The sequence below is a fragment of the Stenotrophomonas sp. YJH_SMC_64 genome (genome assembly GCF_059371375.1).
The window spans coordinates 1-47,134 of the sequence record NZ_JCAFUN010000025.1; the positions used below are offsets into that span (position 1 = coordinate 1).

The 47,134-nt window shown below is 67.5% G+C and carries 35 protein-coding genes, 1 rRNA gene and 1 riboswitch; of the genes, 13 read left to right on the plus strand and 23 right to left on the minus strand.

What is annotated here, in order from left to right; translation table 11 throughout:
• Nucleotides 1-449: 449 nt before the first annotated feature.
• From AC5P9L_RS20590 to AC5P9L_RS20625, 8 genes are all read right to left on the minus strand, one after another.
• Nucleotides 450-797, minus strand: a complete 348-nt coding sequence (locus AC5P9L_RS20590; RefSeq protein WP_005414908.1) for a lipid-A-disaccharide synthase N-terminal domain-containing protein — start codon at nt 795-797, stop codon at nt 450-452.
• Nucleotides 797-1,519 carry a glycosyltransferase family 2 protein gene (locus tag AC5P9L_RS20595; RefSeq protein ID WP_033835348.1) on the minus strand — a complete coding sequence of 241 codons (723 nt, stop codon included), beginning with the start codon at nt 1,517-1,519 and terminating at the stop codon, nt 797-799. The genes AC5P9L_RS20590 and AC5P9L_RS20595 overlap by 1 nt, the downstream gene beginning before the upstream one ends.
• An 89-nt stretch (nt 1,520-1,608) precedes the next feature.
• Nucleotides 1,609-2,574 carry an NAD-dependent epimerase/dehydratase family protein gene (locus tag AC5P9L_RS20600; protein WP_005411650.1) on the minus strand — a complete coding sequence of 322 codons (966 nt, stop codon included), beginning with the start codon at nt 2,572-2,574 and terminating at the stop codon, nt 1,609-1,611.
• Nucleotides 2,575-2,619: 45 nt separating this feature from the next.
• A complete protein-coding gene (locus AC5P9L_RS20605) occupies nt 2,620-3,354 on the minus strand; it encodes a suppressor of fused domain protein (RefSeq protein WP_024957791.1) in 735 nt (244 codons plus the stop codon).
• Between the two features lie 125 nt (nt 3,355-3,479).
• Nucleotides 3,480-4,403, minus strand: a complete 924-nt coding sequence (locus tag AC5P9L_RS20610; RefSeq protein WP_005411652.1) for a ParB/RepB/Spo0J family partition protein — start codon at nt 4,401-4,403, stop codon at nt 3,480-3,482.
• A complete protein-coding gene (locus AC5P9L_RS20615; RefSeq protein WP_005411653.1) occupies nt 4,403-5,200 on the minus strand; it encodes a ParA family protein in 798 nt (265 codons plus the stop codon). The genes AC5P9L_RS20610 and AC5P9L_RS20615 overlap by 1 nt, the downstream gene beginning before the upstream one ends.
• Before the next feature lie 113 nt (nt 5,201-5,313).
• Entirely contained in the window at nt 5,314-5,952 is a 639-nt protein-coding gene (gene rsmG / locus AC5P9L_RS20620; RefSeq protein ID WP_012481632.1) for a 16S rRNA (guanine(527)-N(7))-methyltransferase RsmG, read from the minus strand.
• Between the two features lie 39 nt (nt 5,953-5,991).
• Nucleotides 5,992-6,591 (minus strand): 4'-phosphopantetheinyl transferase family protein, encoded by a 600-nt coding sequence (locus AC5P9L_RS20625; protein WP_033835351.1) that lies wholly within the window; start codon nt 6,589-6,591, stop codon nt 5,992-5,994.
• Between the two features lie 84 nt (nt 6,592-6,675).
• Between AC5P9L_RS20625 and AC5P9L_RS20630 the strand changes: the two genes are divergently transcribed.
• Nucleotides 6,676-6,927, plus strand: coding sequence for a GlsB/YeaQ/YmgE family stress response membrane protein (locus AC5P9L_RS20630; protein ID WP_005411656.1), 252 nt, complete (start codon nt 6,676-6,678; stop codon nt 6,925-6,927).
• 72 nt (nt 6,928-6,999) lie between these two features.
• Here the strand turns inward: AC5P9L_RS20630 and xth are convergent, their stop codons facing one another.
• From xth to AC5P9L_RS20650, 4 genes are all read right to left on the minus strand, one after another.
• The gene (xth, locus tag AC5P9L_RS20635) at nt 7,000-7,767 is read right to left on the minus strand and encodes an exodeoxyribonuclease III (RefSeq protein ID WP_033835352.1); all 768 of its coding nucleotides are present in this window, start codon (nt 7,765-7,767) and stop codon (nt 7,000-7,002) included.
• A 131-nt stretch (nt 7,768-7,898) separates the two neighbouring features.
• Nucleotides 7,899-9,308: a coniferyl aldehyde dehydrogenase gene (locus AC5P9L_RS20640; protein ID WP_099485160.1), complete on the minus strand. Its 1,410-nt coding sequence runs from the start codon at nt 9,306-9,308 to the stop codon at nt 7,899-7,901.
• A 213-nt stretch (nt 9,309-9,521) separates the two neighbouring features.
• Entirely contained in the window at nt 9,522-11,183 is a 1,662-nt protein-coding gene (locus AC5P9L_RS20645) for an MFS transporter (RefSeq protein WP_005411659.1), read from the minus strand.
• 160 nt (nt 11,184-11,343) lie between these two features.
• Nucleotides 11,344-12,771, minus strand: a complete 1,428-nt coding sequence (locus tag AC5P9L_RS20650; protein WP_123959270.1) for a DcaP family trimeric outer membrane transporter — start codon at nt 12,769-12,771, stop codon at nt 11,344-11,346.
• Nucleotides 12,772-13,016: 245 nt separating this feature from the next.
• Between AC5P9L_RS20650 and acs the strand changes: the two genes are divergently transcribed.
• The 3 genes from acs (at nt 13,017) to AC5P9L_RS20665 (ending at nt 16,691) form a co-directional block, all read left to right on the plus strand.
• A complete protein-coding gene (acs, locus tag AC5P9L_RS20655; protein WP_065183645.1) occupies nt 13,017-14,960 on the plus strand; it encodes an acetate--CoA ligase in 1,944 nt (647 codons plus the stop codon).
• A 79-nt stretch (nt 14,961-15,039) separates the two neighbouring features.
• Nucleotides 15,040-15,705 (plus strand): response regulator transcription factor, encoded by a 666-nt coding sequence (locus AC5P9L_RS20660; RefSeq protein WP_005411662.1) that lies wholly within the window; start codon nt 15,040-15,042, stop codon nt 15,703-15,705.
• 232 nt (nt 15,706-15,937) lie between these two features.
• Nucleotides 15,938-16,027: riboswitch (yybP-ykoY riboswitch) on the plus strand.
• A gap of 88 nt (nt 16,028-16,115) precedes the next feature.
• Nucleotides 16,116-16,691, plus strand: coding sequence for a manganese efflux pump MntP (locus AC5P9L_RS20665; protein ID WP_049397048.1), 576 nt, complete (start codon nt 16,116-16,118; stop codon nt 16,689-16,691).
• Between the two features lie 39 nt (nt 16,692-16,730).
• Here AC5P9L_RS20665 and AC5P9L_RS20670 read toward each other — a convergent pair whose 3' ends face one another.
• Both AC5P9L_RS20670 and AC5P9L_RS20675 read right to left on the minus strand, forming a co-directional pair.
• Nucleotides 16,731-20,177 (minus strand): hybrid sensor histidine kinase/response regulator, encoded by a 3,447-nt coding sequence (locus AC5P9L_RS20670; protein ID WP_043034414.1) that lies wholly within the window; start codon nt 20,175-20,177, stop codon nt 16,731-16,733.
• A gap of 207 nt (nt 20,178-20,384) precedes the next feature.
• Nucleotides 20,385-22,532, minus strand: coding sequence for a S46 family peptidase (locus tag AC5P9L_RS20675; protein WP_495230703.1), 2,148 nt, complete (start codon nt 22,530-22,532; stop codon nt 20,385-20,387).
• A 127-nt stretch (nt 22,533-22,659) separates the two neighbouring features.
• Between AC5P9L_RS20675 and AC5P9L_RS20680 the strand changes: the two genes are divergently transcribed.
• From AC5P9L_RS20680 to AC5P9L_RS20690, 3 genes are all read left to right on the plus strand, one after another.
• Nucleotides 22,660-24,348, plus strand: a complete 1,689-nt coding sequence (locus AC5P9L_RS20680) for a molecular chaperone HscC (protein WP_012481643.1) — start codon at nt 22,660-22,662, stop codon at nt 24,346-24,348.
• Between the two features lie 305 nt (nt 24,349-24,653).
• Nucleotides 24,654-25,802, plus strand: a complete 1,149-nt coding sequence (locus AC5P9L_RS20685; protein ID WP_172986132.1) for a heat-shock protein — start codon at nt 24,654-24,656, stop codon at nt 25,800-25,802.
• Nucleotides 25,799-27,046 (plus strand): J domain-containing protein, encoded by a 1,248-nt coding sequence (locus tag AC5P9L_RS20690; RefSeq protein WP_012481645.1) that lies wholly within the window; start codon nt 25,799-25,801, stop codon nt 27,044-27,046. The genes AC5P9L_RS20685 and AC5P9L_RS20690 overlap by 4 nt, the downstream gene beginning before the upstream one ends.
• Nucleotides 27,047-27,057: 11 nt before the next feature.
• Here AC5P9L_RS20690 and AC5P9L_RS20695 read toward each other — a convergent pair whose 3' ends face one another.
• The 4 genes from AC5P9L_RS20695 to glyQ all read right to left on the minus strand — a co-directional run bounded on the left by AC5P9L_RS20695 (nt 27,058) and on the right by glyQ (nt 36,039).
• A complete protein-coding gene (locus AC5P9L_RS20695) occupies nt 27,058-30,915 on the minus strand; it encodes a translocation/assembly module TamB domain-containing protein (RefSeq protein ID WP_099531408.1) in 3,858 nt (1,285 codons plus the stop codon).
• Complete coding sequence (locus AC5P9L_RS20700; RefSeq protein ID WP_005414924.1) at nt 30,912-32,708, minus strand: autotransporter assembly complex protein TamA; 1,797 nt, start codon at nt 32,706-32,708, stop codon at nt 30,912-30,914. Before AC5P9L_RS20700 ends, AC5P9L_RS20695 begins: the two co-directional genes overlap by 4 nt.
• Nucleotides 32,709-32,964: 256 nt before the next feature.
• The gene (gene glyS / locus AC5P9L_RS20705) at nt 32,965-35,040 is read right to left on the minus strand and encodes a glycine--tRNA ligase subunit beta (protein ID WP_227415491.1); all 2,076 of its coding nucleotides are present in this window, start codon (nt 35,038-35,040) and stop codon (nt 32,965-32,967) included.
• A gap of 87 nt (nt 35,041-35,127) precedes the next feature.
• On the minus strand, nt 35,128-36,039 hold the full coding sequence (glyQ, locus tag AC5P9L_RS20710; protein ID WP_012481649.1) for a glycine--tRNA ligase subunit alpha: 912 nt from the start codon (nt 36,037-36,039) through the stop codon (nt 35,128-35,130).
• A gap of 83 nt (nt 36,040-36,122) precedes the next feature.
• On the opposite strand from glyQ, the gene AC5P9L_RS20715 reads away from it, so the two are divergent.
• Genes AC5P9L_RS20715 through AC5P9L_RS20725 form a run of 3 tightly spaced genes read left to right on the plus strand, consistent with a single transcriptional unit; the run spans nt 36,123 to nt 39,638 of the window.
• A complete protein-coding gene (locus tag AC5P9L_RS20715) occupies nt 36,123-37,958 on the plus strand; it encodes a GspE/PulE family protein (protein ID WP_005414929.1) in 1,836 nt (611 codons plus the stop codon).
• The gene (locus AC5P9L_RS20720) at nt 37,930-38,676 is read left to right on the plus strand and encodes a glutamine amidotransferase (RefSeq protein WP_012481650.1); all 747 of its coding nucleotides are present in this window, start codon (nt 37,930-37,932) and stop codon (nt 38,674-38,676) included. Before AC5P9L_RS20715 ends, AC5P9L_RS20720 begins: the two co-directional genes overlap by 29 nt.
• A 50-nt stretch (nt 38,677-38,726) precedes the next feature.
• Nucleotides 38,727-39,638, plus strand: a complete 912-nt coding sequence (locus AC5P9L_RS20725; protein ID WP_005411674.1) for a BPSS1780 family membrane protein — start codon at nt 38,727-38,729, stop codon at nt 39,636-39,638.
• Nucleotides 39,639-39,745: 107 nt separating this feature from the next.
• Here AC5P9L_RS20725 and tatC read toward each other — a convergent pair whose 3' ends face one another.
• From tatC to AC5P9L_RS20745, 4 genes are all read right to left on the minus strand, one after another.
• The gene (gene tatC / locus AC5P9L_RS20730; RefSeq protein WP_005411675.1) at nt 39,746-40,495 is read right to left on the minus strand and encodes a twin-arginine translocase subunit TatC; all 750 of its coding nucleotides are present in this window, start codon (nt 40,493-40,495) and stop codon (nt 39,746-39,748) included.
• Nucleotides 40,492-40,953 (minus strand): Sec-independent protein translocase protein TatB, encoded by a 462-nt coding sequence (gene tatB, locus AC5P9L_RS20735; protein WP_043034409.1) that lies wholly within the window; start codon nt 40,951-40,953, stop codon nt 40,492-40,494. The genes tatC and tatB overlap by 4 nt, the downstream gene beginning before the upstream one ends.
• A gap of 15 nt (nt 40,954-40,968) precedes the next feature.
• Nucleotides 40,969-41,196 (minus strand): Sec-independent protein translocase subunit TatA, encoded by a 228-nt coding sequence (gene tatA, locus AC5P9L_RS20740; protein WP_005420453.1) that lies wholly within the window; start codon nt 41,194-41,196, stop codon nt 40,969-40,971.
• 75 nt (nt 41,197-41,271) lie between these two features.
• Nucleotides 41,272-42,165 (minus strand): lipid-binding SYLF domain-containing protein, encoded by an 894-nt coding sequence (locus AC5P9L_RS20745; RefSeq protein ID WP_005411678.1) that lies wholly within the window; start codon nt 42,163-42,165, stop codon nt 41,272-41,274.
• A 165-nt stretch (nt 42,166-42,330) separates the two neighbouring features.
• Here AC5P9L_RS20745 and hemH point away from each other — a divergent pair, with 165 nt between their 5' ends.
• The 3 genes from hemH (at nt 42,331) to AC5P9L_RS20760 (ending at nt 46,540) form a co-directional block, all read left to right on the plus strand.
• Nucleotides 42,331-43,293 carry a ferrochelatase gene (gene hemH, locus AC5P9L_RS20750; protein ID WP_012481653.1) on the plus strand — a complete coding sequence of 321 codons (963 nt, stop codon included), beginning with the start codon at nt 42,331-42,333 and terminating at the stop codon, nt 43,291-43,293.
• Nucleotides 43,290-44,144 carry an alpha/beta fold hydrolase gene (locus AC5P9L_RS20755; protein WP_005411680.1) on the plus strand — a complete coding sequence of 285 codons (855 nt, stop codon included), beginning with the start codon at nt 43,290-43,292 and terminating at the stop codon, nt 44,142-44,144. The genes hemH and AC5P9L_RS20755 overlap by 4 nt, the downstream gene beginning before the upstream one ends.
• Nucleotides 44,145-44,434: 290 nt before the next feature.
• Nucleotides 44,435-46,540, plus strand: a complete 2,106-nt coding sequence (locus tag AC5P9L_RS20760; protein ID WP_133050201.1) for a methyl-accepting chemotaxis protein — start codon at nt 44,435-44,437, stop codon at nt 46,538-46,540.
• A 476-nt stretch (nt 46,541-47,016) separates the two neighbouring features.
• On the opposite strand, the gene rrf is transcribed toward AC5P9L_RS20760, so the two are convergent.
• Nucleotides 47,017-47,131: ribosomal RNA gene (gene rrf / locus AC5P9L_RS20765) — 5S ribosomal RNA — on the minus strand.
• Nucleotides 47,132-47,134 lie beyond the last annotated feature (3 nt).

A 47,134-nucleotide genomic window follows, 5' to 3' on the forward strand; every position in this document is an offset into this window, starting at 1 on the left:
AACCGGCCGCAGGCCGGGGCCCCAGCGCCGGGGGCGCGTGGTAGAGCCGACTGTCAGTCGGCTGCTCTTCCGCCACATGCAGCAAACCCCGCGCTCCGCGCGAAAGTCGACTGACAGTCGACTCTACCCACGGCAGGCAGGACCGGGCCCCGGCCGCAGGTCGGGGCCCCAGCGCCGAAGGCGCGTGGTAGAGCCGACTGTCAGTCGGCTGTTCTTCCGCCATATGCAGCAAACCCCGCGCTCCGCGCGAAAGTCGACTGACAGTCGACTCTACCCACGGCAGGCAGGACCGGGAACCGGCCGCAGGCCGGGGCCCCAGCGCCGGAGGCGCGTGGTAGAGCCGACTGTCAGTCGGCTGCTCTTCCGCCAGACGTGGCAAAGTCCGCGCTCCGCGCGAAAGTCGACTGACAGTCGACTCTACCCACGGCAGACCGCATCCCGGCGCAGCCTCAATGGCTGGCCTTGTCCCGCTTCCAGCCCCGGTGCTTGATGTCCAGCTGCAGGCTGTACAGCGCGGTGAACGCCGGGAACAGGTTCTGCAGCACGCCCACCGAGTCCTGCTTGGCCGAGAACAGGAAGTAGCTCAGCGTCATCAGGCTGCCGACCACGCTCATGTACCAGAACAGGCGCGGGATCACCGGCTTGCCCGCACGCTTGGACGCGATGAACTGGACCAGCCAGCGGCCGCCGAACATCAGCGCGCCGGTATAGCCGATCAGCTTCCAGCCGGTCACATGCAGGCCGGTCCAGTACAACCAGGTCAGCGGCTGGTCGAGCCAGTGCAGCTCCAGATCCATCAACGCTCCTCCACTGCGGTGCGCTTGCTGCGGGTGATCAGCCACGCCACGCCGCGCAGGTCACGGATGCCGACCAGTGCACGGCCCAGGTTGTTGTACTTGGACACGCCGGCGGTACGGTGGCGGTGGTTGACCGGCACGCTGGTGGTCTTCCAGCCGGCACGCTGCATCAGCGCGGGCAGATAGCGGTGCATGTGGTCGAAGTACGGCAGGTCGAGGAACGCGCTGCGCTCGAACAGCTTGATGCCGCAGCCGGTATCGGGCGTATCGTCGCGCAGCATGCGTGCGCGGATGGCGTTGGCCCACTTGCTGGCCCAGCGCTTGCTGCCGCTGTCCTGGCGGTTGACCCGCCAGCCGGCGAACAGCTTCACCTGCGCCTCGGCGGCATCGCGCGCGGCCAGCAGCTTGGGGATATCGGCCGGATCGTTCTGGCCATCGCCATCCAGGGTGGCGATCCACGGCGCCCGCGCATGCTTGACACCGGTGCGCACGGCGGTGCTCTGCCCGCTCTGGTTCACATGGTGCAGCACCCGCAGTTCCGGTGTGGTCGCCTTCAGGCCCTGCAGCACCGCCAGGGTGTCATCGCGCGAGTGATCGTCGATGTAGATGATCTCGAACGGCAGCCGGCCACGCAGTGCAGCGGTGATTTCGGCAACCAGCGGGGCGACGTTGTCGCGTTCGTTGAACACCGGGACGACAACGGAAAGCTCGGGTTGGCTCATAAGGCACTCGGCCAAAGGGGGACAAAGACCGCGCATTCTCCGAAGCCGAGGTTATCCGAAGATGAATCCGGCTGTGTGAGGTTCCGTCCTCAGGCGCGGTCGCCAAAATACTCGCGGCACCACTGCACGACGGGGGGCAACCCTTCTTCGATCGGGGTCACCGCGTCGAAGCCGAATGCGTCATGGGCGCGCCGGGTATCGGCCATCGTGCGCACCATGTCGCCCGGCTGCATCGGCTTGTAGACCTTCTGCGCGGGGCGACCGGCGGCCTGCTCGATCACGCTGATGAAGCGCTCCAGCTCGACCGGCGTATGGTTGCCGAGGTTGAACACCCGGTGCGGTACCGGACCATCGGCCGGATGCGCGAGCGCGCCGAGGATACCCGACACGATGTCGGAGACATGTGTGAAATCGCGCTGCATGCGGCCCTCGTTGAACACGTCGATTGGCCGCCCGGCCAGCACCGCGCGCGAGAACAGCAGCGGTGCCATGTCCGGCCGGCCCCACGGGCCATACACGGTGAAGAAGCGCAGGCCGGTGGCATGCAGGCCGTACAGCTGCGCGTAGGTGTAGGCCATCAGCTCGTTGGCCGCCTTGGTCGCCGCGTACAGCGAGCGCGGCTGGTCCACGCGCTGGTCCTCGGAGAACGGCGGCGTGGCCGAATCACCGTAGACCGAGCTGCTGGAGGCATACACCAGGTGCTGCACGCCACGGTGACGGCACAGTTCGAGCATGTTGACGAAGCCGACCAGGTTGCTGTCGACGTAGGCGTGCGGGTTTTCCAGCGAATAGCGCACGCCGGCCTGCGCGGCCAGGTGGATCACCGCAGTCGGCTTCACCTCGTCGAACAGTGCCGCCAGGCCCTGCTGGTCGGTCAGGTCCAGGGTGCGCAGGTCCAGCGCCGGGCACAGCGCAGCCACGCGGTCGCGCTTGATCTGCGGGTCATAGTAGTCGTTGAAGTTGTCCAGGCCGACCACGGGCTGGCCGGCCTCCAGCAGCGCGCGGGCGGTGTAGGCACCGATGAAGCCGGCAGCGCCGGTGAGCAGGATGGTCATGACAGGGGCCTGGAAACGAAGTTCAGGCCCCTGATGTTACCGGTCTCAGAACAAACCGAAACGCTTCTTCGCCACGTTGGTGCGGCCGGGTTCGATCACGTCCTGGATGTTCTTCGCATCGAAGCGGTCGAGCAGCACCTCGGCGCCCTTCCTCAGCTTCAGGTCCATCTCTTCCGGGTACAGCGGAACCAGGCTCATGAAGCTGATGGTCCTGCCGTCCTCCAGCGCCAGCGTGGCGAAGTCCTCCGGGGCGGTCACCGGCGACAGCACGATGGCACCGTCGAAACCCACGCCCGGCGCGTAGGGCTCGCTGGGATGGCCGTTGGGAATGGTGTGGCCGAAGCCCAGCCAGGTGTCGTACTCGTGCGGCAACCGTGCCATGCCCTTCAGCAGGCGCACCGGCCAGTAATTGCGCTCGTCCTCGAAGGCGTCCTGGGAGATCGGCCAGTCGGCCGGCAGGGTCACCATCAGTTCCATGTAGCGCGGCACGTCCGCGTCCACCTCGGCGGGCACGGTCATCGGCAGGTCGCTCATGCCGGAGGTGACCAGGCGCAGGTACGGGCAGTGGTCATTGGCCGGCACCACGTGCACGTCGATGTGCACCAGGTCGGAGATGATCTCGTGGAAGACACCGGACACCGGGCCCAGATGGCGTTCGAGATGGGCGCTGATCGCCTCGATGTGCTGTTCTTCGCCGATGGCGGGCACGAAGTCCTTTTCGCGGCGATGTACCAGTATCTGGGTGCCGTCCGGGCTGACGTCCTCGTATTCGTTGCTCATGTCCTGTTCCCTGGATGAGGCCACGGACCGGAGAGCAGTGCATCCCCGGCACGCGCGGCGGTGCGTTCCCTGTCATCTGCAGGACGCGGCGGGAACAGGCCGCACCCCCTGACGCGGCGCCGGGCTCAGCCCTGGCGCGTACGCAGCTTTTCCAGCACGCCGTCCAGGGTATCCAGATCGGTGTAGTGGATGATCAGCTTGCCCTTGCCGCCCCGGCCGTGGTTGATCGCCACCTTGGCACCCAGTGCTTCGGACAGTTCGGTTTCCAGCGAGGCGATGTCGGCCTGCTGCACCTTCGGCGTCGCCACCGGGCGGTTGCTCGGCACCTTGCCGGCCGCGAAGGCCTGCGCACGGCGCTCGACCTCGCGCACCGACCAGCCTTCATCGGCCGCTTCCTGCGCCAGCTTGCCAGCCAGCTCGGGAGCCAGGGTCAGCAGCGCGCGGGCGTGGCCCATTTCCAGGCGGCGGGTTTCCAGCAGCAAGCGGATCGCCACCGGCAGCTCCAGCAGGCGCAGCAGGTTGGACACCGCCGCGCGCGAGCGGCCGACGGCCTCGGCGGCCTCGGCATGGGTCAGGGTGAACTCGCTGATCAGGCGCTGCAGCGCCTCGGCTTCTTCCAGCGGGTTGAGGTCTTCGCGCTGGATGTTCTCGATCAGCGCCATCGCGATGACGGTGCGGTCTTCCAGCTCGCGCACCACCACCGGCACTTCGTCCAGGCCGGCCAGCTGCGATGCGCGCCAGCGGCGCTCACCGGCGACGATTTCGTAGTTGCCTGCCGGCAGCTGGCGCACCAGGATCGGTTGGATCACGCCCTGCGACTTGATCGAGTCGGCCAGCTCGGAGAGCTTGCCCTCGTCCATCTCGCGGCGCGGCTGGTACTTGCCCGGCTGCAGCTGGCCGACCGGCAACTTGCGCAGCACTTCACCCGGCAGCGGCTCAATCACCGCGGTGGTGGCCTGCACCTGGCTGACCGCGCCTTTCGGGCCCAGCAGCGCGTCCAGGCCACGGCCGAGGCCTCGCTTCTTGGCTGCCGGCTTGCTGCTGGTCATCAGACGGTCTCCACGGCCTTGGCGGCCTTGTTGCGTTCGTTGTTGCGGCGGATGATCTCGCCGGCCAGGCCCAGGTAGGCCACGCCACCGCGCGAGGCGCGGTCGTAGCCGACGATGCTCTGGCCATGGCTGGGCGCCTCGGCCAGGCGCACGTTGCGCGGCACGATGGTGCGGAACACGCGGTCGCCGAAGTGCTCGGTGAGCTCGGCCGACACTGCGTTGGCCAGGTTGTTGCGCACGTCGAACATGGTGCGCAGCACGCCTTCGATCTCCAGCGCCGGGTTCAGGCTGGTGCGCAGCGCTTCGATGGTTTCCACCAGCGCGCTCAGGCCTTCCAGTGCGTAGTACTCGCACTGCATCGGCACGATCACCGAATCGGCGGCGGCCAGCGCGTTGAGCGTCAGCAGCGACAACGCCGGCGGGCAATCGATCAGGATGTAGTCGTACTCGTCGCGGATCGGCGCCAGTGCGCGCTTCAGGCGCTGCTCGCGCTCGCTCTGGCCCATCAGCTGGATCTCGGCGGCGGTCAGGTCGATGTTGCCCGGCAGCAGGTCGTAGCCTTCGGCGGTCTGCACGCGCACATCGGCGGCGCTGTTCTCGCCCAGCAGCAGATCGCAGGTGGAGGCCGCCAGCTCACGCTTGTCCACGCCGCTGCCCATGGTCGCGTTGCCCTGCGAGTCCAGGTCGACCAACAGCACGCGCTTGGGTGCGTTGGCCAGAGAAGCGGCCAGGTTGACGGCGGTCGTGGTCTTGCCGACGCCACCCTTCTGGTTGGCGATGGCGATGATGCGGGCCATGCGGGTGTGCCTCGTCGACGGATGGTTGGGACCGGTCATTATGCGTACAACCGGCCCCTTGCGGAAATCGTGGATCGCCAACCCGTTGTTCCACAAAGGGCTGGCGGCGGGAATCAGGGACCTGTAACGGTGACCAGGTGGCGTTCGCCGGCCAGGCCGGGCACGCTCAGCGGGGTCACCTCACGCACCTGCCAGCCAGCCGGCAGTTCCGCGATCTCCTCATGCGGGTAGACGCCCTTCATGGCCAGCAGCACGCCACCGGGGCGCAGCAGATGGCCGCCGACGCGGACGATGCCAGCCAGGGTATCCATTGCGCGCGCGGTCAGCTGGTCGTAACGACCGGCCTCGTCCAGCGCTTCGGCCCGCGATTCGGCCACGCGGGCGTTGCCCAGGCCGAGCTGGCGCACGGCCTCGCGCATGAAGCGCGCCTTCTTGCCGTTGCTCTCCACCAGGGTGACCTGCAGGCCCGGGCAGGCGATCGCCAGCGGGATGCCGGGCAACCCGGGGCCGGTACCGAGGTCGGCCAGGCTGCCATCAGCCACGAACGGCTGCATCGCCAGCGAATCGAGCAGGTGGCGGGTAACCATCTCCTGCGGGTCGCGGATGGCGGTGAGGTTGTAGGTGCCGTTCCAGCGGTGCAGCAGGGCCAGGTAGCGCAGCAGCGGCGGCGCCAGCGCGGCGTCCAGGCCCATGCTGGCCAGGCCCTGTTCCAGCGTGGCAGCCACGCTGGCGGGAAGTGGGTGTTCGCTCATGCCGCCATTATCGCCGGTTTTGCGCGCTGATTCCCCGCTTCAGTGCGGATACCAGGCCAACGCCGCACGGAACTGGCCGGTGGCCTGCCATTCGTGCAGGTGCCAGCGCGCGGCCTCGCCCAGTTCCGGGTCGCACCAGCGCAGGTGCAGGGCGCCATCGGCCCCCGGCGCCAGCTGCAGGCGGTGCAGGCCGAACGAGATGCCCTGGCCGTGCGCCTTCAGGATGGCTTCCTTGACGCACCACACGCGGAAGAACCAGTGCTCGCGGTCGGCCTCGTCCAGGCGTTCCAGCCAGGCCACCTCCTGCGGGTGGAAGAAGCGCCGCACGATCTCCAGAAGACGCGGCCGCGGCCGCAGCAGTTCCAGGTCCACGCCCAGCCGCACGCCTTCGCCCAGCGCCACCAGCAGCACCTCACCGCTGTGGCTCCAGCCGGTCCCGTAGTGGGCCAACGGGCCGCTCAGCTCCGGCCGGCCCTTGTCGTCACGGACCAGTGGCAGCGTCTGCGGATCGGTGCCCAGCGCCTGCGCCAGTACCTGCCGCGCCTGCGGTTCACCGCGCTGGCCCGGCACGTGCGGACGCCGCCAGACCGTTACCGGACCGAAGCGCCACGGGCCGTCGAGGGTGGCTGGCAGGCTCATCCGCACGCGCCCATCACGCAATTGCACGACGGGTTCACGGCCGTGCGCGTCAACTGGTCACAGTTTCCCACCGGAGGTTCGATCATGGGCATCATCATCTGGCTGATCGTCGGCGGCATCGTAGGCTGGCTGGCCAGCATCATCATGAAGCGCGATGCCCAGCAGGGCATCATCCTCAACATCGTGGTCGGCATCGTCGGCGCGCTGATTTCCGGCTGGCTGTTCGGCGGCGGCATCAACGAAGCGATCACCATCCGCACCTTCCTGTTCTCGCTGATCGGCGCGGTGATCCTGCTGGCGATCGTCAACCTGTTCACCCGCAAGAGCATACGGTGATCCGAGGGTAGTGCCGGCCACTGGCCGGCAGATGATCCAGAACGGGCCCGGCAATCGTCGGGCCCTGTTCGTTCAACCGATCTGCACCCAGGCCGGCGCATGGTCGCTCGGGCGTTCCCAGGTGCGCGGCTCGCGGTCGATGCCCGAGGCCACCGCGCTGCCCTTCAGCGCATCGGAGACCAGGGTCAGGTCGATGCGCAGGCCCAGGTTGCGGCGGAAGCCGGCGGCACGGTAATCCCACCAGCTGAAGGTGCCCGCCTCGTCGTTGTGCAGGCGGAAGCCATCGTGCAGGCCCAGCTGCAGCAGCTTGTTGAGCGCGCCGCGCTCGGCGGTGGAGGTCAGGATGTGGTTGTCGTTCCACACCTCCGGGTCGTGCACATCGCGCGCGTCCGGGGCGATGTTGAAGTCACCCATCACGATCAGCTTCGGATGCCGCTGCAGTTCTTCGGCGATCCAGGCATGCACCGCTTCCAGCCAGCGCAGCTTGTAGTCGTACTTGTCGGTGCCGATGTCCTGGCCATTGACCACGTACAGGTTGATCACCCGCAGGTCGCCGAAGGTACCGGCAATGACGCGCTTCTGTTCGTCCTCGAAGCCGGGAATGCCGATCTGCACGTCCTGCGCCGGCTCACGCGACAGCAGCGCCACGCCGTTGTAGGTCTTCTGGCCGGCGAACACGCTGCGGTAGCCGGCGGCGATCAGCGCAGAATCGGGGAACTTGTGGTCCTCCAGCTTGGTTTCCTGGATACCGACGATGTCCGGGCCGAACTCCCTGAGCCACTGCTCCAGGTGCGGCAGGCGGACATTGAGCGAATTGACGTTCCACGAGGCGATCTTCATGCAGGCATTCTACCCGGGTGCGCTTGGCACGCGTGCCACCCCAGGTGGGCACCCACCGGTAGTGCCGGCCGCTGGCCGGCAACTGCAGGGTCTTGCCGACGGTCCATGCGGTTGCCGGCCAGCGGCCGGCACTACCGAAGCAGCAGCTTCAACAACCCCGCAATCTTCGAATACGGCGGCCGCAGCCGGTCGCTGGCCGCCCAGCGCGACTGCCACAGCACCGGCAGCCGCTTGCTCATCGCATCGAACCCGGCGCGGCCGTGGTACGCGCCCATGCCGCTGGCCCCGACCCCGCCAAACGGCAGGCCATCGGCGGCGAAGTGCAGCAGCGTGTCATTCACCGTCACCCCACCGGCCACCACCTGGCCGAGGATGCGCTCCACCGTGGCCCGGTCATGGCTGAAGGGATACAGCGCCAACGGCCGGTCGCGGGACAGCACGTCGGCCAGCGCGGCATCCAGATCCGGATAGGCCCGCACCGGCAGGATCGGCCCGAAGATCTCCTCGCGCATCAGGTCCAGGTCGTCCGGCGGGTCCAGCACCACGGTCGGCACCAGCAGGCGCTCGCGGTCGGCGCGCGCCTCATCCACCTGCGCCAGCGGAATCACCGGCACGCCGCGTTCGCGCGCCTGTGCCAGATAGCCCTGCAGGCGCCGGTACTGGCCTTCATTGATGATGCGGGTGTAGTCGTCGGCATCGCTGAAGTCGCCATAGCGCTCGCGCACCTGCTGCTGCAGCGCCTGTACGAACTCGCGCTGGCGCACGGTGTCGATCAGCACGTAATCCGGCGCGATGCAGGTCTGCCCGGCGTTGAACCATTTCCCGGTGGCGAACCGCGCGGCGGCTTTGTCCAGCGGGAAATCGCGGCAGACAATCGCCGGCGACTTGCCGCCCAGCTCCAGCGTGACCGGCACCAGATGCTCGGCGGCGGCCGCCATCACCTTGCGACCGACGGCCGTCGAGCCGGTGAACAGCAGATGGTCCAGCGGCAGCGAGGACACCGCCGCCGCCACATCCGCCCCGCCCTGCACCACCGCCACGCGATCGGGCGGGAACACACTGGCCAGCAGATCGGCCAGGAATGCACTGGTGCGTGGTGTGTGTTCCGAGGGCTTCAGCAACACATGGTTGCCGGCGGCAATCGCGGTGGCCAGCGGCACCAGCGCCAGCGTAACCGGGTAGTTCCAGGGCGAGATCACCCCGACCACGCCCAGCGGCGTCGGCCGCAGCTGCGCACGCGCCGGCCACAGCTTCCAGCCTGCACCGACCCGCTGCGGCTTCGACCAGCGCCGCAGGTGGCGGCGCAGGTGATCGATGGCCGACAGCACGCTCATGCCATCGGCCAGCTTCGATTCCACGTGGGCGCGATGGCCAAAGTCCTCGGCGATGGCCTGCGCCATTTCGTCCAGGCGTGGCTTCAACGCCTCGCGCAGGCGGCGCAGGTCAGCTTCGCGCTGGTCGGGCGAAGGGCGCTGCGACTGCCAGGCGCTGCGCAGGGTGTGCAGGAGGGCGGGAAGGTCTTCCGGCGTAGTGGTGGTCATGGGCCGACTATACGGGGTGCTGCGCAACCCAATGGTAGTGCCGGCCGCTGGCCGGCAACCTCATGAATCTCCGCGGACATAAAGCCGTTGCCGGCCAGCGGCCGGCACTACCGGATTGCGAGTCGAGTGGGCACGCCCCACAAACAGAAAGGCCGCGGTCTGCACCGCGGCCCCTGAAACCCGGTGGGTGCCGACCGTTGGTCGGCACACCGGTTACTTGGTGATATCCACGTCCTTGGTCTCACGCAGGAACAGGCCGCCGATCACCACCGACATCAGCGCGATGATGATGGGGTACCACAGGCCGTAGTAGAGGTTGCCGGTACCGGCCACCAGCGCGAACGAGATCGCCGGCAGGAAGCCACCGAACCAGCCGTTGCCGATGTGGTACGGCAGCGACATCGAGGTGTAGCGGATGCGGGTCGGGAACAGTTCGACCAGGTAAGCGGCGATCGGGCCGTAGACCATGGTCACGTACAGCACCAGCAGCCACAGCATGAAGATGGTGCCGGCGATGTTGATGCGGGCGCCATCGGCCTTGGCCGGGTAGCCGGCGGTGGTCAGGGCGGTCTTCAGTTCCGCACCGAACGCGTCAGCCTTGGCCTTGCCTTCTTCCTTGGTCAGGCCGGCGGCCTCATACGAGGTGACGCTGGCGCTGCCCACGTTCACCATCGCCAGCGAACCGGCGGCAGCGGGCTGTACGTCGTACGGCACACCAGCCTTGGTCAGCGCGGCGGTAGCCACGTCGCAGGAGCTGGTGAACTTGCGCAGGCCCACCGGATCGAACTGGAATGAACAGGTGTTCGGATCGGCGACGACCAGCGCCGGCGAGGATGCACGCGCTTCTTCGATGGCCGGGTTGGCGAAGTGGGTCAGGCCCTTGAAGATCGGGATGTAGGTGATGGCCGCCAGCAGGCAGCCGGCCAGGATGATCTTCTTGCGGCCAATGCGGTCGGACAGCCAGCCGAAGAAGATGAAGAACGGCACGCCCAGCGCCAGCGCGGCCGCGATCAGCAGGTAGGAGGTGGTGGCATCGACCTTCAGCATGCTGCTGAGGAAGAACAGCGCGTAGAACTGGCCGCCGTACCAGACCACGGCCTGGCCGGCCGCCGCACCGAGCAGGACCAGCAGCATCAGCTTCAGGTTGCCGCCCTTCAGGCTGTCACGGAACGGCGTCTTGGAGCCCTTGCCTTCCGACTTCATCTGCTGGAACAGCGGCGACTCGCTCAGCTGCAGGCGGATCCACACCGACACGCCCAGCAGCAGGATCGAGACCAGGAACGGAATGCGCCAGCCCCAGGCTTCGAAGGCTTCATTGCCCAGGAAGTAACGGCAGGCCAGGATGATCAGCAGCGACATGAACAGGCCGAGCGTGGCGGTGCACTGGATGAAGCTGGTGTACAGGCCGCGCTTGTCGTCCGGCGCGTGCTCGGCCACGTAGGTGGCGGCACCGCCGTACTCGCCGCCCATCGCCAGGCCCTGGGCCAGGCGCAGGATGATCAGGATCACCGGTGCGGCGAAACCGATCGAGGCGTAGTTGGGCAGCACGCCGACCAGGAAGGTCGAGATGCCCATGATCAGGATGGTGACCAGGAAGGTGTACTTGCGGCCGATGCGGTCGCCGAGGCTGCCGAAGAAGGCCGCGCCGAACGGACGCACGAAGAAGCCGGCGGCAAACGCCAGCAGGGCGAAGATCATGCCCGTGGTTTCATTGACGCCGCTGAAGAACTGCTTGGCGATGATGGCCGCGAGCGAGCCGTACAGGAAGAAGTCATACCACTCGAAGACCGTGCCGAGGCTCGAGGCGAAGATGACCTTCTTGTGGCCCTTGGTCAGGGTGCCCGCTTTATGTGCGGTGCTGGGTGTACTGGACATGGGACGCTTCCCCTCCGAAGCAATCGTTGTTGGTGGGTGCCGACCGTTGGTCGGCACTCAATTCGGTAGATGCCGACCTTGGCCGGCACCCCATCTCGGTAGGTGCCGACCTTGGCCGGCACCCCATCTCGGTAGGTGCCGGCCGCTGGCCGGCACGCTCTTAGAAGCTGTACTTCGTGGTGAACTGCAATCGGGTGATGTCACCCTTGTTGCCGTTCTCCACTTCGCGACGGCCGTACATCAGTTCGGCGCCGATATCGACCTTGGGCAGCGGCGAATAGAAGATGTTGCCGCGGATGCTCTGCACGCTCTTGGTCACCAGCGGGCCCAGGATGCTGTCGTTGTCGTAGTCGCTGCGCGCATAGATCAGGTTGGTGCGCAGCTTCGGCGAGAACGCATGCCGCCAGCCCACGTAGCCGGCCAGCACGCCGGTCGGGTTGAGCTCGTCGCGGGCCACGTCGTAGGCGCTATCGGCGGTGATGCCCAGGCCGATGTAGCGAGCGATGCCTTCGCCGCCGGTCAGCTGGTAGTGCAGCGAATCGCTGTCACCCATCACCCATTTGCCGCCCAGGGTCAGGCCGCCAGCCACCTTGTCGGCCTTGGCGCCGGTGGCCTGGTTGTCGACCTTCAGCTGACGGACGATGCCGCCGACACCGAAGGTGCCCCAGTCACCCTTCCAGCCATAGCGCAGGGTCAGGTCAGGCAGGCTGCCACGGTCGGAGTTGGCGCTGGTGTTGGTCCAGGCGCCGGTGACCGGGTTGCGGGTTCCGGTGAGGGTGGTGGTTTCCGGGTTTTCCAGTGCGACGCTGAAGCCGCCCTGGGTGTAGCGCACCTGGGCCTGGCGCACGAAGATCACGCCGTCGGTGGGGCCGACGAAGTCGACCGCTTCCGGCAGCGACGCCGCGTCCATGAAGTTGGACCAGGTCTGGCCGGCCATCCAGTTGTTCCAGTACATGTAGGCGTGGCGCAGGGTCACACCATAGGTATTGGTGGCGGTCTGGTTGCCCAGCGAGTTGCCGAAGAAGTCCATCTCGAAGAACGCACCGGCCTTGTTGCCCGACTCGCTCACGTTGTCGATGCCCAGGTTGAAGCGCGAGAACTTGGCGTGGGCATTGAAGTCGGTGCCCGAACGCTTGCCGCTGCCGCCGGCGCCTTCCACCGGGGTCTGGCCCGGCAGATACAGCGAGCGGCCGGTGGCGTCGTCGGCCAGCTGGCCATCGCTGGTCTGGGTGGCCAGGAAGTCGGCCTTGATGAAGCCGCCGATCTTGACCGTGGTGCCCGGCGCGGCGCCCGGGGTGATGGTGGTGACCTGGATCGGCTGCTTGCCTGCCGGCACAGAGGCGACCGGCTTCTGCCCGGCCTGCACCGTGCGCACTTCGGTCACCGCCTGCTGGGTCTGGCTGATCTGGGTCTGTTGTTGTTGCTGCGAAGACAGCAGCAGCTGGACCTGGCGTTCCAGTTCGGCAACGCGTGCTTCCAGCGCTTTCTCTTTGGCGGTCTCAGCGAACGCCATGCCCGGTGCGACCAGGGCGACCAACAGGCAGGCCGCCAAAGGTGTGCGCACGGCTTTCAACGTACGGTGGCTCATGTTGCCCTCTCTCCCAAGTGGCAAGGTGATGCCGCGCGTGGGGCACGGTCGAGCCGAGACTGCGGGGCGATTATGTATAGCGGCTATTCGCCATTGGTCGAACCCGGCCCTGCTGGGCGCTCACTTTCGACCATGGTCTAACCAGAGTGGTGACGCGGCCGGGGGTGGATGGGGCAAACTGAAGGGGATCGGTCGCTGCGATGCTGCGACCGCACATACAAAGTCAACGTGCAAGTGAGGGTGCCATGGCTGATATCTACCCCGTCGATCCGCAATTCGCCGCCAAGGCACGCATCGACAAGACGTCGTACGAACAGCAGTACCAGGCTTCGGTGACCGACCCGGATGGTTTCTGGGGCAAGGCCGCCGAGCGCCTGCAGTGGATGCGCAAGCCGACCAGGATCAAGAACGTCAGCTACGACCTGTCCGACTTCCACATCAAGTGGTTCGAAGATGGCGAGCTCAATGCCAGCGTGAACTGCCTGGATCGCCAGCTGGAAACGCGCGGCGACAAGACCGCCCTGCTGTTCGAGCCCGATGGCCCGGATGCACCGGCCCAGCACGTGACCTACCGCGAGCTGTACGAGCGCACCTGCCGCCTCGGCAATGCGCTGCGCAACCTGGGCGTCAAGAAGGGCGACCGCGTCACCATCTACCTGCCGATGATCGTCGACGCCGCCGTGGCCATGCTGGCCTGCGCGCGCATCGGTGCGATCCACTCGGTGGTGTTCGGTGGCTTCGCGCCGAACTCGATCGCCGACCGCGTCAGCGACTGCCAGAGCAAGCTGATCATCACCGCCGACGAGGGCCTGCGCGGTGGCCGCAGGATTCCGCTGAAGGCCAACGTCGATGCCGCGCTGAAGCTGCCGGGCACCAATACCGTGGAAACCGTGCTGGTGGTGCGCCACACCGGCGGTGCGGTGGACATGCAGGCCCCGCGCGACCGCTGGTTCCACGATGTGGTGGACAGCCAGCCCGCCACCTGCGAACCGGAACGCATGAACGCGGAAGACCCGCTGTTCATCCTCTACACCTCCGGTTCCACCGGCAAGCCGAAGGGCGTGCTGCACACCACCGGCGGTTACCTGCTGTACGCGGCCTACACCCATGAAGCGGTGTTCGACCTGCGCGAGGACGACATCTACTGGTGCACCGCCGACGTCGGCTGGGTCACCGGCCACAGCTACATCGTGTACGGGCCGCTGGCCAACGGCGCGACCTCGCTGATGTTCGAAGGCGTGCCGAACTACCCGGACACCTCGCGCTTCTGGAACGTCATCGACAAGCACAAGGTGACCATCTTCTATACCGCCCCGACCGCCATCCGTGCGCTGATGCGCGAAGGCGAGGAGCCGGTGAAGAAGACCTCGCGCGCCTCGCTGCGCCTGCTCGGCAGCGTCGGCGAGCCGATCAACCCGGAAGCCTGGCGCTGGTACTACGAGGTGGTCGGCGACAGCCGCTGCCCGATCGTCGATACCTGGTGGCAGACCGAGACCGGCGGCATCCTGATCTCGCCGCTGGCCGGCGCGATGGACCTCAAGCCGGGTTCGGCCACCCTGCCCTTCTTCGGCGTGCAGCCGGCGCTGGTCAATGCCGATGGCGAGATCCAGGACGGCCCGACCGAGGGCAACCTGATCATCCGTGATTCCTGGCCGGGCCAGATGCGCACGGTGTACGGCGACCACCAGCGTTTCATCGATACGTATTTCCGCACCTACCCGGGCAGCTACTTCACCGGCGACGGTTGCCGCCGCGACGAAGACGGCTACTACTGGATCACCGGCCGCGTCGACGATGTGATCAACGTGTCCGGCCACCGCATCGGCACCGCCGAGGTGGAAAGCGCGCTGGTCTCGCACCCGAAGGTGGCCGAAGCGGCCGTGGTCGGCTTCCCGCACGACGTGAAGGGCCAGGGCATCTACGCCTACGTCACCCTTGTGGCCGAAGAGGCACCGAGCGACGAGTTGCAGAAGGAACTGGTTGCCTGGGTGCGCAAGGAGATCGGCCCGATCGCCACGCCGGACCACCTGCAGTGGGCGCCGGGCCTGCCGAAGACCCGCTCGGGCAAGATCATGCGCCGCATCCTGCGCAAGATCGCCGAGAACGCGCCGGACCAGCTCGGCGACACCTCGACCCTGGCTGATCCGTCGGTGGTGGCGTCACTGGTGGACGAGCGCAAGGTGCGCTGATGTACGACCGGGGTCGGATCCCTTTCCGCAAGGAAAGGGCTCTGACCCCATCTGCTTTCCCCCACGGTTCCCCCCGACCATGACCACCCTCCTGATTGCCGATGACCACCCGCTGTTCCGCGAAGCCCTGCGCGGCGCCGTGCAGCGGGTCATCCCCGGCGTGCAGCTGTTCGAGGCCGACAGCGTGGAAGCGCTGTATGCGCTGGCCGACCAGCACAACGACGCCGACCTGGTCCTGATGGACCTCAACATGCCCGGTGCGCAGGGTTTCAACGCGCTGGTGCACATGCGCTCGCTGCATCCGCACCTGCCGGTGGTGGTGGTATCCGCGCGCGAAGAAGCCACGGTGATGCGCCGCGCGCTCGACCACGGCGCGCTGGGCTTCATTCCGAAGTCTGCGGATTCGGACACCATCGGCCACGCACTGGGCACCATCCTCGATGGCGAGACCTGGGCGCCGCCGGAAGCGCACAACGTGCCGCCCACCGAGCGTGAGGAACGCGAAGTCGGCCAGCGACTGCGCGAGCTCACCCCGCAGCAGTTCCGCGTGCTGCAGATGCTGGGCGCCGGCCGCTTGAACAAGCAGATCGCCTACGACCTCAATGTCTCCGAAGCGACGATCAAGGCCCACGTCACCGCCATCCTGCGCAAGCTGGGCGTGACCAACCGCACCCAGGCCGTGCTGATGGCCGGCAAGCTGGCGATCGACGACGACGCCATCGTGCTGCCGCCGGAAGAAGACTGAGGTAGTGCCGGCCGCTGGCCGGCAATCGCCTTCAGCCCCTGAAATCACCCGAAACCGCTTCGGTAGGTGCCAAGCTTGCTTGGCACGCTCTCGCCGTGGCGCATGCCGGCCAGCGGCCGGCACTACCCGGCACCGTTGCGCTCACGATATAGCCATCGCTATACAAACCAGCCCTGCCTGCGCGTTTCGCTGCAAATGCGCCACGCGCGAATCGCGATGCTAAGCTTCGCGTCCCCTTGGGGAGTAGCCGGATTCCTTCGCAGGAATCGTCCACGTCAACATACTCGGCCGGTGCGCCGTGGCGTGGACAACCATGATGGTTGGCGAGACCAGCGGCCCGCGCGCGCAACGTCAGGTTGGGCGCGAGCGCAGGCCGTGCGTCCGTCCTGGCCCGACCTCAGCCGCTGTCCATGTCCCCCATTTCGATCCTCCTGATCGGCTTTGCCATGTCCACCGATGCCTTTGCCGCCGCGATCGGCAAGGGTGCGGCCATGCGCAGGCCGGTGTTCCGCGATGCCTTGCGTGCCGGCATCATCTTCGGCGTCATCGAGGCGATCACGCCCATCATCGGCTGGCTGCTCGGTCGCGCCGCGCTGCAGTACGTCGAAGCCTTCGACCACTGGATCGCCTTCGGCCTGCTCGGCGCGCTGGGCATCCACATGATCTACAACGGCCTGCGCCCGGACAGTGCCGAGGAAGACGAAGACCCTTCGCAGCACCACGGCTTCTGGAAGCTGGCGCTGACCGGTTTCGCCACCAGCATCGATGCGATGGCGGTGGGTATCGGCCTGGCCTTCATGGATGTGCATATCGGCGTGATGGCCGCGGTCATCGGCCTGTGCACGCTGACCATGGTCACCGCCGGCATCATGCTCGGCCGCGTGCTGGGCAGCATGGTCGGCAAGCGTGCCGAGATCATCGGTGGCGTGATCCTGGTGATCATCGGTGCGACGATCCTGTACGAGCACCTGCACGGCGTGGGGTAACGCTTCCGCGATTACGTGGTTGCCGGCCAGCGGCCGGCACTACTGCGCGTCGCGCAGCGCGCCGAGGAAGGCGCGCAGCGAGGCCGGCTTGATCGGCTTGGTCAGCACGCGATAGCCACGTTCGCGTGCCATCCGCTTCAGCTCGTCGCGACCATCGGCGGTCAGCAGCGCACCCGGCAGCGGGTAACCGGCGGCTTCGCGCAGGGCCACCAGGGCGTCCAGGCCATCCATGCGGTCGTGCAGGTGGTAGTCGACCAGCATCACCTGTGGCCGTTCGGCCACTTTCTCCAACGCCTGATCCACCGTCGATGCCGTGATCACCTGCACCTGCCAACGGCCGAGCAGTGCGCGCATGCCGTCGAGGATCTCCTCGTCGTTGTCCACGCACAGCACGCGCAGGCCAGCCAGCGAATCGCTGCGTACCGGTGCGGCCACCGCCTGTACCGGCGTGGCCAGCTCGGTGTAACCCGGCAATGGTGCCACCCGCGGCAGAATGATCGAGAACATCGATCCCTTGCCGACCCGGCTGCGCGCATTGAGGCGATGGTCAAGCAGACGCGAGATGCGCTGGCAGATCGACAGGCCCAGGCCCAGGCCCTGCTCGCCCCAGTCGAACGGCTGCTGGTAGCGGTGGAACTCATCGAAGATCTGCCGCATGTGGTGCTCGGGAATGCCAGGACCGGTATCCCAGACCTGCAGCTCCACTTCATCGCCGCGCTGGCGCACGGCCAGCACGATGCGACCCTGGCGGGTGTAACGCAGCGCGTTGGCCAGGAAGTTCTGCAGCACGCGGCGCAGCAGGCGGCGGTCACTGCGCACCCATGCCGGGCGTGCGAACAGGTCCAGGCGCAGGCCACGGCCGGCGGCGACCGGGGTGTACTGCGCGGCCAGCTCACGCATCAACGCACTCACGTCGAACTCGCCGATCACCGGGTGCAGGCCACCGGCATCCAGCCGAGACACATCCAGCAGGCCATCGAGCAGCTCTTCGGCCGCACGCAACGACGCATCCACACGCTCGGCCAGGTGCTTCTGCTCATCGCTCACGTGATCGCTGTCGCGCAGCGCGGAAGCGAACAGGCGTGCGGCGTTCAGTGGCTGCAGCACGTCATGGCTGATCGCCGCCAGGAAGCGGGTCTTCGACTGCTGCGCGACCTCGGCCTCATGCGAACGCTCGGCCACGCGCTGTTCCAGCGTTTCGTTGGCTTCCAGCAGGGCCTTTTCCGCGTGCTTGTAGTCGGTGATGTCGTTGTAGCTGGTCACGTAACCGCCGCCGGGCAGCGCCTGGCCACGCATCTCGATCACCTTGCCATCGCTGCGGGTGCGCTCGAACACGTGCGGTGACCCCGCGCGCATGTAGCCGATGCGTCGGTTGATCTGCACTTCGATATCACCCTCGCCCAGCTCGCCGCGCTCGGCGTTGTAGCGGATCAGGTCGGCCACAGGGCGACCTACGTAGAGCATGCCGTCGGGGTAGCCGAACATGTCCTGGTAACGACGATTCCATGCGGTCAGGCGCATGTCCGGATCGACCACGCTGACCCCGGCGCTGATGTTCTCCAGCGTGGTCGACAGGATCTCGCGGTTGAAGCGCAGTTCCTGCCCGGCTTCGTCCAGCACCGCCACCACTTCGCCCAGGTCCATGCCCGAGCCACGCAGCAGGCTGGTCAGCAGCAGGCGCGCCGAGGCCGCACCAATCGACGCGGCCAGCAGGCGTTCGGTGAACTGCACCCACGGCCGGTCGGCCGGCGCCGAGGATTGCAGCTCGCGGCCCAGCGACTGTGCCTGCTCGAAGAACGAACGCCGCGCGTGGCGCTCGCCGACCACGCGCGAAGCCAGCGCCAGCAGATCGCCCACATGCACGTGACCCGGCCAACCACCCGCCACCGACGGTCGTTCGGCATACGGGTCGAGGAACGGCGCGGCGCGCAGCCGCTCGTCCACACCGGGCCGCCAGCGTGCAGACACCAGCATCATCGTCGCCGCATTGACCAGCAGCGACCAGAACGTGCCATGGGTCAGCGGGTCCCAGCCGGTCATGCCGAACAGCTGCTGCGGGCGCAGCCACTCGATGCCGAACGGGCCGTGCTGCACCCAGCCAGCATCGACCCAGCCGGCCATGGTCATCGCCGGCAGCAGCAGTGTGTACAGCCAGGTGGCGAAGCCCAGCAGCATGCCCACCTCGACACCACGCCGGCTCGCGCCGCGCCAGTACAGACCGCCGATCAGCCCGGGCGCGAACTGCGCCACCGCCGCGAACGCCATCAGGCCGTACGAGGCCAGCGTGCTGTCGTTGCTGCTGGTGCGGTAGTAGCTGTAGGCCATCAGCGCCAGCAGCAGGATCGCCAGGCGGCGGATCCACAGCACGCGCGAGGCAACGTCGGCGGCTTCCTGATGGTCGCCACTGCGACGCAGCAGCACCGGCATCACCAGATCGTTGCTGACCATGGTGGCCAGCGCGATGGACGAGACGATGACCATGCCGGTGGCGGCGGAGAAGCCGCCCACATAGGCGATCAGCGCCAGCGCGTTGCGGCCTTCGGCCAGCGGCAGGGCCAGCACCATCGAGTCGTCGGCGACGCTGCCGCCGGTGCCGAACAGGGTCACGCCGGCGGTGGCGATCGGCAGCACCATGCCCGAGATCAGTACCAGGTAGCCACCGAACATCCAGCGCGCGCGGCGTACGTCGCGCACGTCACCGCACTCGACCACGGCCACGTGGAACTGGCGTGGCAGGCAGATGATGGCCAGGAAGCTGAGCAGGGTCTGCGAGATGAAGCCCACCGGCGGCAGGCCGGTGAACAGCGTATGCACCGACTCGACCACCGCGTCGGTGCGGTTGCTCAGCCACAGGTAGGCGAACACGCCCACGGCCAGCATGGCCAGCAGCTTGATCACCGATTCGAAGGCGATCGCCAGCATCATGCCGTGGTGGTGCTCGGTGGCGTCGACCTGGCGGGTGCCGAACAGGGTGGCGAACAGCGCCATCAGCAGCGCCACGTACAGCGCCGGATCGGTGAAGAAGCCGGTCGGGCCGCTGTTGCCGGTCAGCACCTGCAGGCTCATCGCCACCGCTTTGTACTGCAGGGCCAGGTACGGGATGATGCCGATCAGGGCGATGATCGCCACCAGTGCCGCCAACCGCCGCGAGCGGCCGAAGCGCGAGGAGATGAAATCGGCGATGGAGACCACGTTCTGGCTGCGGGCGATCAGCGCCAGGCGTTCGATGATGCGCCAGCCGAACAACAGCAGCAGCAACGGACCGATATAGATCGGCAGGTAGCCGATGCCGTTGCGCACGGCGGTACCCACCGCGCCGTAGAAGGTCCACGACGAGCAGTACACGGCCAGCGCCAGGCTGTACACCACCGGCCGCAGCCACGGCCGGTCGGGATACATCGGCCGGCGGTCACCCCACCACGCCACGCCGAACAGCAGCGCGGCATAGGCAACCGAGACCAGCAGCAGGATCCAGCTGGAGACCACGCGTGCGTTTCCGTCGGAACAGGGGCCAGTAGATCACGACCGTTGGTCGTGAGGGTAGGTCATGGCGGTGGGTCACGACCGTTGGCCCGTCTGGTGGGTCACGACCGTTGGTCGTGACGGGGACATCCGTGCCCACTGACAGTGGGCACCTACCGGGAATCAATGGGCACCCACCAGGAAGCGGTGGGCACCTGCCAGGTTCCGGCGTTATTGGGCCGGCACGCCCATTTCCTTCAGCAGCTCGGGCGCCGGGTAGACCTTGGCCAGCAGCCAGCGCAGGTAGCGCATGTCCACGTGCACGGCGCGCTTGTAGCGCGGGTCGAACCACCAGCTGGCGCTGACCGATTCCCAGTTGCTGTCGAAGTTCAGGCCGATCAGTTCACCCTTGGCGTTGAGCACCGGCGAGCCGGAGTTGCCGCCGGTGGTATCCAGGTTGGTCAGGAAGTTGACCGTCTGGGTCTTCAGCGCCGGGTCGGCGGTGCTGCCGAAGTCACCCTTGGCAATCGCCGCCAGCAGCGGCTTGGGTGCATCGAACGGATAGGCGTTGGTGTTCTTCTCGACGATGCCGGCCACGGTGGTCACCGGCGAGTAGGTCACGCCATCGCGCGGGTGCAGCGCCTCCACCTTGCCGTAGCTGATGCGCAGGGTGCGGTTGGCATCCGGGTACACGGCGCGGCCCTGCTTGGCACGCCAGGCGAACAGCGCCTGCATGTAGGCCGAGCGCAGGCGCAGCTGCTCGCCTTCGCGGGTCTTGCTCTCGTTCTCGATGCGCAGCTGCGCGGCCACCAGCGGGCCGGCCACGGCGATCAGCGGATCGGCGGCCAGCGCCTTGCCTTCACGTGCGGCGGCGAAGCGCGACAGGCGCTGCGCCTCGTCACCCAGCTGGGTGCCCGCATACAGGGTGTCCAGCGCCTTGGCCAGCTGCTGCGGGGTACGGCCGAAGGCCGCGTCGAACTCGGCCACGCGCTGCGCGTCCGGCAGCTGCTGGTAGCGGGTCAGCAGGGTGGTCAGCAGCGCCTTCTCGACCTCCGGTGCGTAACGGCGCTGGACCTGCTTGAGCACGCCTTCGATCATCGCCTGGTCGCGCTGCTGGTAGCCGCTTTCGCGCTGCGCGTCCGGCTTGGCCGATTCGATGCGCAGGCGCTCCAGCAGCAACGCCGAACGCAGCAGCTGGCTCTGCGCGGCCATCTGGTCCAGCAGCAGGTCACGCTCGCCCACCGCCGCGCCCTGCGACAGGTTGGCCAGCAGCGCCTTGATGTCGCCCTGGTACCTGCGGTCGGTGGCCGCCAGCATCGCCGTCTCGTCGGCGGCACGCTGGGCCTTCGCGTCGCTGCGCAGCAGGCCTTCCAGCTCACCGGCAGCGCGCTTGCGGTTGTTCTTCAGCGACTGCAGCTGCGAGGCGTAGCGGGTGCGCGCCTGGGCATCCTTGGCGCTGGCCGCCTCGATGGTGTCGATCATCTGCTGGAACACCGACACGCGGCGCGGCAGCACGGTATCGATCTGGCCAGCGAATTCGGCCGCGGTACGATGGCGGTAGGTGATGCCCGGGTAACCGGCCAGCATCGCGTAGTCGCCTTCCTTCGGGCCTTCCACCGACATCTGCAGGTGTGCCGGGGCCTGGTAGGGCACGTTGTCCTTGCTGTAGGCGGCCGGCTTGCCGTCCTTGCCCACGTAGGCGCGCAGCAGGGTGAAGTCGCCGGTGTGGCGCGGCCACATGAAGTTGTCGATCTCGTCGCCGTAGTTGCCGATCGCACGCGGCGGCGCGTACACCAGGCGCACGTCGCTCAGTTCCAGCTGGGCGATGCGGTAGAAGTCGGTGCCGTAGTACATGTTGGCCACCGAGCAGCGCACGCTGCCGTCCTTCTCGCACTCGGCCACGATCTGCTTGCTGGCCGCATCGACGGCATCGAAGTAGGCGCGGCCGGTCTTGCCACGCGCCTGCGCCAGCACCTGGTCGGTCACCTTGTCGAAGCCGACGGTGACCAGCACGCGGAAGTCCGGGTTGGCCGGGCGCTCGTCGCCACGGTCCCTGGCGATGAAGCCACCAGTGATCAGGTCGTGCTCGGGCGAGCTGTTGTACTGGATCACGCCCATCGCCACGTGGTGGTTGGTCAGCAGCAGGCCGTCGGCGGACACGAACGAACCGGTGCCGCCACCGGCACGCACCACGGCGCTCAGCGGCGGCGCAGTGACGTTGGCCAGGTCGGCCGGATTGCCCTTGAAACCTGCGGCCTGCAGCGGCTTGGCCAGTTCCGGCAGCTGCGTCGGCATCCACATGCCTTCATCGGCGTGGGCACCGGCGGCGAGGGTCAGGCCCAGGGCCAGGGCGGTGGGAAGGGCTTTGCGTGATGACATGAGGCAATCCGGTACGACAGAACAGCCCGGGACCATAGCCCGTGGAGCGCTGTCGGGCAACGCCCGATGGTCAGGGGGTCGGGGCCACTCCTACAATCGCGGTTCCCTGCACAACGGACGTCAGCAGATGATCGTCGGTATCGATCTTGGCACCACCCATTCCCTCATCGGCATGCACACGGCAACCGGGCCGCAGCTGTTCCCCAATGCCCATGGCGAGCTGTTGACGCCGTCGGTGGTGAGCCTGGTCGATGGCGCCGTGCTGGTTGGCCAGCCAGCCCGCGACCGCCTGGTCAGCCATCCACAGCAGACCGTGGCCCACTTCAAGCGCTGGATGGGCAGCGATCGCGAGACCCGGCTGGGTGAGCGCAGTTTCCGCCCCGAGGAGCTTTCGGCCATGGTGCTGCGCTCGCTGCTGGCTGACGCCGAAGCCGCACTGGGCCACAAGGTGGAGGAGGCAGTGATCAGCGTACCGGCCTATTTCTCCGACGCCCAGCGCAAGGCTACCCGGGCAGCCGGCGAGCTGGCCGGCATCCGCGTCGAGCGCCTGATCAATGAACCCACGGCCGCCGCGCTGGCCTATGGCCTGCAGGAGCGTGACGGCGAAGGCTGCGTGCTGGTGCTGGACCTGGGCGGTGGCACCTTCGACGTCTCCATCCTGGAACTGTTCGACGGCGTGGTCGAAGTGCATGCCAGCGCCGGCGACAATTTCCTGGGCGGCGAGGATTTCCTGCAGGTACTGGTGCGGGCCTTCCATGCCGACCAGGGCACGTCCACCAGCGACCTGTCCGCTGCCGAACAGGCGCAGCTGCTGCGTCGACTGGAACTGTTCAAGCGCGAACTCAGCCTGAGCGGCGCTGCCAGCCTGCAGTTGCCCCTGGCCGGCAGCGAACGCCAGTGGCAGATGGACGAGGCGCGCTACACCCAGCTCTGCGAACCGCTGCTGCTGCGCATGCGTGGGCCCATCGAACGCGCGATCCGCGACGCCCGGCTCAAGCCCGACGCGCTGGACGACATCATCCTGGTCGGCGGTGCGGTACGCATGCCGATGGTCAGCAAGCTGGCGACCCGCATGTTCGGTCGGCTTCCGCTGCGCCATATCCATCCGGACCAGGCGATTGTCTTGGGCGCCGCCGTTGCAGCGGGATTGAAGGCGCGCGACGAATCCTTGCGCGAAGTCGTGTTGACCGATGTCTGCCCCTACACGCTCGGCACGCAGGTGTCCCGCCAGGATGCTGCCGGTGGCGAACGCAGCGGCTACTTCCACCCGATCATCCAGCGCAACAGCGTGGTGCCGGTCAGCCGCGAGGATCGCTTCTACCCGCTGCACGAGCGGCAGGACGCCATCCGTATCGACGTGTTCCAGGGCGAGAGCCCGACGGTGGATCGCAACATCAAGCTCGGTGAGCTGACCGTGCCGCTGACCCATTCTGTCCCGATGCAGGAGCGCAGCGTCACCGCCCGCTTTACCTACGACGTGAACGGGCTGCTGCAGGTCGAAGTCACTGAGGATGCCACCGGCAAGCGCCACGAGCTCATCCTGGAACAGAATCCCGGGCTGCTGTCACCCGAAGAGATCCAGCAGCGCCTGCGCGCACTGGAAGCGCTGAAGATCCACCCGCGTGACGCCCAGCCCAACCTCGCGGTGATCGCCCGCACCGAGCGCCTGTACGAGGAACGCATCCATCACCGCGAACAGCTGCAGTCGTGGCTGAGCAGCTTCCGCCATGTGCTGGAAGGCCAGGACGCCATTGCCGTCGAGCGTCATCGCCGTCAGCTGGACGAGGCACTGGACACCCTCGAGCGCGATGCATGAGCTGGGCACTTCACGTCCTGGAGCTGGACGAAGCCGCTGACGAGCGCGCGATCAAGCGCGCCTATGCAAATCGCCTGCGGGTGACTCGACCCGACGAGGATCCCATCGCCTTCCAGCACCTGCATGAGGCCTATCAGGCGGCATTGGACTGGGTCCGCCAGGAAGCGCTGGCCAATACCGCAGACGAAGACGAACCGGCGGAGCATGCAACCGACATCGCACCCTGGCCGCCCGACGCAGACGTGGCATGGGCGCCGCCCGAAACGCGTTCGTACTCGCCTCCATGGCCACCTCGCGGCACGCCTGTGCTGCTGCGCACGGCACAAGTGGCGGAACTGGAGGGAGCGGTCCACGTATCGGGCCATGCGCACACGATCCTGCGCATGGCCCATCTGTCTTCCCCTGAAGACTTCGGCCCCTGGCTGGAGGCCACGCCGGTGCTGTGGTCGCTGCGCTACAAGCCATTGGTGGGCGACGCGCTGCTGGATGAACTGGCACGCAGTCACAACAGCGTCAGCGCAGCCAACATGGGTCTGCTGGCACGCTGCTTTGGCTGGGATGATGTACACGATGGCGTGGATCCGGACAGGCTGGCATCGATCCAGTCGCGCGGTCATCGACGCTGGGCCGCCGAGACCGGGAATGCGGCAGAGCTGTCGGCACTGCTTGAACAAGAGGGCAGCCTGCGGTTGGGGAGGATCACAGTCAGTCGTTGCCTGCGCTACCTGTCGCAGCCATGGAACCTGCGGCGATCCCTCTGGCAGGCGCAGCTGCCCGAGCACATCAGTGAAGTCAACGCGCTGCTGGATGCCATCGAGTCGGGGGGAAGCGAGCAGTTGCCCGAGGCATGGCATCCGCAGCAGATCCTGTTCTGGCGAAGTCTTGCCGACGTCTCCCGGCCCAGGCGGTGGCGCTGGCAGGTGAACGCGCTGCGTGGCGTGCTGCTGGGCGTCTGCAGCCTGTTGTTCTTCGGTGGAATCGCAGGTGTCTCGTTGGTCCAGGGAAAGGCGGGCGAAGCCTCGATATTCGTCCAGATGGGGGCGCTCCTGGGCCTGCTGCTGGCGGTGATGGGAGTACTGTGGGTGCCTGTTCGCTGGGCGCTGCGCCAACTTACGCTTGACCTCACTCATCGGCGTGCAGGGCTGCTGCTGGCCCTACCTGCGCCGTTGATGGCGATCGGCAGCCTGGTTCTTGTCCATGGCCTGGGCCACCGCATGGAGGGTACGCTGCTGATCTTCATGGCACTGCCCTTGGCGACTGCGCGCCTGTGGCGACGCGTCGGTGCCCGGATGCGATTCGGAGTCCGCCACGGCGTGTTCATGGTACTTGCCATGCTGATCGCCGAAGCAGGCATCGTTCTCACCCTGCTGCAGTGGGGCGCCGAGTTCGTGCACCGCGCGCGTCGTCACGCGCCGATTGACCGGCTTCCGCCGGCCTCTGGAAACACTGCGTGAACCGGGCGCTGGACGCTCTCGGGCTCGACGCCAGCGCCGACGAACGGGCGATCAAGCGCGCCTACGCGCAGAGACTGCGCGCGGCGCGCCCGGACGAAGACCCGGTGGCATTCCAGACGCTGCACGAGGCTTATCAGGAAGCGCTGCGGTGGATACGCAACCGTGCGCAGTGGCAGGAGGAAAGCAGTGCAGAAGCGCTCGCGACCACGCCTGCGGACAACAGCCCGCCCGAGCCACTGGCGCCGTACGACAGCCATTCGCCGATGGACCACATGCCGGAGCTGCATCATCCATGCACGCTCGACACCGACATGCCGGACGATGTGGTGGAGCCATCATTGAACCTGCCCCGGTTTGCGCGCCTGCTGATCAACACCGCCGGCGACACCGACCCGGCCAGCTTCGAGCACTGGCTGGCCGGGCGTCCGGAGCTGTGGTCATTGGCCGACAGGCCACGTATCGGTGACGTGGTCCTGCAGCAGCTGCTGCACCAGGGCGGCCCGCTGTGCGAGTCCAATTTCGATCTGCTCGGTCGATACTTCTGCTGGAATGAGATCCGGGCTGATATCGATCCCTACCGGGTCCGTGCACGACGCAGCCAACTGCATCGCCACTGGCAGCTGCAGCCGCGCAACCATGCGGCCCTCACCACAGCACTGGACCGACCGCAGGATCGGGTGTCCCCCCATGAAGCCCGTGCCCGCGTGGAACGCTTGACCCGGCCGTGGCACTGGCTGCAATCGCTGCTGTCGTCCTGCGTGCCCGGGCGCGCAGGCACCATGCGGCGCACGATGCAGCATCTGGGGGTGCATACCGTCCGCGACACGCTGGCGCCACTGGACGCGGATCAGGTCGCCTTCTGGCTGGCGATATCGCAGCCCAGGCGCTTCAACATCCCGAAGTTGCAGGTCGCGATTGTCCGCTGCCTGCTGGGCGCGCTGATCGTACTGGCGGTTCTGGCGGTGCTGGCACTACTGGGTGATGCCGTGCGACCACGTGCGCTCAACACGTCCGGCATGAAACGCGCGGCAATCCATGCCTCGGTGGTCATCGTGTCCGGCGCCCTCATGCTGGCGCACTTCGTGGGGTGGACTCCATCGCGAACGGCGTCCGCGCCAACACCGGCCGAACCACCGTCGCCGCTCGATGGGCAAGGCGTGCTCACGCACGGGCCTCGTCCGCGCAGGCCTGCTCCCTCATTCGCAGTCGTGAGCCAGCTGGACCCTGGCACCGGCAACGGTTGAATGGCGGCGGGTTACTTCTCCCGCCGCCAGTTGATCGACCCCCGGTTTTCCACCGTGCTCGACTCCACTTCCACGTCGAATCCGCGACGCAGCAGGTACTTCAGCGTGATCACCGAACCGGCACCGACCAGCGACACGCCGTAGCCGACGTACAGCTTGGGCGAGATGTACTTGCCGACCCCGATCACCGAGCCACCCAGCGCGCGCGACTGGCTCACGCCGGCATCGTCCAGGCCCAGCTTGGCGCCCAGCTGCGACGCCAGCAGGCCGCTGCCAGCCGAGAGCGCCGCCGAGGCCGCGTTGACCTGCTGGGCCTGGTCGCTGCTGGCACCGGTCAGGCTGCGCCCCAGCACCAGGTAGGCCAGTGCCTCGGACTGCGACATCGCCGGCTCGGACCACACGTCCGCGCGCGGCTGCTGTGCACGCCCGGTCACGTCGATGCCGGCGGTGACATCACCGATCCGGCGCTCGGCACGGATGTTGATGCGCGGGTCGGACACCGCGTTGTAGTTCCAGGTGAGGTTGCCACGGGTGATGGTCAGGTCCTGCCCGTATGCCTTGTAGCGACCACTCACTTCCAGGCCACCATTGGCGGTCATTTCGCGGCCAGGCTTGGCCCAGACCTGCATCTTGCCGGTCAGCGCGCCCTTCAGGCCGAAGCCGGTCATCTTGACCTTGTCGCCAAGGCTGACGGTCAGGTCCATGTCCAGCGGCGAGGTGCGCGACTCTTCCGGGTCGGCCGGGTCCAGCACCACCACGTCCTCGGACACCGAGGTGCCACGATCCAGGCGTTCGAGATCGATGTCGGCCTCGGGCACGTGCACGGTGCCGCGCAGCTCCATCGCCGCCTTGGCCAGGGTGAAGTCGAGGTTGGGGTTGGCGACGATGCGCAGCTCGCTGGTGTTGGACAGCAGCACGTTCTCGCCATGGATCTTCAGCTGCAGCGGCTGTGCATCGCCGAACCACGACAGGCCACCATCGACATAAAGCGTGCCCTGGCCCGAGTTGGCCTGCGCGGTGATCTTTGCCGAACCGTCGGGCTGGGCCACGAAGCTGCCCTTGCCCTGGTCGAAGGTCAGGCCCAGCGCGGGGAATTCGCCCTTGAAGTTGCTCAGCTGGGCGTCACCGCCCAGCGATGGCTGGCCGCGCGTACCGCGCAGGCTGACGTGGCCCTCGATCAGGCCGGTCGGGCGCACGATGTCCGGCGAGAACAGCTCCAGCCAGTACAGCCGCGACATGTTGAGGTAGAGCTCGCCGTTCAGCGGCGCACTGGCCTCCCAGCCGGTCTGCATCCTGGCATCGACGAAGCCGTTGCCCTGGAAGCCCATGCCCAGGTAGCCCTTGATGCTGGCCGGGGTCATGTCGAGCTTGAGCGAGAACTGGTCATAACGCACCAGCTCGCCGCGGGTGGTATCCCCCACGGTGTTGCGGTTCTCGCCCAGGCGCACGCCGCCTTCCTTCGAGCGCACCTCTACATGGCCTTCCCAGGCATTGCCGCGCGGGCGGATCTGCGCGTCCAGGCTGACATCGCCACGCAGGTAGATGCGGCGGCCGGACTGCGGCGGCAGCCACGGCTGCACCAGCGCCAGCGGCAGCGCATCACTGCGCACCACCAGGCCCTCACGCGGCCAGTTGGCCTGTGCGCACAGCGCGCCGCTGCTGGCCGCGGCCAGGCAGGCTTCGGACAGGGTGTAGGTGCTGCCGTTGATCGCGAACGCCGCCGGTGCACGCAACGACCAGGCATCGCCCTTCACCGGTGCGATACGCAGCGACGCCAGTTCGCCGCGCCACTGCGCGCCCTGCTGGCGGACGCTGCCCTGCAGCTCGATCGCGCCCATCTCGTTGCGGGTCTGCGCCGCCAGGCGCAAGTTGGACACACTGCCCTGCGCATCCACGTTCAAGCGTTCCAGCAGCATGCCGGCGTTGACCTGCTGGCCCTGCACCGCCAGCGTGCCGCTGTCGCCGCGCCATGGCAGGTGGCCCTTGATGCTCACGCTCTCGGCGCCGTAGCCATCCCAGTTGAGGTTGTTGCCGACCAGGTCGGCGGTGATGTCCGGCGCATCGCGCGGGCCCTTCACCTGCACCTGTCCACGCAGGCCGCCATCGGCGCCGGGCAGCAGATCGCTCAGCTGCAGCGGTTCGAAACGCGCGTCGATGTCGAGGCGGTCGCCGACCTTGCCCGACGCGGTCACCCGGCTGCTGCCCAGCGACAGCTTCAGATCGCCCTGGCCCTGCGCGCCCTGCAGCGCGAACTTGCCCTGTGCGTCGAGATTGCGCTGGCGCAGGATGCCCTTCAGCGACGGCAGGTCGACGGTGGCTTCCAGCGTGCCGGCCGTGCCCGGCGGCGCGTTTGCCGGCGGCGGCAGCTGGCGGCCCTTGGAGGCCAGGTTGCCGGACAGGCGGCCGTTCCAGCCCGGCACGAAATAGCCGGGGTCGAAGTCCTTCAGCGTGGCCTTGGCATCCCAGTCCAGCTGCGGTGCCCACGCCACCTGGCCTTCCACCTGCAGCTGCCCCCCCGGCGTCTGCGCCTGCAGCTGGTGGATCGACGCGGCCTGGTCATTGCCGCGTACGTCGAACTGCAGCTGTGCCTTCTGCTTTTCGCGTTCGACATCGGCACGGCCGATCGCGGCCCACGCCTTCAAGGTACCGGCCAGGCCGAAGCGCGCTTCCTTCAGGGTGACCGGCACCGGTGCGCTGCCGGCCGTGTTCGGATCGGGCGCCGGCACGTAGGTCAGGTCATGGGCGACCACCGAGAAATTGAGTTTCTGCTGGTCTTCCTGGCTGAAGTCGGCGGTGCCTTCCAGCCGTGCCTCACCGCCAAGCCCTTTCACCAGCAGGGGCGACACCTTCAGCACCTGGTCCTGCAGCGACACCACCGACGGTGCCAGCTCCAGCTCCTGATCACCCTGCTTCACCTTGCCACGCAGGTTGGCGTTGCCGCCCTTGCCAGCCGCGGTGAAGTCCAGTGCGAGTGGTGCGATCGCCGAGCTGGCCAGTGCCGGCGACAGCAGCGCCAGATCCAGTTCGTCGCTGCGGATGCTGGCGCTCCAGCTCGGATCGGTGCGGCCATCGAACACCAGCATCGCGTGCAGCGGCTTCGGCGCGCGCCCGGCTACGGCCACTTCCATGTGCGCCAGGTCACCGCGTGCCACCAGCCCCACCGTCGCTGCGGTACGGCCACGCGGGGCCGGCAGCACTGCGGTCACGGTCACGTCGGTGTCGTAGTCCTTGGCCGGAATGTAGCGGCCCTGGGCGGTGAAGTTGCCCAGGTCACTGTCCACCACCAGCTTGTGCGCCTGGAACTCGCCGTTGGCGATCTCGATGCCGCCACGCACGCGGCTGATGTCGATCACCGGCTCGTTGGCCTGGCTGATGCGGAAGCCATCGATGGCGATGGCATCGGCCTGGATCGCCAGCGGCATTTCGATCTGCGGCAGCGAATCGGGCCACGACGGCAGCTTGAACGGCTCATCGCTCTTGGCCAGGTTCAACGTCGCGTTGGTCAGCTCCAGCTTGTCCAGCAGCAGCTTGCGGCCCAGCAGTGGGCGCAGGTCCGGCTCCAGGTGCGCGCGCTCGGCGTGGAAATGGATGTCGTCGTAGCGGAAGTCGACGTTGTACAGGGTCAGCGGACCGGCCACCGGGCCGTCCACCTTGTCCCAGGTGAAGCTGGCGCCCACCGGCAGCCGCGCCACCACCTGTGCCAGCAGCACATCGCGGCCGGCCACGGTCTGCAGCAGCCAGTACACCGCCAGCAACGCCAGCAGCACCAGGCCGATCACGCCCACGCCGGACCACGCCCAGAAGCGGCGGCGGCGGTAGAAACGCACGCGCGGCGGCGGCGTGTTCGGGGTGGGTGCGGGCGTGCTCACAGGTCCGCTCCGATGTTGAGGTAAAGCTGGAACTGCGAATCCGGGTTGTTCAGGCCATGCGCGATATCCACGCGCACCGGGCCCACCGGCGATTTCCAGCGCACGCCGAAGCCGACGCCGGTGTGCAGATCAATGGTGTTGTCGAAGGCGCTGCCGGTATCGACGAACACCGCCGCGCCCCACGGGCCGCCATTGAAGTAGTGCTCGTACTCGGCCGAGCCGATCACCAGGTTCTTGGCGCCCAGCGCGTATTTGTCGGGTTTGGGTGTGCGCGGGCCGACTTCGCGGTAGGCGTAACCGCGGATGCTGCGGTCACCGCCCGCGAAGTAGCGCAGGCTCGGCGGCATCGCCACCAGGTCGCTGGTCCAGGTGGTACCCCCCTCGCCGCGCAGGATCAGGCGGTTGCTTTCACCCACCGGGATGTACCAGCGCAGCACGGCGTTGGCCTGCACGAAGCTGGTGTCCGAGCCGGCACCTTCAACGCCGGCACGCATCGTCGCAGTACCGCTGATGCCCTTGCGCGGGAACATCTCGTCGTCGACGTTGACGTAGTCTGCAACCATCTGCGGGTACACCAGCGTCGAGGTGTTGTAGACGGCATCGGTGAATTCAGTGCCGGAGGCATAGCGCCAACGCTCGCGCAGTGCGTTGATCGAGGCGATCGCGGTCCAGTGCTCGTTGATCTCGCCGCTGCGGCTGGCGATCAGCTTGAAGTTGCGCAGGTCGATGTAATCGGTCTGCTCGTCATACGCACTGGCGGCGAAGGTGTACCAGCCGTCAAGCCAGTTGAAGGCGGGGATGCGGTAGCTGGTCACCAGGCTCTTGCGCTTCTGCGCATAGTCCAGCTGCGTGTTCATCTTGTGGCCGCGGTTGTTCAGGAACCGCCGCTCGATGCCGCCGCGCACACCCGGACCACTCTCGCTGCCGTAGCTCAGACCCGCGGTATAGATGGTGCGCTTGGCGCGGGTCAGCTTCACATCCACCGGCACTTCGCCGTTGGCATCGGCCTGGTCGGGCCGTGGCTGGATGTCGATCACGCTGAAGTAGTCCAGCTTGGTCAGCGACTCGCGCAGCCGGTCCAGCTTGCCCTCGTGGAAGTAGCTGCCCTGTTCCCAGTACACCAGCGGGTCGAACAGCTTGTCGACGAAGTAATCCTGCTCGAAACGCACCGGCCCCATGTTGTAGCGGCGGCCGCTGTCCCAGGTCAGGTCGATGTCGGCTGCGTTGTCGGCGCGGGTGATCTGCACCTGGCGCTGGGTGTAGTCGGCATCGAAGTAGCCACGCTCGGCCAGGCGACGGGTGATGGTGATCTTGCTGGCTTCGTACTGCGTGTGCTCGAAGCGCTGGCCCTTGCGGGGCTTGAACGCGGCCAGGTCGTCCTGCAGGTACTGGTCATACATCGCCGGCCCGGTGATGTCGATGTGCTCACGGCGCACGGTCACCGGGGTGCCCTTGTCGACATGGATCAGCACCCGCACATGCTCGTCCTCGCGCGGCGCCTCGACCTTGATCACCGGGTTGTAGTACCCGAAGGGTTCCAGTGCCTGGCGGGTCTGCCGCTCGGCCTGCGACAGCAGGTACTCCAGGCGCGATTCGCCCTGTTCCTTGCCGATCGTGTCGTACAGCGACAGCGATTCCTGGATGTTCTCGATGATTGCGGCGTCGTCGCCCTTGTCCAATCCCTTGATGTCCACCTTGTCGATGGTGCCGCGCGCGTGGGCCACGGAGGTGGCGGCCAGCGACAGGACCATCAGCGGCAGGGCGTATTTCTTTGGCTGCATGCGGCACAGCATACCGACCGAAGGTGACGATGCGAAATGCATCACGTCATTCGGGATCGGTTGTTAAGTGGCGGTCAAAATACGCGCCTTTGTGGCGATCCTCGTGATCGCAGCCGAGGATGCCGGCATCGTGCGCGATGCCGGCGATGACCCCGATGGACATCCGCCGACGGTGTTCCGGTAGTGCCGACCGCTGGCCGGCAATCCACAGGTCGATGCGATGCGCGGTGGCAATGCCGGCCAGCGGCCGGCACTACCGATACGGGCATCAGCTCGACAGATGCTCGATCGCTGCCACCTTGCCCAGGCGCTCGCCCAGCATCGTCAGCAGCGCCAGGCGGTTGCCACGCAGCGCCGGATCTTCCGCATTGACCATCACGCCATCGAAGAACGCGTCGACCTGCGGGCGCAGGCGGGCCAGGCGCGCCAGCACCGCCACGTAATCCTTCTGATGCAGGCTGGCGCCGGTGTCATCGATGGCCGCGGTGACCGCTTCAGCCAGCGCGCGCTCGGCGTCTTCCTGCAGCAGCGCCGGGTCGATCTGGGCCGGAATGTCGCCTTCAGCCTTGCGGAGGATGTTGCGGATGCGCTTGTTGGCCGCAGCCAGCGCCTCGGCTTCCGGCAGCGCGGCGAAGGTGCCGATCGCGTCCAGGCGGCGGTCGAAGTCATACAGCGAGACAGGCTTCAGTTCGGCCACCGCATTGAAGTGCGTGGCTGGCACGTTCTTGTCGCCGTAATAACCCTTCAGGCGGTCGAGGATGAAGTCGTACAGCTCGCCGACGTCGGCCTGCACGTTGCGTGCGGCCAGGCCGGCGTTGGCGCTGGCCAGCAGTGCGCGCAGGTCCAGCTCGAAGCCGCTTTCGATGATCGTGCGCGCCAGGCCCAGCGCATTGCGGCGCAGCGCGAACGGGTCCTTGTTGCCGGTCGGCTTCAGGCCTGCGGCGAAGCCGCCGGCCAGGGTGTCCACGCGTTCGGCAATGGCCAGGACCTTGCCCAGCGGCGACAGCGCGATGTCATCACCACCGAAACGTGGCTGGTAGGCCTCGTCGATGGCCAGCGCCACCTCGGCCGATTCGCCACCGGCCACGGCGTAGTGGCGGCCGGCGATGCCCTGCAGCTCCGGGAACTCGTTGACCATGCGCGACTGCAGGTCGTTCTTGGCCAGTTCGGCAGCCCGCCTGGCCTGCGCGGCATCGGCACCGACCTGGGGTGCGATCACTTCGGCCAGTGCAGCCACGCGCGCCACCTTGTCGGCCACGCTGCCCAGCTTGGCCTGGTAGGTCACCGTCTTCAGCCCCTCACCCATCGACACCAGGCCCTGCTTCAGGTCCTCGTCGAAGAAGAACTTGGCATCGGCGAACCGCGGACGGATCACCCGCTCGTAGCCCTTGGCCACTTCCGCCACGTTCTTCGATTCGATGTTGGCGATGCCGATGAACTTCTCGGTCAGCGTGCCTGCCGCATCCAGCACCGGGAAGAACTTCTGGTTGATCTCCATCGTCTCGATCAGCGCTTCCTGCGGCACCGCCAGGAACGCGCGCTCGAAGCTGCACAGCACCGCCGACGGCCATTCGACCAGGTTCACCACCTGCTCCAGGTTGTCGTCGGTGATGCGGGCGCTGCCACCGGCCTTGGCCGCAGCGGCCTCGACCTCGGCGACGATGCGCGCGCGGCGCTCGCTCGGGTCGACCAGCACGAACGCGGCGCGCAGCGCTTCAACGTAGTCCTGCGGCTGCGCCAGCGACACCGCCTGGTCATGGTGGAAGCGATGGCCACGGCTGACGCGGCCGGCCTGCAGGCCGAACAGTTCGGCCTCGACCACGTTGGCGCCGTGCAGCAGCACCAGCCAGTGCGCCGGGCGCGCGAAGCCCCAGGCGTGGTCGCCCCAGCGCATCGGCTTGGGAATCGGCATCGCCGCGATCGCCTCGCGCAGGATCTCCGGCAGCAGGCTGGCGGTGCTCGCGCCCGGGGTCACCGCGCGGTGCACGAAGCGCTCGCCCTTGTTGTCGGTGGTCTTCTCCAGCGCGGTCCAGTCGATCCCGGCCTTGGCGGCGAAGCCCTGCAACGCCTTGGTCGGCTGGCCTTCGGCGTCCAGCGCAATGTTCAGGTACGGGCCCAGCACTTCGCTGTGCTGCTCCGGCTGTTCCAGACCGACGCCCGGCAGCAGCACGGCCAGTCGGCGCGGGGTCGACAGCGGGCGCGCATCGCCCAGTTCCAGCGCGACGCCGCGCTTGCGCAGGCCTTCGACGACACCGTCGAAGAATGCCTGGGTCAGGCCCGGCAGCGCCTTGACCGGCAGCTCCTCGGTGCCCAGTTCGATCAGCAGGGGGGACAGTTGGCTCATCGGTTCGATCCTGTGGTGGGGGCGCAGCGCGCAACGCGTCCGGCGCCCCGGGTAGTTGATGAAAAGCGGGTCGGTGCGGGAGGGCCGTCAGGCCTTCTTCGCGCCCGGGAAGCCCAGCTTCTCGCGCTGCTCGTAGTACGCCCTGGCCACCGCCTGGGCCAGCGCGCGCACGCGCAGGATGTAGCGCTGGCGCTCGGTCACGCTGATCGCACGGCGCGCATCCAGCAGGTTGAAGGTGTGGCTGGCCTTCATCACCTGCTCGTAGGCCGGCAGCGGCAGGTTCACTTCCACCAGCTTCTGCGCCTCACGCTCGCAGGCGTCGAAACGGTGGAACATTTCTTCCACGTCGGCGTATTCGAAGTTGTAGGTGCTCTGCTCCACCTCGTTCTGGTGGTAGACGTCACCGTAGGTCACCGGCTGGCCGTCCGGGCCGTAGGTCCAGATCAGGTCGTAGACGTTGTCGCAGTTCTGCAGGTACATGCACAGGCGCTCGAGACCGTAGGTGATCTCGCCCAGCACCGGGCGGCATTCCAGGCCACCGGCCTGCTGGAAGTAGGTGAACTGGGTCACTTCCATGCCATTGAGCCAGACTTCCCAGCCCAGGCCCCACGCGCCCAGCGTCGGCGATTCCCAGTTGTCCTCGACGAAGCGCAGGTCGTGCACCAGCGGGTCGATGCCCAGTGCCTTCAGCGAATCCAGGTACAACTGCTGGATGTTGTCCGGCGCCGGCTTCATCGCCACCTGGTACTGGTAGTAGCGCTGCAGGCGGTTCGGGTTCTCACCGTAACGGCCATCGGTCGGGCGCCGCGACGGCTGCACGTAGGCCGCATTCCAGCCTTCCGGACCGATCGCACGCAGGAAGGTGGCCGGGTGGAAGGTACCGGCGCCCACCTCCAGGTCGAGCGGCTGGATGAGCACGCAGCCCTGCTGGGCCCAGAACTGGTTCAGGGTCTGGATCAGGCCCTGGAAGGTGATCGGAACGGTCGGGGTCGCGGACATGCGTACGAGTCTTGGCCGGCAAGGGGGTGCGCTAGTATAACGGCCGACCTGCGGGGCATTCCGTACCCGGGAGGAGCAGGCAGATGGAACATCGGCTGCCGGCAGGCACGCCCGGCGAGGCGGACGGCGTACCGCTGCCCTGGGGACGGCTGCATTTCGAGCAGATTGCCGCGGCCCTGACCGCCGATGGCCTGGTGGCCGAGCAGGACCGCGAGCGCATGCGGTTTTCCGCACAGGGCGCGCGCAACGCCAGTGAAGTGCATCCGCTGGTGCTGCTGTCCAACCTCAAGCTGGCCGCCACCGGCGGCGGCGAACTGACCCTGGAACGCCTGACCGAGTGGCTGGCGCAGCGCACCGGCAGCCGTTACCTGCGCATCGACCCGACCCGAGTGGACGTCGCTGCGGTGACCGCGCTGGTGTCGCATGCCTACGCCCGCCGCCACCGCTTCCTGCCGCTGGCGGTGGATGCCGAGCGCGTGCTGGTAGCCACCAGCGAGCCGCTGGTGCAGGAATGGCGTCGTGACCTGCAGCACCTGACCCGCCGCCGCATCGAGCTGGCGGTGGTCAACCCGCTGGACCTGCACCGTTACACCATGGAGTTCTACGGGGTGACCCGCTCGGTGCGCGGCGCCCGTGGCGATGTGCGCGGCGAGGCCAGCACCACCCTGCCCAGCTTCGAGCAGCTGGTGGAGCTGGGCCGCACCGGCGACGTCAATGCCGACGACCAGCACATCGTGCACATCGTCGACTGGCTGCTGCAGTACGCCTACGAACAGCGCGCCTCGGACATCCACCTGGAGCCGCGCCGCGAGATGGGGCGCATGCGCTTCCGCATCGACGGCGTGCTGCACAAGGTGTTCGAGGTACCGCCGGCGGTGATGACCGCCGTGGTCAGCCGCATCAAGGTGCTGGGCCGCATGGACCTGGCCGAGCGCCGGCGCCCGCAGGATGGCCGCATCAAGACCCGCTCGCCGGGTGGCCGCGAGGTCGAGATGCGCCTGTCGACCATGCCCACCGCCTTCGGCGAGAAGTGCGTGATGCGCATCTTCGACCCGGATGCCGCGTTCAAGAGCATCGACCAGCTCGGTTTCAGCCCGCAGGAGGCCGCCGGCTGGAATGCGCTGGTCGAGCGCCCGCACGGCATCGTGCTGGTCACCGGCCCGACCGGCTCGGGCAAGACCACCACCCTGTATTCCACGCTGAAGCGGCTGGCCACGCCGGACGTGAACGTGTGCACGGTGGAGGATCCGATCGAGATGATCGCGCCCGAGTTCAACCAGATGCAGGTGCAGGCCAACATCGACCTGGACTTCGCCAGCGGCGTGCGCACCCTGCTGCGGCAGGACCCGGACATCATCATGATCGGCGAGATCCGCGACCTGGAGACCGCACAGATGGCGGTGCAGGCCTCGCTGACCGGCCACCTGGTGCTGTCCACCCTGCATACCAACGACGCGCCCTCGGCGGTCACCCGCCTGCTCGACCTGGGCGTGCCGCATTACCTGCTGGCCAGCACCCTCAACGGCATCCTCGCCCAGCGCCTGGTGCGCACGCTGTGCCCGCACTGCAAGCAGCCGCACAGCCTCGGCGCGGCCGATTGGGCGGTGCTGGCTGATAGCCATGCTGCATATCCAGATGCCGCCACGCCCTGTCGGCCGGTCGGTTGCCTGGAATGCCGGCGCACCGGATTCCTCGGCCGCATCGGCCTGTATGAGTTGCTGCCATTGGGTTCGCGGCTGCGCGGGCAGATCCGCGCCGACATGGACCTGGCCGGTTTCACCCGTGCCGCGCGGGCTGAAGGGCTGCGAACCCTGCGCCAGGCCGGGCTTGAAAAGGTGGCGCAGGGGCTGACTACAATCGAGGAAGTCCTGTCAGTGCTGCCGCCCCCGGATGAACCCAGCCCCGTTCCTGATCCTTGAAACCGGCCGACCGGTGCCGTCATTGCGCCGCTACGGGCGCTTTCCGCACTGGATCCGCGTCGCCGCCGGGCTGGAAGAACACGAGACGGTGGTGGTCGATGTCGAGCACGGTGGCGCCCTGCCCGACCCTCATGCCTTCGCCGGCGTGCTGGTGACCGGCTCGGCCGCCTTCGTCACCGACCATGCCGACTGGAGCGAGCGCAGCGCCGCGTGGCTGCGCCAGACCGCCCACGACGACCTGCCGGTATTCGGCATCTGCTACGGCCATCAGCTGCTGGCACATGCGCTGGGTGGCGAGGTGGCCTACAACCCGGCCGGCCGCGAGTCCGGCACGATCGAACTGGAACTGCAGCCGCAGGCCGCGCAGGACCCGCTGTTCCAGGGCCTGCCGCAGCACTTTGCCGCCCATGCCACCCATCTGCAGACCGTGCTGCGCGCGCCCGATGGTGCCGAGGTGCTGGCCCGTTCACCGCTGGATGGCTGCCATGCCTTCCGCTGGGGCCGCCAGGCCTGGGGCGTGCAGTTCCATCCGGAGTTCGCCACCCACCACATGCGTGGCTACGTGCGTGCCCGCGCCGACTGCATCGGCCGCCACGGCGGCTGCGCCCGCAGCATCGAGCGCGCGGTCAGTGCCGCGCCGCTGGCCCGCCAGCTGTTGCGCCGCTTCGTCCGCCAGGCACGGCTGTCTTCAGCCCAGCCGGTGGCAAAACAGGGATAATCGGCGGCACGGGCAGCCGCCCGGCCCCCTCCTGTCCTTCCCGGATGTCCATGAAAGAGATTCGCAAGCTGCCGGCTTCGGCGGGCGCCCAGTGGTTGCTGGATACGTTCTCCCTGTACCGGCGTGCGCCGCTGCAGCTGGCCCGGATCGGCCTGACCTGGCTGCTGGTGAGCTGGGTGGTCACCTTGTTGTCGACGCTGATTCCTGGCGCTGCCGGCATGGCCGTGCAGCTTATGACGCTGGCCATTTCGCCGATCATGTTCGGCGGCATGCTGTATGCCGTGGGCGAGATCGATGAAGGCCGCCCGGGCCTGGCCTCGCACCTGCTGCAGCCGATCCGCGACCACCGCGTCAGCCACCTGCTGGTGCCGCTGGCGATCCAGGTGCTGGCGGTGCTGCTGCTGGGCGCGCTGCTGTTCCTGATGATCGGCCGCGAGGGCTTCACCGCCTTCAGCGAGGTCATGACCAAGATGGAAGAGATCAGCCGCAGTGGCCAGCAGATCAAGCCGGATGACGCGGCCGCGCTGGTTGCCAACCTGCCGGCCAAGCGCATCGCGCTGTGGATGCTGCTGGTGTTCCTGAGTGCGGTCGCGCTGTCGCTGGCGATGTTCACCCAGCCGGCGCTGGTGGTGTTCGACAAGCAGAGCGGCATGCACGCGCTGCGCCTGAGCCTCCAGGGCTGCATCGAGAACATCGGCGCGATGATCGTGTTCGCCGCGCTCGGCCTGATCGCCGCGTTCTGCATGTACATCCTGTTCGTGATCGTGATCCAGATCGCGATGCTGATCGGCGGCCCGCTGGCCGCCGCCTTCATCGCCCAGCTGGTACTGACCACGGTGCTGATGCCGCTGTATGTCGGCGCGGTCTACGCTGCGTGGAAGCAGATGTTCGTGCACCGCGGCAGCCGCGCGGCGCCGCCGATCCCGACCACGCCGACCTCCAGCGACGTGTTCCACGCCTGACCAGAACGCAGGTAGATCCACGCCATGCGTGGATAGAAAAGGGGACGGAGGGGATTAAGTCGTTAAAGGCAAAAACGACTTAATCCCCTCCGTCCCCTTTTTGTCTTTCAGGCGGCGGGCTTCTTCACTACCGACGACGGCACCAGCCAGCGTGCGGCGTGGATGCCCAGCTCGTACAGCAGGCACATCGGAATCGCCAGCATCAGCTGCGACACCACGTCCGGCGGGGTCAGCACCGCCGCCAGCACGAAGATGCCGACGATCGCGTAGCCGCGGCCTTCCTTGAACTGCTGCGGCGTCACCCAGCCCAGCAACACCAGGATCACCATCGCCACCGGCAGTTCGAAACTGCCACCAAAGGCGAAGAAGATCGCCAGCACGAAGTCCAGATAGGCATTCGCATCCGGTGTGATTGCGATCACGTCCGGGCTGAAGGTGGTGAGGAAGTGGAACACCGCCGGCAGCACCAGGAAATACGCAAAGGCGCAACCGGTGTAGAACAGCAGCACCGATGACACCAGCAGCGGCACCGCCAGGCGCTTCTCGCGTGCATACAGACCGGGCGCGACGAACGCCCACAGCTGGTACAGCAGCCACGGTACCGCCACGAACAACGCGACGAAGAAGGTCAGCTTCAGCGGTGCGAAGAAGGCACCGGCCGGGTTGGTGGCGATCATCGTCTGCCCGTTCGGCAGCTGCGAGACCAGCGGTTCGGCCAGCGCGTTGTAGAGCTTCTGGGTGAACGGCAGCAGCGCCAGCAGCACCACGCCCAGGCCCAGCAATGCGCGCACCAGCCGGCCGCGCAGTTCCACCAGGTGTTCTACCAGCGAGCTCTCGCCGAAATCCTGTTCACTCATGGGTGGCGCTCCGTGCTCTGCGCCGGCGGCGGCGTACCAGTTTCAGCGGGCGCGGCCGAAACCGGCTCGGCGGCACCACCGTCCTGCGCTGGTTCAACGGCATCGGGCGCGGCGCTCATGTGCGGCGGCAGATCCGCGGGCGCCGGTGCACGGACTTGCTGCACCAGGTCATCGCCCTGCTGCTGCGCCTGCTGGGCTTCGCGACGGATCGCTTCACCGCTGGCGCGCAGCTGGTTCTCGGTGTCCTGCATGCCCTGGCGCACATCCTGCATCTGCCGCTTGATGTCCTCGGCCTGCAGTTCGCGCTCCAGTTCCTGTTTCACCGAATCCCATTGATTGCGGGCGCGACGCACCCACAGGCCGGCGAAGCGGGCCGCCTTGGGCAGGCGCTCGGGACCGAGCACCACCAGGGCGACCACTGCAATCACCAGCAGTTCGCTGAAGCCGATATCGAACACCGCAACCGCTCCGGATCAGCGAGCGTTACGGTCGTGCTCGTCCTGCGCGGTGCGCGACGCGTCCTGGCTGCGCGACTCATCGCCCAGCTGCGCGTTCGGCTTGTCCTCGTCGCGCATGCCCTTCTTGAATTCCTTGACCGCCGAACCGAGGTCCTTGGCGCCGCTGGTCAGGCGCTTGGTGCCGAACACCAGCAGGACGATGGCCAGCACGACCAACCAATGCCAGATGCTGAAACTGCCCATAAAGACGCTCGTTACGTTAGTGATCAGGCTGTCGAGCATAGCGCACCGGCTGTCGGCCGGCGCGCGTGACGAAAGTCAGTTTCCGCCCAGCGTTTCCGTACGGATCTCGCCGTCATTCACCGGCTGGAAGCCCTGCTGCTGCGGCGGCGGGGTCTGCGGCACGTTCTGCAGCGGCGCGGTGGTGGCCTCAGCCGGCGCAGCCGGTGCTGCCTGAACAGGCGCCGGAGCAGCTGCCGGGGCGGCAGCCGGGCGCGGCGCGCTGCCGCCGTTGCCGCTGCGGTTGTTGCGCGCCGCGTAGGTGGCCTCTTCCAGGCGATCGCGGAAGGCGACCACATCCATCGACGGCGAACCGGCGGCGCGGCCTTCGAAGATCATCCGCGGCGTGGTGTTGCTGCCGTAGGCGTCCAGATTGGCGGCATCGTCGATCTGCAGCACCGCGCCATCCAGCGCGACGCCGGCAAACAGGCCGCGGGCGCGCGACCAGGACCAGATCTCGGCCTTCAGCTGGCCGTCGGTGGCCGCGGCGGCGTTGCGGCCCACCGGACCGGCGGCGACGCCAGCGTCGGCACCCAGCGTGAACTTGCCGTTGACCAGGTTGTCCAGGCTGCGGTCGTTGCGGAACACCAGCACCACATCGGAGGACTGCACGCCGGCCTGGAAGCCGATGCTGCCGCCGGTGAGCTTCACGAACACCGGGTTGGACCAGGCGCCGTTGGGCATGCGCACCGACATCAGGCCGTGGCCACGACGGCCGCCAATGACCAGACCGGCCTTGATCGTGTCGGGAATGACGATGACCGCGCGGCCTTCGTCCAGCAATTTATCCGGAATGCCCTGTTCAGGGATTTCCTGGATTTCAGCCAGCACGCGCACGGCATTGCGCGCACGCTGGTCTTCCTGCGGCCCGGCCATGGCCTGGCTGGACAGCAGGCTGGCGGCGATCAGCAGGGCTTGGATCGGGCGACGCATGGCAGGCTCCAGAAGTCAGTCCATAGGAAGATATAGCAAGTGACTGAAATTAGTAGCGTTGTCATGAATCCCCAATGAGCGTTCCCTGCTCACATTGATGCGCGCTATGCCTGCAATCCGAACCCTGCATCCCGGCGCGACACCGGATCGGCGACAATACCGCCCATGCTCGACGCACCCGATACCGCCGTGCTGGCGGTCAACCTAGGCACGCCCGAGACGCCGACGGCCCCCGCCGTACGCCGTTACCTGGCTGAATTCCTGTCCGACCGCCGCGTGGTCGCGATCCCGCCACTGCTGTGGCAGCCGCTGCTGCGCGGACTGATCCTGCCCCTGCGCAGCAGTCGTTCGGCGGCCAAGTACGCCCAGGTCTGGCTGCCCGACGGCTCACCGCTGATGGTGCATACGCGCCAGCTGGCGCAGGCCATGCAGGCCCTGTTGCCGACCCTGACAGTGCGTCATGCGATGCGTTACGGCGAACCCGCGCTGGCCAGCGAGCTCGACCGCCTGGCAGCCGACGGTGCGCGCCGCATCGTGGTGCTGCCGCTGTATCCGCAGTACTCCACCACCACCACTGCCTCGGTCGAAGACCGCGTCGATGCCTGGCAGCGCCGCAATCCTGGCGTGACCGTCAGCCTGGTGCGCGACTATTCGGTCGATCCGGGCTGGGTCGAGGCCGTGGCCGGCTCGATCCGTCGCTACTGGGAACAGCACGGTCGCGGCCAGATGCTGATGTTCTCCTTCCACGGCATCCCGCAGCGCCTGGCCGATGCCGGCGATCCGTATCCGCAGCGCTGCGAGGCCAGCGCACAGGCCATCGCCAAGGCGCTGGAACTGGGCAGGGACGAGTGGCAGATGGGTTACCAGTCGCGTTTCGGCCGCGAGCGCTGGCTGCAGCCGTATGCCGAGCCCAGCCTGTGGGCGCTGGCCGAATCCGGCGTGAAGCAGATCGACGTGGTGTGCCCCGGCTTCGCCACCGACTGCCTGGAGACGCTGGAGGAAGTCGCGCTGGGGTTCACCGAAACACTGGCCGAGCGCGGCGCGACGATGCGCTACATCCCCTGCCTCAACGCCGAACCGGAGCACGCACGCGCGCTTGCGCGGCTGGCCGTGGCCTCGCTGGCATGAGTCTGCAACCGTTTGAACTGGAGGTCGGTGGCGCGCGCGTCGCCGGCCTGCGCAACCACGGCGATGGCCCGCGCGTGCTGGCCCTGCACGGCTGGCTCGACAACGCGGCCAGCTTCGTGCCGCTGGCGCCGCATCTGTCGTCGCTGCAGCTGGTTGCCATCGACCTGCCCGGTCATGGCCACAGCGCGCATCTGCCGGCCGGTGCCAGCTACACCACGGCCGCAGCGATCTGCCACGTGCTCGACGTCGCCGATGCACTGGGCTGGGACCGCTTCAACCTGCTCGGCCATTCGATGGGTGCCGGCATCGCCAGCCTCACCGCCTCGGTCAGTGATCGCGTCGAGCGCCTGGTGGCGATCGAAGCGCTCGGCGGCCTGCGCGGCCCCGAGGAAGAAACCGCCAACCGCCTGCGCGAGCATGTGAATGCCACGCGCGCACTGGCACGCAAGCAGCTGCGCGTGTTCCCCGACCTCGCCGCGCCGATCCGCGCACGGATGATGACCAACCAGCTCAGCGAGCACTGTGCACGGTTGCTGGTCGAGCGCGGCGTGGAACCGGTCGAGGGTGGCTACCGCTGGTGCAGCGATCCGCGCCTGATGCTGCCCACTGCGATCCGTCTCAGCGAAGGCCAGATCGACAACCTGCTGCAGGCCATCGCCTGCCCGACGCAGGTGATCTATGCCACGCCAGCGCAGTCCTACTACCCCGAGCCGATGCGCAGCGATCGCCTGCAGCACCTGCGCGATGGGCGGTTGGCGGTGTTTCCCGGCAACCATCACCTGCACATGGAAGATCCGGAACAGATCGCAGGCGTGATCCTGCGCTTCTTCAGCAACGACAACGCGGGCTGAGCAAAGGTATCCGCGCGCTTCACTCTGCGCGTCTGCGGCCGATACATCAGTTGCGGGCCCCTGCGTCCGCAGCACGCAGGTCCGGTCGGGCCTGCGGCGTGTGTCTGGTTCTGCAAGGAAGTCCGCATGCCTGCTCCATTGCACCGTCACCCACAGGATGTGGCCGCGGTGTCCCGTCTCCGCGTCGCTGATCGCGTCGCATTCCCCGAATTCCCGGCTCGCGCCCTGGTCACGCACTCCTGCGTGCGCCGCGGCGTGGCCGTTGTCGTCTGCTGATCCAGGAGTCGCCGATGTCCGTTGCATCCTCCCGTCCCCCCGATACCGCCCGCCTGCCGCACCTGCAGCAGCTCGCGCACCGCGCTGACCGCCGCCTGCTGATCGGCAGCGCGGTACTGGCCCTGGCTGGCCTGGCGCTGGCCCTGCACGGCCCGCAGGTGCAGGCTGCCGCGTTGGCGGCCGTCGCCGTGCTGCCAGCCGCGTGGTTGGGCGGGGCCCAGGCGGGCCGGGCCGTCGCCCGCAACGGTCTGGCGTTGCTGTTGTCGCTGCAGCTGGCTGTGTTGTGCGCGATCATCAGCCTGTCACCGGCATTGCCGATTGCCCTGCTGCTGGGCGTGCTGCTGGGCCATCGCGATCGCCTTCCGGTGTGGCTGGCCGGTGGCGTCGGTACCCTCGCCCTGCTGGCACCGCTACAGGGCGGTGCCGCGCTGTGGCCGACGCTGCTGCAGGCCGGCATGCTCGCGGGCCTGACCCTGTTCCTCGGCCAGGTCGCACTGCGCCTTCGGCAGCAGACCGAGGCCCTCGGCCACGGCCCGCGTCGGCTTGCCGCGCTCGCACGCGATATCGCCACCGGTGCCGATCTTGGCGCGCATGCCGATACCGGCGCCTATGCGCCGGGTTCACTGGCCCACGCCCTGGCCGACACTGCACGCCACGTGCAGGCCCAGCGTGGGCGCGAAGCCGCGTCACATGCCGAGAACGCGCAGATCCGCCAGGCCCTCGATGCCTCGCGCACCGCGATGATGATCGCCGACAACGACCATGTGATCCGCTACGTGAACCGCTCGGTGGTGGCACTGCTGCGCAACCAGCAGGCGACGTTGCGACAGGCCTTCCCCGATTTCGACGCCGAGCGCCTGGTCGGCAGCAGCATCCATCGTTTCCACGCCAACCCGGACCGCATCCGCGCGATCCTCAACGGCCTGCAGGTAGCGCACAACGGCAAGGTACAGATCGGCCCGGTGCACTTCGCGCAGGTGGTCACGCCGGTGTTCGACGCGCAGGGCGTGCGCCTGGGCTTCGCCGTGGAATGGCATGACCGCACCCATGAGCTCGCGCTGGAGAATGCCGTGGCCGGCATCGTCGCAGCGGCAGCGGCCGGTGACCTCGACCAGCGCCTGCAGGCCACTGAAGGCGCCAGCTTCCTCGATGGCCTGACCGGTGGCATCAACCAGCTGCTCGATACGCTCGGCAGCACCGTCAACGAAGTGCGGCAGATGCTCTCGGCACTGGCCAACGGCGATCTGGATCGGCGCATGCACGGCGAGTATCACGGCGCCTTCGCTGCCATCCAGCGCGATGCCAACGCCACGGCCGGGCAGTTGGCACGCATGGTCGGCCGCATCCAGGAATGCGCGGCGTCGATCAGTACCGCCGCCAGCGAGATTGCCGCTGGCAACGGCGCGTTGTCCGAGCGCAGCGAGCGCCAGGCCGCGCACCTGCAGGAGACCGCAGCATCGATGGAGGAACTGACCGCCACCGTGCGCCAGAACGCCGCCCATGCGCGTGAGGCCAGTGCGTTGGCGGCCTCCACGCAGAGCGCTGCCAGTGACGGCAACACGGCCATGCAGCGGGTGGTGGATACCATGCAAGCCATCGAAGGTGCCTCGAAGCGGATCGGCGACATCACCGGCGTCATCGACGGCATTGCCTTCCAGACCAATATCCTGGCGTTGAACGCAGCGGTGGAGGCGGCACGCGCCGGCGAGCAGGGCCGAGGCTTTGCCGTGGTGGCCAGCGAGGTGCGCGTGCTGGCGCAGCGTTCGGCGGCGGCCGCACAGGAGATCAAGAAGCTGATCGACGAAGCGGGCCGGCAGGTGGGCGAAGGTGCCCAGCTGGTGGCCGATGCCGGCCAGCGCATGCAGGGAATTGTCGGCGGCGTGGAGGATGTCAGCCACCTGATGCGCGAGATATCCGCGGCGTCGCAGGAGCAGTCGGTCGGTATCGAGCAGATCAACCAGACCGTGGTGCAGATGGATCAGGCCACGCAGCAGAATGCGGCGCTGGTGGAAGAAGCCACCGCTGCCGCACGCGAGCTGCAGAACCAGGCCGGCACGTTGACCGAAGCAGTCTCGGTATTCCGCCAGCAGGAACCGCTCGAGGTCTCGCGGGTCGCCTGATCCTGGCCTTCCATTCGAGTCTGATCAGGACGGCGCCCGCAGGGCGCCGTCTTTTTATGCGTGACCTGCCCCTGGTAGTGCCGGCCGCTGGCCGGCAACCGATTGCTGTGTGGGCCTGCTGTTGGTAGCGGCCAACCTTGGTTGGCGCCGCTGTTCCTCGCAGGGGGTATCCACGCATGGCGTGGATCTACCGGGCGATGTAATGCCATCGGGTTGCCGGCCAGCGGCCGGCACTACCCGGTGTTTACCGCGCACAAAGTTGCCGGCCGCTGGCCGGCAAACGACCGCTGTGCGCGCCTGCTGGTAGCGGCCAACCTTGGTTGGCGCCTTGGCTCCTCGCAGAGGGCATCCACGCATGGCGTGGATCTACCGGGTGATGCAATGCCATCGGGTGCCGGCCAGCGGCCGGCACTACCTGCATTTTCTGCGCACAAAGAAAAACCCCGCTGCGTAAGCAGCGGGGTTTTGGGTGTAAACCCTGGCGATGACCTACTCTCGCATGGCTTGAGCCACACTACCATCGGCGCAGCTGCGTTTCACTTCCGAGTTCGGGATGGGATCGGGTGGTTCCACAGCGCTAATTTCACCAGGGAG

Excerpts from the sequence above, each read along its gene's own strand:
- AC5P9L_RS20595 (WP_033835348.1), bottom strand. The coding sequence starts at position 1,519 with ATGAGCCAACCCGAGCTTTCCGTTGTCGTCCCGGTGTTCAACGAACGC.
- AC5P9L_RS20590 (WP_005414908.1), bottom strand. The coding sequence starts at position 797 with ATGGATCTGGAGCTGCACTGGCTCGACCAGCCGCTGACCTGGTTGTAC.
- glyS (WP_227415491.1), bottom strand. The coding sequence starts at position 35,040 with ATGAGCCAACTGTCCCCCCTGCTGATCGAACTGGGCACCGAGGAGCTG.
- AC5P9L_RS20680 (WP_012481643.1), top strand. The coding sequence starts at position 22,660 with ATGATCGTCGGTATCGATCTTGGCACCACCCATTCCCTCATCGGCATG.
- AC5P9L_RS20760 (WP_133050201.1), top strand. The coding sequence starts at position 44,435 with ATGTCCGTTGCATCCTCCCGTCCCCCCGATACCGCCCGCCTGCCGCAC.
- tatC (WP_005411675.1), bottom strand. The coding sequence starts at position 40,495 with ATGAGTGAACAGGATTTCGGCGAGAGCTCGCTGGTAGAACACCTGGTG.
- AC5P9L_RS20755 (WP_005411680.1), top strand. The coding sequence starts at position 43,290 with ATGAGTCTGCAACCGTTTGAACTGGAGGTCGGTGGCGCGCGCGTCGCC.
- rsmG (WP_012481632.1), bottom strand. The coding sequence starts at position 5,952 with ATGAGCGAACACCCACTTCCCGCCAGCGTGGCTGCCACGCTGGAACAG.
- AC5P9L_RS20645 (WP_005411659.1), bottom strand. The coding sequence starts at position 11,183 with ATGTCCAGTACACCCAGCACCGCACATAAAGCGGGCACCCTGACCAAG.
- AC5P9L_RS20725 (WP_005411674.1), top strand. The coding sequence starts at position 38,727 with ATGAAAGAGATTCGCAAGCTGCCGGCTTCGGCGGGCGCCCAGTGGTTG.
- hemH (WP_012481653.1), top strand. The coding sequence starts at position 42,331 with ATGCTCGACGCACCCGATACCGCCGTGCTGGCGGTCAACCTAGGCACG.
- xth (WP_033835352.1), bottom strand. The coding sequence starts at position 7,767 with ATGAAGATCGCCTCGTGGAACGTCAATTCGCTCAATGTCCGCCTGCCG.
- AC5P9L_RS20630 (WP_005411656.1), top strand. The coding sequence starts at position 6,676 with ATGGGCATCATCATCTGGCTGATCGTCGGCGGCATCGTAGGCTGGCTG.
- AC5P9L_RS20745 (WP_005411678.1), bottom strand. The coding sequence starts at position 42,165 with ATGCGTCGCCCGATCCAAGCCCTGCTGATCGCCGCCAGCCTGCTGTCC.
- AC5P9L_RS20600 (WP_005411650.1), bottom strand. The coding sequence starts at position 2,574 with ATGACCATCCTGCTCACCGGCGCTGCCGGCTTCATCGGTGCCTACACC.
- tatA (WP_005420453.1), bottom strand. The coding sequence starts at position 41,196 with ATGGGCAGTTTCAGCATCTGGCATTGGTTGGTCGTGCTGGCCATCGTC.
- AC5P9L_RS20650 (WP_123959270.1), bottom strand. The coding sequence starts at position 12,771 with ATGAGCCACCGTACGTTGAAAGCCGTGCGCACACCTTTGGCGGCCTGC.
- AC5P9L_RS20675 (WP_495230703.1), bottom strand. The coding sequence starts at position 22,532 with ATGTCATCACGCAAAGCCCTTCCCACCGCCCTGGCCCTGGGCCTGACC.
- AC5P9L_RS20610 (WP_005411652.1), bottom strand. The coding sequence starts at position 4,403 with ATGACCAGCAGCAAGCCGGCAGCCAAGAAGCGAGGCCTCGGCCGTGGC.
- AC5P9L_RS20720 (WP_012481650.1), top strand. The coding sequence starts at position 37,930 with ATGAACCCAGCCCCGTTCCTGATCCTTGAAACCGGCCGACCGGTGCCG.
- AC5P9L_RS20640 (WP_099485160.1), bottom strand. The coding sequence starts at position 9,308 with ATGACCACCACTACGCCGGAAGACCTTCCCGCCCTCCTGCACACCCTG.
- AC5P9L_RS20665 (WP_049397048.1), top strand. The coding sequence starts at position 16,116 with ATGTCCCCCATTTCGATCCTCCTGATCGGCTTTGCCATGTCCACCGAT.
- AC5P9L_RS20700 (WP_005414924.1), bottom strand. The coding sequence starts at position 32,708 with ATGCTGTGCCGCATGCAGCCAAAGAAATACGCCCTGCCGCTGATGGTC.
- glyQ (WP_012481649.1), bottom strand. The coding sequence starts at position 36,039 with ATGTCCGCGACCCCGACCGTTCCGATCACCTTCCAGGGCCTGATCCAG.
- AC5P9L_RS20625 (WP_033835351.1), bottom strand. The coding sequence starts at position 6,591 with ATGAGCCTGCCAGCCACCCTCGACGGCCCGTGGCGCTTCGGTCCGGTA.
- AC5P9L_RS20715 (WP_005414929.1), top strand. The coding sequence starts at position 36,123 with ATGGAACATCGGCTGCCGGCAGGCACGCCCGGCGAGGCGGACGGCGTA.
- acs (WP_065183645.1), top strand. The coding sequence starts at position 13,017 with ATGGCTGATATCTACCCCGTCGATCCGCAATTCGCCGCCAAGGCACGC.
- AC5P9L_RS20605 (WP_024957791.1), bottom strand. The coding sequence starts at position 3,354 with ATGAGCAACGAATACGAGGACGTCAGCCCGGACGGCACCCAGATACTG.
- AC5P9L_RS20660 (WP_005411662.1), top strand. The coding sequence starts at position 15,040 with ATGACCACCCTCCTGATTGCCGATGACCACCCGCTGTTCCGCGAAGCC.
- AC5P9L_RS20615 (WP_005411653.1), bottom strand. The coding sequence starts at position 5,200 with ATGGCCCGCATCATCGCCATCGCCAACCAGAAGGGTGGCGTCGGCAAG.